Origin of the sequence: Enterococcus sp. DIV0561 (assembly GCF_050539875.1) — a bacterium.
Taxonomy (GTDB): Bacteria; Bacillota; Bacilli; order Lactobacillales; family Enterococcaceae; genus Enterococcus; species Enterococcus faecalis.
On sequence record NZ_CP172927.1, the window covers coordinates 1193187 to 1250857 of the forward strand.

Annotated in this window: 56 protein-coding genes, 3 tRNA genes and 1 riboswitch; of the genes, 53 read left to right on the forward strand and 6 right to left on the reverse strand. The window is 37.3% G+C overall.

What is annotated here, in order from left to right; genetic code table 11:
• Window positions 1-157 precede the first annotated feature (157 nt).
• The 23 genes from IGM13_RS05835 to IGM13_RS05945 all read left to right on the forward strand — a co-directional run bounded on the left by IGM13_RS05835 (window position 158) and on the right by IGM13_RS05945 (window position 19942).
• Window positions 158-292 carry a hypothetical protein gene (locus IGM13_RS05835; protein WP_002360495.1) on the forward strand — a complete coding sequence of 45 codons (135 nt, stop codon included), beginning with the start codon at window positions 158-160 and terminating at the stop codon, window positions 290-292.
• A gap of 45 nt (window positions 293-337) precedes the next feature.
• Window positions 338-1093: a DnaD domain protein gene (locus tag IGM13_RS05840; RefSeq protein ID WP_002419821.1), complete on the forward strand. Its 756-nt coding sequence runs from the start codon at window positions 338-340 to the stop codon at window positions 1091-1093.
• 18 nt (window positions 1094-1111) lie between these two features.
• A complete protein-coding gene (locus tag IGM13_RS05845) occupies window positions 1112-1954 on the forward strand; it encodes an ATP-binding protein (protein ID WP_010715123.1) in 843 nt (280 codons plus the stop codon).
• 66 nt (window positions 1955-2020) lie between these two features.
• The gene (locus tag IGM13_RS05850) at window positions 2021-2413 is read left to right on the forward strand and encodes a hypothetical protein (RefSeq protein ID WP_002360492.1); all 393 of its coding nucleotides are present in this window, start codon (window positions 2021-2023) and stop codon (window positions 2411-2413) included.
• A 19-nt stretch (window positions 2414-2432) separates the two neighbouring features.
• The gene (locus IGM13_RS05855; RefSeq protein WP_002419817.1) at window positions 2433-2840 is read left to right on the forward strand and encodes a RinA family phage transcriptional activator; all 408 of its coding nucleotides are present in this window, start codon (window positions 2433-2435) and stop codon (window positions 2838-2840) included.
• 221 nt (window positions 2841-3061) lie between these two features.
• The gene (locus IGM13_RS05860; protein ID WP_002382237.1) at window positions 3062-3478 is read left to right on the forward strand and encodes a hypothetical protein; all 417 of its coding nucleotides are present in this window, start codon (window positions 3062-3064) and stop codon (window positions 3476-3478) included.
• A 12-nt stretch (window positions 3479-3490) separates the two neighbouring features.
• Entirely contained in the window at window positions 3491-4003 is a 513-nt protein-coding gene (locus tag IGM13_RS05865) for a phage major tail protein, TP901-1 family (RefSeq protein WP_002419816.1), read from the forward strand.
• Window positions 4004-4037: 34 nt separating this feature from the next.
• The gene (locus tag IGM13_RS05870; RefSeq protein WP_002357848.1) at window positions 4038-4397 is read left to right on the forward strand and encodes a tail assembly chaperone; all 360 of its coding nucleotides are present in this window, start codon (window positions 4038-4040) and stop codon (window positions 4395-4397) included.
• A gap of 17 nt (window positions 4398-4414) precedes the next feature.
• Entirely contained in the window at window positions 4415-4783 is a 369-nt protein-coding gene (locus tag IGM13_RS05875) for a hypothetical protein (RefSeq protein ID WP_002361692.1), read from the forward strand.
• Window positions 4773-7706, forward strand: coding sequence for a phage tail protein (locus IGM13_RS05880; protein ID WP_002419815.1), 2934 nt, complete (start codon window positions 4773-4775; stop codon window positions 7704-7706). Before IGM13_RS05875 ends, IGM13_RS05880 begins: the two co-directional genes overlap by 11 nt.
• A gap of 1 nt (window position 7707) precedes the next feature.
• Complete coding sequence (locus IGM13_RS05885) at window positions 7708-8634, forward strand: distal tail protein Dit (RefSeq protein WP_002365553.1); 927 nt, start codon at window positions 7708-7710, stop codon at window positions 8632-8634.
• Between the two features lie 12 nt (window positions 8635-8646).
• Window positions 8647-10104, forward strand: coding sequence for a phage tail protein (locus IGM13_RS05890; protein ID WP_002397217.1), 1458 nt, complete (start codon window positions 8647-8649; stop codon window positions 10102-10104).
• A 32-nt stretch (window positions 10105-10136) separates the two neighbouring features.
• Window positions 10137-11972, forward strand: a complete 1836-nt coding sequence (locus IGM13_RS05895; RefSeq protein ID WP_002419814.1) for a hypothetical protein — start codon at window positions 10137-10139, stop codon at window positions 11970-11972.
• Between the two features lie 5 nt (window positions 11973-11977).
• A complete protein-coding gene (locus IGM13_RS05900; RefSeq protein WP_002357842.1) occupies window positions 11978-12373 on the forward strand; it encodes a phage holin family protein in 396 nt (131 codons plus the stop codon).
• 118 nt (window positions 12374-12491) lie between these two features.
• Window positions 12492-13616: an SH3 domain-containing protein gene (locus IGM13_RS05905; protein ID WP_002419812.1), complete on the forward strand. Its 1125-nt coding sequence runs from the start codon at window positions 12492-12494 to the stop codon at window positions 13614-13616.
• A 153-nt stretch (window positions 13617-13769) separates the two neighbouring features.
• Window positions 13770-14690: a tRNA pseudouridine(55) synthase TruB gene (gene truB / locus IGM13_RS05910; protein ID WP_002419811.1), complete on the forward strand. Its 921-nt coding sequence runs from the start codon at window positions 13770-13772 to the stop codon at window positions 14688-14690.
• 25 nt (window positions 14691-14715) lie between these two features.
• Window positions 14716-15666: a riboflavin biosynthesis protein RibF gene (ribF, locus tag IGM13_RS05915; RefSeq protein WP_002363808.1), complete on the forward strand. Its 951-nt coding sequence runs from the start codon at window positions 14716-14718 to the stop codon at window positions 15664-15666.
• Window positions 15666-16262 (forward strand): GNAT family N-acetyltransferase, encoded by a 597-nt coding sequence (locus IGM13_RS05920; RefSeq protein WP_002419810.1) that lies wholly within the window; start codon window positions 15666-15668, stop codon window positions 16260-16262. The genes ribF and IGM13_RS05920 overlap by 1 nt, the downstream gene beginning before the upstream one ends.
• Window positions 16263-16542: 280 nt before the next feature.
• Complete coding sequence (locus IGM13_RS05925; RefSeq protein WP_143344428.1) at window positions 16543-16890, forward strand: PadR family transcriptional regulator; 348 nt, start codon at window positions 16543-16545, stop codon at window positions 16888-16890.
• Window positions 16869-17210 (forward strand): DUF1048 domain-containing protein, encoded by a 342-nt coding sequence (locus IGM13_RS05930; protein WP_002395093.1) that lies wholly within the window; start codon window positions 16869-16871, stop codon window positions 17208-17210. The genes IGM13_RS05925 and IGM13_RS05930 overlap by 22 nt, the downstream gene beginning before the upstream one ends.
• 24 nt (window positions 17211-17234) lie before the next feature.
• Entirely contained in the window at window positions 17235-17495 is a 261-nt protein-coding gene (locus IGM13_RS05935; protein ID WP_002360471.1) for a DUF2087 domain-containing protein, read from the forward strand.
• A 157-nt stretch (window positions 17496-17652) separates the two neighbouring features.
• Window positions 17653-18828 (forward strand): FtsW/RodA/SpoVE family cell cycle protein, encoded by a 1176-nt coding sequence (locus IGM13_RS05940; protein ID WP_002377695.1) that lies wholly within the window; start codon window positions 17653-17655, stop codon window positions 18826-18828.
• Window positions 18794-19942 carry an FtsW/RodA/SpoVE family cell cycle protein gene (locus tag IGM13_RS05945; RefSeq protein WP_002357833.1) on the forward strand — a complete coding sequence of 383 codons (1149 nt, stop codon included), beginning with the start codon at window positions 18794-18796 and terminating at the stop codon, window positions 19940-19942. Before IGM13_RS05940 ends, IGM13_RS05945 begins: the two co-directional genes overlap by 35 nt.
• Window positions 19943-20003: 61 nt before the next feature.
• On the opposite strand, the gene IGM13_RS05950 is transcribed toward IGM13_RS05945, so the two are convergent.
• Entirely contained in the window at window positions 20004-20891 is an 888-nt protein-coding gene (locus IGM13_RS05950; protein WP_002357832.1) for a LysR family transcriptional regulator, read from the reverse strand.
• 23 nt (window positions 20892-20914) lie between these two features.
• On the reverse strand, window positions 20915-21790 hold the full coding sequence (locus tag IGM13_RS05955; RefSeq protein ID WP_002382245.1) for a LysR family transcriptional regulator: 876 nt from the start codon (window positions 21788-21790) through the stop codon (window positions 20915-20917).
• Between the two features lie 252 nt (window positions 21791-22042).
• Window positions 22043-22213, forward strand: a riboswitch (M-box (ykoK) riboswitch).
• A 113-nt stretch (window positions 22214-22326) separates the two neighbouring features.
• On the opposite strand from IGM13_RS05955, the gene mgtA reads away from it, so the two are divergent.
• From mgtA to IGM13_RS06050, 19 genes are all read left to right on the forward strand, one after another.
• Entirely contained in the window at window positions 22327-24987 is a 2661-nt protein-coding gene (gene mgtA, locus IGM13_RS05960; protein ID WP_002363817.1) for a magnesium-translocating P-type ATPase, read from the forward strand.
• 243 nt (window positions 24988-25230) lie between these two features.
• Complete coding sequence (gene hemW / locus IGM13_RS05965) at window positions 25231-26379, forward strand: radical SAM family heme chaperone HemW (RefSeq protein WP_002360468.1); 1149 nt, start codon at window positions 25231-25233, stop codon at window positions 26377-26379.
• Between the two features lie 225 nt (window positions 26380-26604).
• Window positions 26605-27648 (forward strand): heat-inducible transcriptional repressor HrcA, encoded by a 1044-nt coding sequence (gene hrcA, locus IGM13_RS05970; RefSeq protein ID WP_002357828.1) that lies wholly within the window; start codon window positions 26605-26607, stop codon window positions 27646-27648.
• A gap of 54 nt (window positions 27649-27702) precedes the next feature.
• On the forward strand, window positions 27703-28242 hold the full coding sequence (gene grpE, locus IGM13_RS05975; protein WP_002357827.1) for a nucleotide exchange factor GrpE: 540 nt from the start codon (window positions 27703-27705) through the stop codon (window positions 28240-28242).
• 59 nt (window positions 28243-28301) lie between these two features.
• Entirely contained in the window at window positions 28302-30131 is a 1830-nt protein-coding gene (dnaK, locus tag IGM13_RS05980) for a molecular chaperone DnaK (protein WP_002357825.1), read from the forward strand.
• Window positions 30132-30245: 114 nt separating this feature from the next.
• On the forward strand, window positions 30246-30368 hold the full coding sequence (locus tag IGM13_RS05985) for a hypothetical protein (RefSeq protein WP_002357824.1): 123 nt from the start codon (window positions 30246-30248) through the stop codon (window positions 30366-30368).
• A gap of 54 nt (window positions 30369-30422) precedes the next feature.
• The gene (gene dnaJ, locus IGM13_RS05990; RefSeq protein WP_048945235.1) at window positions 30423-31592 is read left to right on the forward strand and encodes a molecular chaperone DnaJ; all 1170 of its coding nucleotides are present in this window, start codon (window positions 30423-30425) and stop codon (window positions 31590-31592) included.
• Window positions 31593-31696: 104 nt separating this feature from the next.
• Complete coding sequence (locus tag IGM13_RS05995; RefSeq protein WP_002419808.1) at window positions 31697-32599, forward strand: helix-turn-helix domain-containing protein; 903 nt, start codon at window positions 31697-31699, stop codon at window positions 32597-32599.
• Between the two features lie 169 nt (window positions 32600-32768).
• Window positions 32769-32912, forward strand: a complete 144-nt coding sequence (locus IGM13_RS06000; RefSeq protein WP_002384628.1) for a hypothetical protein — start codon at window positions 32769-32771, stop codon at window positions 32910-32912.
• A gap of 62 nt (window positions 32913-32974) precedes the next feature.
• Window positions 32975-33505, forward strand: a complete 531-nt coding sequence (locus tag IGM13_RS06005; RefSeq protein WP_002419807.1) for a S16 family serine protease — start codon at window positions 32975-32977, stop codon at window positions 33503-33505.
• Window positions 33489-34130 (forward strand): hypothetical protein, encoded by a 642-nt coding sequence (locus IGM13_RS06010; protein WP_002419806.1) that lies wholly within the window; start codon window positions 33489-33491, stop codon window positions 34128-34130. Before IGM13_RS06005 ends, IGM13_RS06010 begins: the two co-directional genes overlap by 17 nt.
• Window positions 34123-35373 (forward strand): radical SAM/SPASM domain-containing protein, encoded by a 1251-nt coding sequence (locus IGM13_RS06015; RefSeq protein WP_002406332.1) that lies wholly within the window; start codon window positions 34123-34125, stop codon window positions 35371-35373. The genes IGM13_RS06010 and IGM13_RS06015 overlap by 8 nt, the downstream gene beginning before the upstream one ends.
• Window positions 35357-36244, forward strand: a complete 888-nt coding sequence (locus tag IGM13_RS06020) for an ABC transporter ATP-binding protein (RefSeq protein ID WP_010775790.1) — start codon at window positions 35357-35359, stop codon at window positions 36242-36244. The genes IGM13_RS06015 and IGM13_RS06020 overlap by 17 nt, the downstream gene beginning before the upstream one ends.
• On the forward strand, window positions 36216-36971 hold the full coding sequence (locus IGM13_RS06025) for an ABC transporter permease (protein WP_002419805.1): 756 nt from the start codon (window positions 36216-36218) through the stop codon (window positions 36969-36971). Before IGM13_RS06020 ends, IGM13_RS06025 begins: the two co-directional genes overlap by 29 nt.
• A 132-nt stretch (window positions 36972-37103) precedes the next feature.
• On the forward strand, window positions 37104-37838 hold the full coding sequence (locus IGM13_RS06030) for a metallophosphoesterase family protein (RefSeq protein ID WP_002419804.1): 735 nt from the start codon (window positions 37104-37106) through the stop codon (window positions 37836-37838).
• A 97-nt stretch (window positions 37839-37935) separates the two neighbouring features.
• Complete coding sequence (locus IGM13_RS06035) at window positions 37936-40128, forward strand: Tex family protein (RefSeq protein ID WP_002381943.1); 2193 nt, start codon at window positions 37936-37938, stop codon at window positions 40126-40128.
• 26 nt (window positions 40129-40154) lie between these two features.
• The gene (locus IGM13_RS06040; RefSeq protein WP_002365561.1) at window positions 40155-40616 is read left to right on the forward strand and encodes a SprT family protein; all 462 of its coding nucleotides are present in this window, start codon (window positions 40155-40157) and stop codon (window positions 40614-40616) included.
• 68 nt (window positions 40617-40684) lie between these two features.
• Window positions 40685-40768 (forward strand) — tRNA-Leu (locus IGM13_RS06045).
• Window positions 40769-41014: 246 nt separating this feature from the next.
• Window positions 41015-42232 carry a pyridoxal phosphate-dependent aminotransferase gene (locus tag IGM13_RS06050; RefSeq protein ID WP_002357817.1) on the forward strand — a complete coding sequence of 406 codons (1218 nt, stop codon included), beginning with the start codon at window positions 41015-41017 and terminating at the stop codon, window positions 42230-42232.
• Between the two features lie 65 nt (window positions 42233-42297).
• Here the strand turns inward: IGM13_RS06050 and IGM13_RS06055 are convergent, their stop codons facing one another.
• A complete protein-coding gene (locus tag IGM13_RS06055) occupies window positions 42298-42474 on the reverse strand; it encodes a hypothetical protein (RefSeq protein WP_002357816.1) in 177 nt (58 codons plus the stop codon).
• A 177-nt stretch (window positions 42475-42651) separates the two neighbouring features.
• On the opposite strand from IGM13_RS06055, the gene IGM13_RS06060 reads away from it, so the two are divergent.
• The gene (locus tag IGM13_RS06060; protein ID WP_002381942.1) at window positions 42652-43479 is read left to right on the forward strand and encodes a helix-turn-helix domain-containing protein; all 828 of its coding nucleotides are present in this window, start codon (window positions 42652-42654) and stop codon (window positions 43477-43479) included.
• A 100-nt stretch (window positions 43480-43579) separates the two neighbouring features.
• Window positions 43580-44728: an N-acetylglucosamine-6-phosphate deacetylase gene (gene nagA / locus IGM13_RS06065; RefSeq protein ID WP_002357814.1), complete on the forward strand. Its 1149-nt coding sequence runs from the start codon at window positions 43580-43582 to the stop codon at window positions 44726-44728.
• Window positions 44729-44771: 43 nt separating this feature from the next.
• Here nagA and IGM13_RS06070 read toward each other — a convergent pair whose 3' ends face one another.
• Window positions 44772-45158 (reverse strand): hypothetical protein, encoded by a 387-nt coding sequence (locus IGM13_RS06070; protein ID WP_002419803.1) that lies wholly within the window; start codon window positions 45156-45158, stop codon window positions 44772-44774.
• A 13-nt stretch (window positions 45159-45171) separates the two neighbouring features.
• Window positions 45172-45831 carry a DNA/RNA non-specific endonuclease gene (locus tag IGM13_RS06075; RefSeq protein ID WP_002363828.1) on the reverse strand — a complete coding sequence of 220 codons (660 nt, stop codon included), beginning with the start codon at window positions 45829-45831 and terminating at the stop codon, window positions 45172-45174.
• Between the two features lie 160 nt (window positions 45832-45991).
• On the opposite strand from IGM13_RS06075, the gene IGM13_RS06080 reads away from it, so the two are divergent.
• From IGM13_RS06080 to IGM13_RS06115, 8 genes are all read left to right on the forward strand, one after another.
• On the forward strand, window positions 45992-46693 hold the full coding sequence (locus IGM13_RS06080) for an ABC transporter ATP-binding protein (protein ID WP_002363831.1): 702 nt from the start codon (window positions 45992-45994) through the stop codon (window positions 46691-46693).
• Window positions 46694-46702: 9 nt separating this feature from the next.
• Window positions 46703-49339 (forward strand): FtsX-like permease family protein, encoded by a 2637-nt coding sequence (locus IGM13_RS06085; protein ID WP_010816470.1) that lies wholly within the window; start codon window positions 46703-46705, stop codon window positions 49337-49339.
• A 182-nt stretch (window positions 49340-49521) separates the two neighbouring features.
• On the forward strand, window positions 49522-50055 hold the full coding sequence (locus tag IGM13_RS06090) for a hypothetical protein (RefSeq protein WP_002369505.1): 534 nt from the start codon (window positions 49522-49524) through the stop codon (window positions 50053-50055).
• 16 nt (window positions 50056-50071) lie between these two features.
• Entirely contained in the window at window positions 50072-51541 is a 1470-nt protein-coding gene (locus IGM13_RS06095; RefSeq protein WP_002365565.1) for a flotillin family protein, read from the forward strand.
• Window positions 51542-51687: 146 nt separating this feature from the next.
• Complete coding sequence (locus tag IGM13_RS06100; protein ID WP_002357806.1) at window positions 51688-51921, forward strand: DUF2969 domain-containing protein; 234 nt, start codon at window positions 51688-51690, stop codon at window positions 51919-51921.
• Window positions 51922-52017: 96 nt separating this feature from the next.
• Window positions 52018-52098 (forward strand) — tRNA-Tyr (locus IGM13_RS06105).
• 9 nt (window positions 52099-52107) lie between these two features.
• Window positions 52108-52179, forward strand: a tRNA-Gln gene (locus tag IGM13_RS06110).
• A gap of 154 nt (window positions 52180-52333) precedes the next feature.
• Window positions 52334-52513 (forward strand): hypothetical protein, encoded by a 180-nt coding sequence (locus IGM13_RS06115; RefSeq protein WP_002357804.1) that lies wholly within the window; start codon window positions 52334-52336, stop codon window positions 52511-52513.
• A gap of 55 nt (window positions 52514-52568) precedes the next feature.
• Here the strand turns inward: IGM13_RS06115 and IGM13_RS06120 are convergent, their stop codons facing one another.
• Window positions 52569-53180 carry a TetR/AcrR family transcriptional regulator gene (locus IGM13_RS06120; RefSeq protein WP_002419800.1) on the reverse strand — a complete coding sequence of 204 codons (612 nt, stop codon included), beginning with the start codon at window positions 53178-53180 and terminating at the stop codon, window positions 52569-52571.
• Window positions 53181-53355: 175 nt separating this feature from the next.
• Here IGM13_RS06120 and IGM13_RS06125 point away from each other — a divergent pair, with 175 nt between their 5' ends.
• Window positions 53356-57603: a 2-hydroxyacyl-CoA dehydratase gene (locus IGM13_RS06125; protein ID WP_010816472.1), complete on the forward strand. Its 4248-nt coding sequence runs from the start codon at window positions 53356-53358 to the stop codon at window positions 57601-57603.
• Window positions 57604-57671 lie beyond the last annotated feature (68 nt).

Sequence of the window (57671 nt, forward strand, 5' to 3'; positions counted from 1 at the left end):
ATCGCAATTAAAATCACCGGTTCATAAAACCGAACTTACGAGTTGACAGTGAAAATATTTGGTGCTAAGATAGAGCCATTCAAATGTTCGGTTAACTGAACAAATTTTTTTAAGCAATTTGTTCGGAAAACCGTATCTTTGTAGAAAGGGTGAAGAAATGAGTCGGAACTATAAAAAAACGTTGTCGGATATGTTACTTTTAGCAATTATTTTATTAATAAGCAGTGTCTCAATAAAAATTGGGGCCATCGTGATTGGTATGATTGGCCTCATGGAATTACTGACAGAGTAACAATAATTTAGTTAAAAGGAGAGAAGCGGATTGGCAGAACGACGCATGTTTGCAAAAACGATTATTGATAGTGATGCGTTTTTAGATATGCCCTTATCAAGTCAGGCTCTGTATTTTCATTTAGCGATGCGTGCCGATGATGATGGATTTATCAATAATCCCAAAAAATTGCAGCGAATGGTCGGTTGTGGGGAAGACGATCTAAAATTGCTAATGGTTAAAAAATTTATTCTAGTATTTGAAAGTGGTGTGATCGTTATCAAACATTGGAAAATTCATAATTATATTCGCAGTGATCGTTACAAACCAACCTTGTATCAAGAAGAGAAAAATCAGATTGTTGAAAAAAATAGCAAAGCTTATACGTTTAAAGCAGAATCGTCTGTCAGTGGTCAACCAGCTGACTACCAACGGTTACCACAGGAAAGCATAGTCCAGTCTAAGTTAGGTCAGAGTCAAGGTAGTAGTTCAGAAAACGATTGTTTAAAGATGATTTATCATTTTTATGAGGAAAACGGCTTTGGTACACTGGCCTCAAAAACAAGCCAAGATTTTAAGTATTGGTTGCAAGATTTTATGCAAAAAGGGGCTAGCCAAGAGGAAGCATGCCAATTAATCTTGCATGCTTTAGGAATTGCCATCGATCGAAATAAACGGAATTATGGCTATGTAAATGCTATTTTGAAAAGTTGGGAGCAACAAAATTATTTATCCGTACATGAAGTTCTAGTAAATGATAAAAAACAAGTGTCGGAGCATGCGCTGCAAATGACAGAAGAATATCAAGAGTTAGGTTTTTAAAGAAAGGAGGAAATCAGTATGCATGCGACAGATCAAACTTTTCAAATACTATTGAGTCAATTGTTAGAAAAAGTTGAAGACCGTTGTCCTGAATGTGGCAGTGAACAATATGTTTGGCAACAAAAAAATAAAGATGGCACAGAACGTTGTGCCCCAACTTGTTGGTCGTGTGGGTATAAAATGCTAAAAAAACATGAACACGAAGCCACTCAGCAACGTTCTCAAGAGAGTTTTATGGCGCGTACACAAAAATTTTTTCATCAAGGGTCCTTAATTGCTGATGATGCGCTACGGCAATGTCGCTTAACCAATTACCAAACCACTGAATTAGAAACAAGACAAGCAAAAGAACGGGCCTTAGCAGCAGTTTCAGCGATTGTTGAAGGAAAGCCAATCCACGTTATTTTTTCAGGGAAACCTGGTGTTGGTAAAAGTCATTTGGCTATCAGTATTTTAGTTGAAGTCTTAGAACGCTCTGCATATCAAAAGTATTGTTTATTTGTCAGCTACTCTGAGTTATTAGAAAAACTAAAAATGTCCATGAATGAGTCGGCCAAAAGTCAAGCAAAGGCTCAAGCGTATATTACTAGAATGAAAAAAGCAGACGTTTTGGTTTTAGATGATTTAGGTGCTGAATTAGGAATTAAAAATAAAGTTAGTACGGATTTTAACAATGACATCTTAAACCGAATTTTAGAAGCTAGACAGAATAAAGCAACTATTTTTACTACTAATTTTTCTGGAAAACAACTGGTGGAGGCCTATGGAACACGCATTATTTCTCGTCTAATGAAGCATGCCAGTGGTTATGTTTTCCAATATAAAGACACAACAGACAAACGAATGAGGAGTGTGAAATAAATATGTTAACAATTATTATTGGGTTTATCTTTTGGACAATGACACTGATGTTAGGTTATCTAATTGGTGAAAGAGAAGGCCGTAAACATGAGTAATTTAACAAAACGTAAAAAAGATTTATTTGAAATGAAAAGCGTTGTATTTAAAGATATTTCAAAGCAACAAAGCGAAAAAGCACAAAAAAGAAAACGACTCTTACAACTAATGAATCAATATCCCGATTGGGCAAGTCAAAAAAATAAACTTATTATGCAGGAAATTCAAGAATTAGGACAAGCAATCGGTAATTGGTCGATGGATCAATCAAGACCCATCCAATCCATCAAGGCCGCATCGTTTACAAAAAGCGAGTATCTCTATTTAATTTGGCTCGGTTATTCAGATGAAGCGATTCGTCACGGCTTAGACATGTCGAAAGAGTGTTATTTTATTTATCGATTAACACTTTTAAATGAATAAAAGTAAAGGAGATTAACCAATGCGTACGTCAACATTTAATTATATCAAAGATATTTTAGCAGACTTTTATAAAACAGATGAGTATATCCGTCAACGGGAAGAAGAATTACGGCACCCTTTTCAAGAAGCAGATTTAAATGCTGGTATTAGAGGACAAGGACTTCACTCTGTAGTGACCGAACGAATGGCGATTACGATAGCTATGGATCGTCGTCTGTGGAATTTAGAGAGAAATCGAGACATTATCAAAAATTGTTTAGCTGAAGCGGATGAACAAACGCGCGTGATTATTGAAGAACTATATATGAAAAAACGGCCCTCTTTAACATTAATTGGACTTGCCCAGCAATTATTTATTAGTAAAAGCCAAGCCTATAAATTAAGAAATCATTTCTTTGAAGCGGTGGCGGATGAACTAGGGATGTAAACATGGAAAAAGCGTGGAATTTTTTCAGGTGTCAACATGGTAAATTAATAGTGTCGAAAGAGATAGATAAACGTGAGGCAACCAAAAAAATGAAGACACGGAATTCTATAATTTTGACTGCTTTCTTGTGTCAGCTATGAAGGAGCAGAAAATGCCGGCTACTTTCAAGATCCTTCATTTTGACTAGAAGAGAGCCAATTTGTTAACCAATCCTGAATTTTTTGAATGGAAAGGTGGCGCTAAAAATGAATGAAGCGGAACAAGAGTTATATGAAGCCCTTGTTGCAATCTGCCAGACGTCAGGATTTTTGTTGCTAGAGGAACTGCCGACAGATTTACCAGATCAGCCATTTGTTTACTTAGGTGATAGTAAAGAATTACCTAAGCCAACTAAATCAGCTATTTTGGGAGAGATTGAATTAATAATGCATGTTTATGGTGCGTTATCTGAACGACAACAAATTTCTACAATTAAAGGAACGATTTTACGGCAGGCAACTAGTAACTTAAAACGAACGGCTCATTTTAATTGGGGTATCAAACATCAAGAAGTCAAAGCACAAATGGTAAAAGATACCAAACAAATGAAAAAAACAATTTGGCATGCTGTACTACCATTACACATGCAATTTTACTAGGAGGAATTATCAATGGGAGAAGTTATGCAAGGAAAAGACCGTATTTTATTAGTTCGTCGCTTGGATGAAGCAGCGACAAAGAAAGCAATGAAACCCTTATTTCAAATTGAACATGAATGGGAATTCTCACGTGAATCGAGCGGTACGCAAACAAAAGATGGCGTTGCGAATGCTGTTTCTGGTTTAGAAGTTACGTTATCGTTAAGCGGTTTAGCCTCTCGAGATGATGAAAATTTATACATGAAAGACGCAGTTGAAGATGGCATCTTAATGGAATTTTGGGACGTTGATTTAAAAGGTGAAAAAAATGCGGAAGGTAAATATCCAGCAATTTATGCCCAAGGTTATGTAAATTCATGGAGTTTACCAGCCAATGTAGAAGAATTAGTAGAAATCGAAACAGAAGCCTCTATTAATGGCAAGCCACAAGATGGCTTTGCAACAGTAGAAGCAGATATTATTGCGGAAGCACAATATGCGTTCCATGATACCGTTCCAGAGAAAGCAGCACAACCTGGCGCATAATCAAAAAAAGTGTTGAATTTTAGGAGGATAAAAAATGAATTTAGAGATTAACGGAAAAACAATTGAAGTGAAATTTACGATTGGCGCGATTCGCGAATTAGATAAACGTTACCAAATTGAAAATGGCGCTGCCAAATTCGGCATGGGCATCAGTTCAGCAATGATTTATTTACGCCAATACAATCCAGTAATCTTAGTTGACATCATGGAAGCTTTACAAAGTGGGCAATTAAAAATAGGTAAGTCGGAAATTGAAGCATGGTTAATGACCCAAGATGTCAAAAAGCTTTCAGATGACTTGCTTAAAGAAATGGGAAAGCAACCTCTTACAAAACCAATGATCGATCAGTTCAGCAAAGAAGCGAAGAAAGCAGAAGCGCAAGCGACCAACTAATTAAAACGAGCGATGACGTGTATCACGACATCGCTCTTTCTGCTTTTCGCTACTTAGGCTGTCGTTCATTTGAAGAAGTGGATCGGATGACCATGTCTGAATTTGAATTACGAATGATTGCTTTTAATTTAGCAGAAGTAGATGAAGAGCGGAAAAGGCACGAGCTTGCCTACTTAAATGTTAAAGCGCAAGCGACAAACAAAAAAGGAAAACCCGTTTTTGAAAGCTTTAAAAGTTTTTATGATTATGAAAAACGAGTTGCTGAAGTTCTGGCAGCTAACCAGCCACAACGAACGAAATTAAATGAGCGGAAAAAAACGCAACTTGCCACTGTGGCAGAGCGTCTACGCCGCTATCGAGAAGGGAGGAGAGTAGATGGAGAATGACAAAGAAAAAACGCCGTTATCGGAGGCAAAGAAAAGCCTTGCAGGCGTCCAACAAGCATTAAAAAGTATGAGCAGTGAGTATGCCTTATTAAGTGGATATTTAGGGAAAATTAGTGCGGGTGTCAATCAGTCAGCCACTGTCATGAACACATTTAAAACCGTCATGCAACAATCTGGAGAAACAGTGAAAAAAACAGGAGACGAAACAGCAAAGGCAGCAGATCAAATGAACACAGCGTTAACAGATTCTGCTGAACAAGCTGGTGAAGCAGCTAAAAAAGTGGGGAAAGAAACCTCTGATGGCTTTACTAATGCACAAAATAATATGCTGAGCTTTGGGACGGCCATGACTAGTGCCGTTTCCTTACCTATGCTGAACGTTTTAAAAACAGCTATGGGCGTCGGTGCTGGGGTCAGTGGCGAATTTCAAGGAATGCAAGGACTGATTATGGCCAGTGCAGGAGGGATTTCTGATTCATTGCAAGGCGAGTTGCAAGGGGCATTGACTCAGATGAATCAATCATTTGAAGCGGCGGCACAAGTGATTCAAAGCGTGATGGCTCCAGGAATGGAAATTTTGGTTCAAGTGGTTATCACAGTCGTCAAAGGCATTACAGCTTTGGTGAATTTATTTATCAAATTACCAAAACCCGTCCAAGTTTTTATTGTTGCCATTATGGGCATTTTAGCCGCCATTGGGCCCATGCTGATTATGGTAACGATGGCTCAGCAAAAATTTCAACAGTTTAGTGCTGGTTTGGCTCTTGTACAAGGAAACATTGGGAAGTTAGGTGGTGGCTTATCAAAACTAAGTGCTAGTTTTAGTGCCTTAAGTGGAGGACCATTAATTTTAATTGTAGCAGCCGTTTTAGCAGCTGTAGCAGCGTTTGTTTATTTCTATAAAACCAATGAAACATTTAGAAATAGTATCAATCGCTTAGCTAGTGCCATTCAAGGAGCTGTTTCAGCGGCGTTTGGCAAATTGGTAGGATTGCTACAACAGATCCAGCCGGCCTTTCAGCAAGTAATGGCAGTTTTTAAACAATTTTTTGCAGTAGGCTTAGAGAAAATGGCGACTATTTTTTCAACAATTGGTCGTGTGCTAACGGGCGTTTTTGCCAGCGGTTTGCAATTAGGTAGTAACTTATTAGGGCAATTTGGTGGTACCTTTGACAAAGCTGGTTTAGCGGTTGGTCTTTTGGTAAAAGTTCTGACAAAAGTTGCACTGGCTGCATTAGGAATTTCTGGGCCGTTTGGTCTAATTATTTCCTTGATTGTTTCATTCGTGACGGCCTGGATGAAAACCGGTGATTTGAGTGCGGGTGGTATTACCCAAGTCTTTGATAATTTAGGTAACACGATTACATCGGTTACAACAATGCTTGCGGCTAATCTACCGAAAGTTATACAACTTTTTACAACCGTCTTAACCAGTATTCTCGGGAAAATAACAGAAGCTATTCCAAGCATCGTAACCGCGTTATCTAGTTTAATTACGTTAATTGTTGGTGCGATCGTTGCCAATTTGCCCGTCTTAATTGAAGCGGCAACACAAATTATTACTACGTTGATTCAGGGGATTACAACAGTCTTACCAATGTTGATAGAAGTTGGTTTGAGCTTATTAATGACTTTAGTTAATGCGATTGTCACCGCCTTGCCAACAATTACAACTGCAGCGATTAATATCATCACTACATTAGTGACAGCTTTTATCACAGCGTTACCAATGCTAGTTACAGCAGGTGTTTCAATTATCACGGCCTTAGTTAATGCATTTGTTACTATGTTACCGTTGATTTTGACTGCTGGTTTACAAATTTTGATGGCATTAATCACTGGGATTATGACGATTTTACCTCAGTTAATTCAATCAGCACTGACGATTATTCTAGCGTTAGTGACTGCGTTGATAGGTGCCTTACCACAGATTATCAGCGCAGGTGTCAAATTGTTAATGGCGTTAATTCAAGGGATTATTTCGATTTTACCAACCTTAGTTGCAGCAGCTATTACCTTAATTTTGACATTGGTAAATGCCTTAATTGGTGCCTTACCACAAATCATCAGCGCAGGTGTCAAATTGCTAATGGCTTTGATCCAAGGGATTATTTCAATTTTACCGCAATTGGTTACTGCAGCAATTACGCTAATTACCGCTTTCATGGGTGCGTTAATCAATGCGTTGCCACAGTTATTAAGTGCTGGGATTCAACTGATTCAAGCCTTAATTAATGGTGTACTCAGTCTATTGGGTGCCTTGTTGTCCGCAGCAGGAACATTAATCTCACAAATGATCACGAAGATTGGTTCTTATTTTGGTCAACTATTAGCTTCTGGCGGACAGTTAGTTGAAAATATCAAAAATGGGGTTACCAATGCAGCCGATCAGGTAAAAACTGCCATTGGTTCTGTAATTGAAGGCGCTTGGCAAGCAATCCAAGGTTGGTTTTCAAAATTCACCGATGCCGGTGCGAATATTGTCGGCATGATTGCTGATGGGATTACAGGCGCAATTGGAAAAGCCAAAGAAGCAATTGATGGGGTCGTCAGTAAAATTCGTAACTTTTTACCATTTTCACCAGCAAAAGAAGGTCCCTTATCTGATTTGCATAAATTGAATTTCGGCGGCACGATTGCCACGGGGATTTATGCAGGCGAAACAGCCGTTAGTAGAGCAATGGCTTCTATTTTAGATTTACCGCTGTTAAATGATTTTGCCTTGGACTTAGCTGGTCGAGGAAACTTCACGGCAACGATTGACCATCGTTTAGAAAATGATGCATACAATCGACCATTATTTGTGACAGTAGAGTCAACGTTAGATGGAAAAGTTGTCGCAGCAACTACGGCGCCTTATTTAGCAACAGAGTTACAACGACAACAAGTGAAACAAAATAACCGCTTAGGAAGGAGAGGATAACATGTATAAATTTGTTGATACCAATCAAGCAACTCATTCAACGCCTCTTCCTTCAGAAGCGTTGAATTTTAACGGCCAATTTTTAGAAAAAGTCATCCCTGGTTATCAAACATTATCAGTTTCAGGACGAGAATTAGTTCCAAGCGAAATTGAAAGCTATCAATTAGGGATTCGTGATGGTAAACGTCACGTTTATGCGCGGATTCCAGAACGAGAATTAACAGTCAAATATCGCCTTTCAGCTGTGAATAACGAAGCGTTTCGAGATGCATTTAATCATTTAAACGTTGCTTTGTTTACGGAAAAAGACGTTTCTATTTGGTTTAACGATGAACCGGAAATGCTGTGGTTTGGCAGTAAATCTTCAGTGAGTGATGTACCCGAAGGCGTTAACCAAGTAACAGGCACCTTTACTTTATTGCTTTCTGATCCGTATAAATACACACGGAGTGATGCGACTAGTGTGATGTGGGGTTCGCCAACCATTACATTTCAAGCGAATTACTTAATGGGGAATACAGGCTCAGGTGCAGTTGATTTTCCAATTTTAATTGAAGGTGGAGCCTATTGGGGATCAACTATGATTACCTTTCAAAATCGGGCTTACACGATGGGGGATTTAGGCAAAGAAGTTCGGCCAATTGAAATTTATCCTACGGTCGAAGGATTAAAAGTCAAACCGACCATTATTTTAACAGGAACCGGACGTGGTGTTTGGATTAAAACACGGAACGATACAATTAACTTAGGAGACTTTGATCGTTCGGAAATTATCATTGATACTGAAAATTTTTATCTGACAAAAAATGGTGCACCGATGATTCGACCAATGAACGATTTTTATCTATATCCTAATGAACCGCTGTATATTCAAGCCAAAGATAGCGACTTCCGCTTGACGATTCGCTATCCTAACCGATTTGTGTAGGAGGGTGATTAAATGTTAATGGCACTGGATTTGAAAAGAACATATACGGCAATCTTGGATAATGCCTATCAAGTCAGTTATGAAAAAATAGAGAATAAAATTGGCAGTTTAGATTTTACCATGCCACTAGATGATCCTAAAAATGAATTTATTGCAGAAATGCAATGGGTGGAACTGACCGATAATGAGAATGAATATATTGGTTTATATCGCGTGATGCCAACCACAATTAAGAAAGATGCGAACAATAATCAAATTCACTACTCTGCTACAGAAGCATTATGTACCTTAGGCGATACTGTCCTATTTGGTTGTCACGAAATTAAAAACAAAACAACGAAAGAGGCCATTCAATTTCTATTGAATAAACAAAAAACAAAGCATTGGGTCCTAAAAAAATGTGATTTTTCAAGGAAATTAACCTATAAATGGGAGAATGAAAACGGGCTAGTCGAGCCTTTATTTAGCATCCCAGCCGATTTCGAAGAGGAATATCTTTGGCAATGGAATACAGAGGTCTATCCTTTTGAACTTTCATTAGTCAAACCGCCAACAGAACCAGTTGCGCGAATTCAAGAAGGTTACAACATGCAAGGATTTGAAATAGAACGTAATCCCAAGATGCTAATCAATCGGATTTATCCATTAGGTTCAGGCGAAGGTGTTAACAAAGTCAATATTCGCTCGGTCAATCAAGGGGTTCCGTATTTAGAGAACAAGGCCGCAATTGACCGCTATGGTTTATTGGAGTCAATTTGGGTAGAACAGCGTTTTTCTGATCCCAAGGCATTAAAGGAAAATGCTTTGCGAATGTTAGAAGAATGGACCAAACCACAAGTTTCTTGGGTAGTGACTGCAGCTGATTTAATTAAATTAACAGATCAACCTTTGGCAATCGATCGTTTGCGGTTGGGTACGGTTATCATGATTAATACGAATGAATTTGGGAGTGTCAACCTTCGTATCAAAAAAGAAAGTAAAAAAGATGTCTTTGGTGCCCCCCAAGACATTCAGCTAGAGTTGGGAAATCTGCAAGAAACAATTCATAGTACCATGACAGCTTTTAGTCGGAAACAAGAGATTAGCGAAACTTACGCACAAGGGGCGACGACACTTTTAAATCGTTCAATACAAGGAGAACTTAGTAAGACACAGCCAGTGGAGCTGAATTTATACTTTGACGAGGACATTCTTTATATAAACACCGCAGAATTAACGTTCAAGGCAACTGCTAAAGGACCTTCGCATTCTGTAACGAACATTGATTTGGTAGTGGATGGCAAAAAATTACCCCAACTATCATTGCAACAACAACGGCTAAACATTTTGAGTTATTTACGAAAAACAACAGATGGAAAAATCGAACGCGGCAATCACACGCTTCAATTTTTCTCTCATCAGCCACTATGGTTGGATGCTTCGGTCATCTGTCGTGTGTATATTCAATCCCAATTGGGTGGCCAGTTTTAATAAAATAATGAAAACTAGAGGAGTGTGACGAAATGTCAGTAGAACATATTGAAGAATTAGATACCCTGAATCAAGGTCGCCTTAAAATCAATGCAATCTTGGATCAGTCGAATGCATCAGCTGAGAAAGTTGATGCTTACCAAGTCCAGTTAACGAATGGAATTTCTGAAGCGAAAAACATTGCAGATGAAGCTGGCAAAGAAGCCGTACAAATTGCCACCGATGCAGGCAATCAAGCAAATGAAACAGCCAACCAAGCGATGAACAATGCCAAAACAGCCATCACGATGGCAGGAAATGCAGTTTCAACGGCAAATAATAATAAACAAGAATTTGATACTTTACGAAATGATTTCGATCAATTAGTAGCAGAAGCGGGTGATAGTAATCCAGAAATTGTCCAAGCACGCACAGATACACAAGGCATCAAACAAGCTACCTTAGCGAATCGTCTTCAAATTGATTTGACTGACCGTATGACAAAAGCAGATGGTATTTCTTTATTGGCTAAGCCAACCACTGTCAAATTGAAGTTAGACTTTAACGGTAAAACGACCGGCAATACAGCCACCAATGCAAACAGTTATTCCACTGATTTTACGGCTAAAATTCTTAAGAAGCCAACAGACGTTTGGGAGGAAGTTTCCCAAGCGGACTACAATAAAATGGCCAGCCGTGATGATGAGGGTGTGAAAACAGGTTCCACCCAAAGTGGTGTGATACCACAACAATTAGCGGCCTTCAATCTCGTTGAAGCCGCAAAAAAATTAATTCCACAAATGTTTGAAACATTCACAACTGACGAGGCGGTAGCATTTATTCGCCAGAACGTTCAATTTTTTACGATTAATCAACGTGTGAAAGCCGCTGCGCCCAATAATCAAACGATTAAAATCGCTGCGTATTTACCAACTACGGATAATTGGGTAACTCAAATTCAAGAATCAGCAAAAGAGTTCAGCGATTTTTCAATTCAAATCAATGATCAGAATTTTATCACAGATGAAGGGTTCATTTATTTAATGAGCTATACAGATTCATCGAATGGGGTGACGCCAGCCAGCTTAGAAGTTGATTACGTGGGACTTCATATTGGTCTGTCTGTTGATGCCCAAGCGGTTTTAGCGAAGAGTGGTTTTGTTCAAGCAGAGCAACTCAATACCCATGTGGAAAATCAGGATAATCCGCACCAAGTAACCGCTGAACAAGTGGGGCTAGGCAATGTAGAAAATTATGGCTTCGCATCAGACAGCGAAGCAGTCGCGGGAACTTTAACGAGTAAATATATGCATCCGAAAAACGTTGCGGAAGCGATTAAAGGTCAAGCTGTGACACAAACAGGTGATCAAGAGATTGCTGGGGTGAAGAATTTTTCCGAAGCTCCTCTATTCAAAAATCTTCCCTTAGTTAGTCTAGGTAAGTTTAACCTCGTAGGTATAAACGGAACAGAAGGTAGTTTTACAAAAGTCATTGGAAATATGAACAATAAAGAAGTAGGATTTGGTAGTGATTTTTCTTACATTGACGAACGAGCAAAACTTGCTAATTTAAATAAAAATAACAACCGTTTAGTTATTGAAGAAGATGGAATGTATATTTTAATTGTACACTTTTGGGTACAGCCTACAACAACGGTAAATGGCTATTGGTACTTTAATTTTGCTATTAATGGTGTACGAGCTGGTGGTCCAACAGATCGTTTTTGGGGACTCGGGGGTACCAGCTGGAAAAATCGTCAAGATGGACTTGGAATGGTCATACGTAATTTTAAGAAAGGAGACCAACTTTCTGCATTAATTGAGACAAATTATATGGGTGAAGTAAACAGTACAGGAATTAAATCTGCTACGCTAATCAAAATAGGGTGATTTGGATGGAACGTTATCTCAACACAATAACAATGCTTTTAAGCATTTTCGGTGGGATTGTCGTACGTTTATTAGGTGGATTAGATCAATTGTTGGATGTCTTCCTCTTTTTAATTATTGTCGATTTCATCACAGGTTGGATTAAGGCAATCGCCACAAAAGAATTGTCCAGTCGGATTGGTATGCTCGGAATTGCGAAAAAAGTGACGATGTTATTTGTGGTTGCCGTAGCGGTTCGTGTTGAAAAAGTTGTGGGGAACAATTTGCCAATTCGGGAAATGGTTCTGATTTTTTACATTGCGAACGAAGGACTTTCTTTTTTTGAAAACATTGCGACCTTTATTCCTATGCCGAAAAAGTTAAAAGAGTTATTTATTCAGTTAAAAAATAAAGATGATTAAGTAGAAGTGGTCGGGACAAACGTAGAACTTTCGGCTGATTGCCGAAGAAATTACTTCTGTCTCGCCATTTATCTGCAGGGTTAAGCCATGAAAGGGAAGTTATTTTGACTTTCCTTTCATGGCTTTTTTAAGAAAGGAGCATGCTATGTTTAAAAAATTAATGATTCAACTTGCTTTAGTGATTGGCTTAAGTTTAACGATTCCGATGACAGCTTGCGCTTACACCATCGAAGCGGATCCAATCAACTTTACTTATTTTCCAGGCTCTGCAACCAATGAATTAATTGTTTTACATGAATCAGGAAACGAGCGGAACCTAGGACCACACAGTTTAGACAATGAAGTAGCCTATATGAAACGAAATTGGTCAAATGCTTATGTCTCATATTTTGTCGGATCTGGTGGACGAGTGAAACAATTAGCTCCTGCTGGTCAAATTCAATATGGCGCAGGTGCTTTAGCTAACCAAAAAGCATATGCGCAAATCGAATTGGCTCGAACGAATAATGCGGCGACGTTTAAAAAAGATTATGCTGCCTATGTTAATTTGGCCCGTGATTTAGCTCAGAACATTGGTGCTGATTTTTCGCTGGACGATGGAACAGGTTATGGAATAGTCACTCATGATTGGATTACAAAAAATTGGTGGGGAGATCATACAGATCCTTATGGTTATTTAGCGCGTTGGGGGATTAGTAAAGCGCAGTTGGCACAAGATTTACAAACGGGCGTTTCTGAAACAGGTGAGACTGTCATTGTTCAGCCGGGTAAACCTAATGCACCAAAATATCAAGTAGGACAAGCAATTCGTTTCACTTCAATCTATCCAACACCAGATGCTTTAATCAATGAACATCTATCAGCAGAGGCACTTTGGACACAGGTAGGAACAATTACAGCGAAATTACCGGACCGACAAAACCTTTACCGTATTGAAAATAGCGGACATTTGTTAGGTTATGTGAACGACGGCGACATTGCTGAACTTTGGCGCCCGCAAACGAAGAAATCATTTCTAATTGGTGTGGACGAAGGCATTGTTTTAAGAGCAGGACAACCTAGTTTGTCAGCACCCATTTATGGTATCTGGCCCAAAAATACTCGCTTTTATTACGATGTGTTTTATATTGCAGATGGGTATGTTTTCATTGGTGGAACAGATACGACAGGCGCGAGAATTTATTTGCCAATCGGACCAAACGATGGCAACGCACAGAATACATGGGGATCATTTACTAGCTAAAAAAAGCCACAAACTCTGCTTTTATCAGAGTTTGTGGCTTTTTTTGCATTTAGCAGAGATTTTGCCAAAGGGAATAAGCAATGGAGACTGCGAAGCTAGGTACTTTTATGCTATAATGACAAAGTTAGTATTATCGGAACTGGAGGAACTATAATGGACGGCATTTTACCGTTATGGAAGGAACGTGGCATGACAAGTCATGACTGCGTATTTAAATTGAGAAAAATTTTACATACCAAAAAAATTGGTCATGGTGGTACGTTAGATCCAGATGTCGAAGGGGTCTTACCCATCTGCGTTGGCAAAGGAACGAAAGTGATCGAATACATGGTAGATTCTGGCAAAACCTATGAAGGTGAAATTACACTTGGATTTGCTACGACAACCGAAGATGTTAGTGGCGAAATTGTTGAAAAAAAACCAGTTACAACACCTCTGTCAACTGAACAAATTGATCAAGCAATGGCCGAAATGACAGGTGAAATCACACAAATCCCACCGATGTTTTCTGCGGTGAAAGTCAATGGTAAACGTTTATATGAATATGCGCGGAACGGGGAAGAAGTTGAACGGCCCCAACGAAAAGCTATGATTTATTCATTTGAACGCACTAGTGAACCAATTTTTAACGAATCCGCTCATACACAAAGTTGGCGGTTTAAAGTGGTCTGTGGCAAAGGAACCTATGTGCGGACACTATCAGTGGATACTGGCAAAAAATTAGGCTATCCTGCCCATATGTCGGATTTAACGAGAACGGCAAGTGGCGGTTTGCAAGCTGCGCAATGCTTAACGTTAGAAGAAGTAGCCAAACAAATGGCTGCTGAAACAATCGATCAATGCCTATTGCCCATTGAGACAGCAGTAGAACAATTCCCACGAATTGATTTATCAGATGAATTGTATCAAAAAGTAAAAAATGGCATGCGTTTGCACAAAAAAGAATTAGGAATAAAGGCAATGCCAGAATCCTTAGTTGCCTTATTTTACCAAAATCAAGTGGTTAGTTTATACATGCCACACCCAACGCATGATAAATTATTGAAACCAAGTAAAGTTCTACGGAACAATTAAATAAAAAAGAAGGAAGTTTTTGCACATGCAAGTTATTCAACTACATCATCCCTATGAACCCAATCAAATTCCTAATGAAGAAGTCGTGATGGTCCTAGGCTTTTTTGACGGTGTTCACAAAGGCCACCAAAAAGTAATTGAAACAGGCAAAAAGATTGCGGAGGAAAAAGGCTTGAAGTTAGCTGTGATGACCTTCAACCAACACCCATCAATCGTTTTTCAAAAAGTTTTACCAGAAAATATGAAATATTTAACTAGCTTGGAACAAAAAGAACGCCTAATGGCCAACTTGGGCGTTGATATTTTATATATTGTCGAATTTACTTCAGCGTTTGCTCAATTAAAACCGCAAGATTTTGTCGATCAGTATATCGTTAATTTAAATAGTGCAGTGGCAGTCTCTGGGTTTGATTATACGTATGGTCCTAAAGAAATCGCTGGAGTCAAACAGTTACCAACTTATGCGCAAGGCCGTTTTGAAGTGGTGACAGTACCAAAAGAAGAAATGACTGGTGCCAAAATTAGCTCAACAAGAATTCGCGAAAAAATGGAAGCCGGCGAAATGGAGGAGGTCACGGAGTTGTTAGGATATATTTATGAAACAGAAGGAACAGTTGTCCATGGCGATGCTCGGGGCCGTTTATTGGGTTTCCCGACCGCTAATGTCAAAGTGAAAAGCACCGTGCGCTTACCAAGAATTGGCGTCTATGCTGTGCAAATCGAAGTTGGTGGCAAATGGTATGTCGGCATGGGCTCAATTGGTCATAATGACACCTTTGGAGAAGGACGCGATTTAACCGTGGAAGTCTATATTTTGGACTTCCATCAAGACATCTATGGTGAACAAGTGGTGGTTCGTTGGAATCATTATTTACGTGACCAAGTGAAATTCAATGGGGCTGAAGCCTTGATCGACCAATTAAAACAAGATGAACGAGATACGGCTGACTATTTCCAACAATCAGAGGACAAATAATGAAGATTCGTCAAGAAAAACCTGCAGAGTATCAAGCTGTAGAACGTTTAACGTATCAAGCGTTTAAGGGATTAAACTTGACCGAAAACTGGCGTCCCACAGAACATTTTATCGTGCATTTATTAAGAGAAAGTGCCGACTTTATTCCGGAGTTGTCCTTAGTTTCAGAAACTGATCAAGGAAAATTAACGGGTCATATTATGTCTTCAAAAGCCAAACTACGATTACCTGATCATACAGAAAAGGCTGTTTTGACCGTTGGGCCGCTAAGTGTCCATCCAGAAGTTCAGAACACGGGCGTAGGCTCCGCGTTAATTAAGCATTCTGTGCAGAAGGCCAAAGAATTAGGCATCGGCGGATTGATTATCTTGGGCCATCCAACTTACTATAAGAAGTTCGGTTTTGTTCCAGCGACTACTTTTCAGATTACGTTACCGGAAAAAGAAACATCAGAAGCATTATTGGCTTTGGAATTACTGCCAGGTTATTTTGGTACAAGTGGTGGGGAGTGGCATTTTTCAACATGCTTTGCTTATCCAGAAACACACCTTGCAGAATTAGAAGCCTTTGAAGCAGACCTCGGAATAAATGAATAAAGAATAATAAGGAGGTCGGGACAGAAGTGTTTAACTCCGAGAAATAAGAAGGAATTTCCGAAAATTGTTCTATAATTTTTGGAGAATTTCGGCTTATTTCCGAAGGAGTTGCTTCTGTTCCCGCCGTTTATTAGTTTTTGAGCGTGGAGCAAAAATCACTTTGGATTTTTGCTCCACGCTCATTTACTACTTTTTATTACAAAGTAGTTGACAGAACCGGTACTCAGTATTATTATGTAGTGGTACATAGTAATAAAGAGTAGTTCAGGGAGGAAAAGCAGTGAAGCAGACAGAGTTGCTAAAAGGCATTTTAGAAGGTTTAGTTTTAGCCATCATCCAAAGGAAAGAAACATATGGTTATGAAATTACAAAAATTTTAAATGACCAAGGTTTTACTGAAATTGTTGAAGGAACCGTTTATACGATTTTACTGCGTTTAGAAAAAAATCAATGGGTTATAGCTGAAAAAAAGCCTTCAGAAAAAGGACCAATGCGGAAGTTCTATCGCTTAACCTCATCAGGAGAAGCAGAACTCGCTGATTTTTGGCAGCGTTGGACGTTGCTTTCAAAACAAGTAAACAAGATGAAAAAATGGAGGGATAGAGCATGTCAGATTTTAAAGCGTTGATCAAAAAAGTTATTGGGGATAAAAAAGAGTACAAAGAATATAAACGACGGATTGCAGCATTACCAGCAGAGTATCGACAAGTATTTCAAGAAATTGAAAAATATGCATGGCATTTTTCAGATCATAGCGGAGCCAATATGTTCAATGCGTTGACTGATTTACTTGATTTGTTTGAAGAAGGAGCTGCTAACGGAACACCTATCAAAAATATTACGGGAGAAAAAGTAGGCGATTTTGCTGAAACAATTGTCAATGAAGTCGCTGGCAAATGGACCGATAAACAGAAAGAAAAACTGAATCATCAATTTTCTAAACAATAGTCAAAACAAAAAAGGAGAATAAACATGGTTGAAAATTTTTTTAAAGAAGGAAAGTTGCTGGTTATTCCCAAGAAAAATGCGAAAAAAGTCCAAGTGTTTCAACGTGTGGCCAACCAATTTGAATTTGGGAAAGAATATACGGAAAAAGAAGTCAATCAGCGACTTAGAGAAATCTATGAAGATTATGCACTTTTGAGACGGTATTTAGTAGATTATCAGTATTTAGAAAGAGATAAGTTTGGAAAAATTTATCAGAAATGTGAGCAACACACAAAAATTATATAAATGTTTTTTTTAAAAGTAGCGAAACTAGGTGAAATGAACCAAGTCTAGCTACTTTTTGTTATGTAAGCTTAGTAATAGTTCTATAAAAAACTCTCTATTTGTTTTCTAATTCAGACTGGTAAGATTGATTTAATTAGAAAAAGATAGAGGTGAGAGAATGAATCTACGTACTTTAGGTCTAACAAAAATTCTTTTGACCTTTATTATATTAAGTATTATTGGCGCGTTAATGATTTATAGCGCCAGTAGCTATGACTTGCTGATGCAAGGCGTGAAGCCCACTGCTGTGTTTATTAAACAAGGCATTATTATGTGTCTCAGCTGGGTGCTAATGTTCGTGATTTACAAAGTTCGACTAGAAGTGTTATTTAATAAAAAAATTGCGATTGGACTGCTTTTAGTTTCGGTACTATTACTGTTAATGGTTCGACTACCTTTTTTTGGTGTAGCAGCGAATGGCGCACAACGTTGGATTTCTCTCTTTGGAATCCAATTTCAGCCATCAGAACTTTGTAATTTTGCGATTATTTATTACTTGAGCTGTTATTTAGGTGAAAAAGAAAATGGCTTGACAACGAAGCAGTTAAGGAAACAATGGCTGTTTGTGTTGGTCGTTGCATTTTTAGTTTTGATCCAACCCAAAGTTGGCGGGGCTATTCTTATTTTAGTTATTGGCAGTGTCTTGATTTTCTCAGCAAGTATTCATGCAAAATTTAGTGTAATTGCTGCGGGGATTGTCGTTGCTAGCGCGGCGCTTCTTTCTAAAATAATTATTTTTCTAGGGGATCACCAGTACTTACCACATTTTTTTGCGCATGTGTATGACCGCTTAGTTGTTTTGAAAAATCCGTTTTTATCCTTTCATGATCGCGGATTTCAGCCTTCAATGGCCTATTTAGCAATGTATAACGGTGGGTTTTGGGGCACCGGACTAGCCAATGGTATGGTAAAAAAAGGTGGCTTGCCAGAAGGTCAAACCGATTTTATTTTTGCGGTGATTGTGGAAGAACTTGGTCTGATTGGCGGCTTACTATTGCTATTTCTTTTGTTATTTTTAGCGGCCTCGATTTTGCGGAGTAGTTGTGTAATAAAAAATCATTGTTACGGCTTGTTTTTGTTAGGGGTCGGGACCTTGATTTTAGCTCAAACGGCGATTAACATTGGTGGCGTTTTGGGTTTGATTCCAATGACAGGAATTCCTTTACCGTTTGTTAGTTACGGTGGGACAAGCTATTTAATCTTTTCAGTGGCATTAGGAATCGTCATTAAAATTATTGCAAACGAAAGGCGGCAGTTAAATGGTCAATACAAAAAAATTCAACTTACATCTTAATTATGATTTATTATTGCCCATTTTTTTACTCACACTTTTATCTTCTGGTGTGCAATATTGGATTGCCGTTAATGAAGGAAAAGATGGAACTGTGCCAGCATTAAAACAACTTTTCTTTATTTTTGTTGGCTATGCAGGCATGTTTTTAGCTAGTCGGCTGTCACAGAAGTTTATTTGGAAAGTAGCTCCTTTTTTCTATGGGTTTTCATTAATCTTGATGAGCGCTTTGTATTTTTCCTATGATAAAGGAATGTATTTATTGACGGGCACAAAGCGCTGGTTAGATTTAGGGTTTATTAAATTTCAGCCATCAGAAATTGCGAAAATTGCGTTTATTTTAATGTTGGCAAAAATTATTGTCCAACACGAGCAACAAGACTGGTCTGATAAATGGCGTTCAGACAAGCAACTTCTAAAAAAAATCGTTGCGGTTAGTGTCCCTGTTTTTTTCTTGATGGCGGTACAAAAAGATTTTGGAACATCCCTTGTTTTCGTAACGATTATCCTATCTCTTTTAGTTATTTCAGGAATTGATCGCAAAATTTTAATCATTATTTTCAGCGCTTTAGCAACGTTAGGCGTGGTCTTGATTCTGTTAGTCTTTACAGAGTGGGGGCACAAAGTACTCTTCTTTTTACATTTTAAACAATATCAATTGGATCGAATTTTAGCATGGATTCATCCCTATGATTATGTCGATAAAATCTCCTATCAACAAGTACAAGGCTTATTGGCAATCGGTTCGGGTGGTTTATTCGGCAAGGGTGTACATGGGATTGAAGTGTATGTTCCTGTTCGTGAGTCTGATATGGTTTTTACTTTTATTGGGGAAGCCTGGGGCTTTGTGGGCAGTGCCACCGTTGTTTTTCTCTATTTTTACTTGTTTTATCAAGTTTTAGTAGCTGGCTTGCGGAGCAATTCGCGTTTTTGTATGTACATCTGTGTCGCCCTCATTTTTTCGCTGGTTTTTCAAACGGTGGAGAATATCGGTGCGGTGATTGGACTGTTGCCGTTAAAAGGTATTCCGCTTCCGTTTTTAAGTCAAGGAGGCACTTCGTTAGTGATGGCTATCACTTCTTTAGGATTTGTCAAAGGAAGAGAAGCCGCTACCTGAAAACACAAATAAAAACCAAGACTGGAACTCGCTTGCCGACAAGCTCTAGTCTTGGTTTTTACTATTGAAATTGTTTTTGGCATTCAGCCAAAAGTTGTTGAAGTTGTCGACTCATGTAACGTTCTTTTAAATAATAAACTGCCATGTTTCGTTTAGGTAGTTCTTGGTAAGTCAGTGTATGAATCGAATTGTCTAAAAGTTGAATATTTGTGTATTCGGGGACAATAGCGAAACTATCGGAATGAGACACCAAGTGAGTAATAAGTGAAAGAGTATCCACTTGAATGACTTTCTCTGGAGAAAAATTAGAAAACGTAGTATCTAGCCAATTGGTTAATTTGTTTTGCTCGGAAAATTCGGTATTTAAACGGACGAAGGGGTACATTGTTAGTTCTTTTAAAATTTCTTCCGTCGTGGCTTTGGCCAAAGCTGGATGATCATTTCTTAAAATGAATTGATAATTTGCTGTAAATAAATCAATTTTACCAATATGTTCAGGTAATGGTAAGTCAGCAAAGGAAATACCAAAATCTGCATCCATTGTTTCCAAGGATTGAAGAATATTTTCTGTAATAATAGTATGGACTTGTAAGTTGGATGAACGATCCGTTAATGTTGTCATTAGTAAGTCATTCAATTTATATTCTAAATCACAGAGATAAGTGGCTACATAAATATGGTTGGAAGAATGATTAATTTCTTTTAGCTCTTCTTCAATTGAGACCAACTCATTGGTGATGCGCCAACAATATTTTTCTAAAATTAATCCAGCCGGTGTTAAGGTGGTAGTTTGACCTTGGCGATTAAAAAGTTCAGCGCCTAACGTTGCTTCAAGAATTTTTATTTGCTTACTTAATGCAGCTTGAGAAATTGCTAAATTTTCGGCTGCTTTAGTAAATTGTTTCACTTTGCATAACTCTAAAAAATAATGTAAACGAAATAGTTCCATGGGAATTCCTCCTTTTTCTATTCCTAGAATAAATAACGTAATTGTTCGAATAAATAACGGTGTGCTTCACAATGTCCGTGATGATTATTCTGAACTAAATAGATGGCTCGTTCTGGACTATCTTCCAGAGGAATACCAACTAAGTTACGTCTGTTTAGTTCATCAGTGAGTGAATAGGGAAGAATGCTACAGGCTTTTTCTCGTTGGACCATGTCTAAGACTAAATGAAGAGAAGGAAGTTCGATGACGATTTGCCGATTTTCCCAATTGATTTTACGTTCCCAACGTTTAAACACTTTTTTTTCATATACTTGATCGGAATATGCAGCAAAAGGTAAAGAACGAATTTCGTCAATCGTTACGCTATCGGCATGGGCTAAAGGATGATTTTTATTGACACAAAGGAGATAGCTTTCTGTATAAATTAATTCTTTCTCTAATGGAATCGAGGTATCCAAAAATATCCCAATCCCAATGTCAATTAAATCTGTTTCCAAGGCTGTTTCAAGATCGTAATAATATTTAAAATCAATACTTACATACGGATAGGATTGATTAAATAACAACAAGACTTCTCCAAATGCTTTATCTATATCAATTAAGTTTGTTCCAATCCGAATGGTCGTTGTCGATCCTTGGGTCACTAATTCATTAATCTCTTCTTGCGCTTCCTTAATGAGTGCAAAAATCATCTCTGTTCGCTTGGCGACGACTTCGCCTGCTGGAGAAAGCCGACAATGTTTCTTGTCTCTTAAAATTAATGAAGCACCTAATTCACGTTCCAACTCCTTGAGCTGGGTACTTAAATAAGGTTGACTCGTATGGAGCTTTTGAGAAGCTAAAGTAAAACTCGCATACTTTGAAACTGCCATAAAATATTCTAGTTGTTGTAATTTCATTTTCCTCACCGCCGTTTCTTTAACTATACAAAAAATAGCAGAAGAAAAGCTTCTCGACAAGGCTATCTGACGGTCTTTAGATTAATTTAACCAGTTATGATTCTATGAATAAATACGAATCATACCAGAAAACCATAGTAAATAAGCGGATTATTTTTCTTTTTGTTACTGAATGGACAAAAAGTTATCTACTAAAAACTTTTTCTATATCGTTATTTTTTCATGGAAGAATTATACTTGCTGTTGTAATTAAATAAGATTTGTTAGGTGAGGCTCCTATACAAACATAGGCTACTGCCCAAAAATGTCGAGAGACGCCAATGGGTAGAACAGGAACTGTCGAATGAAGGCTTTTCTTAAGGTAGCTAAAAGCAATCGCTTTTTACGTTGTATAGTGCTAAAGCTCAACGATAAGAACGATTATTCTTTGACACGTTGAGTTTTCAGCGTGTCTTTTTTTGTGGAAAGGGTGAGGAAAATGGAAGATGAACCGATCGTCAATTCAAGTCAACAACAGATAAATGAGGTGAAAGAAAATGGAAAAGAAAATGCGTCACTTGGGCCATGACTATAGTTACAAAAAGTTTGCCCATTCAGAAGTAGAAAAAGTTTTACAACGTTTTGGCTCAACTTGGGATGGCATTAAACACCAAGATATTGAGGAATTACAAGAACGTTATGGCCGCAACAAAATTATGAATGAAAAAAAAGCTTCACGGCTGCGACTTTTTATAAAATCGTATATCACGCCGTTTACTTTGGTGTTATTAGCACTAGCCACGATTTCATTCTTTACAGAATATGTCTATGCTGCGCCAGAGGAAAAAGATGTTACTGGCGTGTTAATTATGTTAGCGATGGTCATCTTAAGCGGCACGATGAGTTTTGTCCAATCAGTCAAATCAAGCAATGCAGTTGAAAAATTACAAAATATGATTAAAGTTACAGCGACAGTCATTCGTGACAAGAAGCAAATGGAAATTCCTATTGAGGAAGTTGTGTGTGGCGACTTAGTCCAACTATCCGCTGGCGATATGATTCCAGCCGATTTACGTTTAATCCAATCTAAGGACTTATTTGTTTCCCAATCATCCTTGACTGGAGAGAGTTTTCCCATTGAAAAACACGCGACTCATCAAAAAGATAGTGATCAAATTGATACAGAATACGACAATCTTTTGTTTTTAGGAACAAATGTAATTAGTGGCACTGGTTTGGGCATTGTCATTAAAGTTGGTAATCAAACTTTATTCGGACGGATGGCTTCTGATAACGGAGAAGAGCAGCAGCAGACGAGTTTTGAAACAGGAATTAATAAAACAACGTGGGTGCTGATTCGCTTTATGTTGGTCATTACGCCAACTGTTTTTCTAATTAATGGGTTAACAAAAGGCGATTGGGTGGAAGCATTAATGTTCGCGATTGCCACAGCTGTCGGCTTGACACCAGAAATGTTACCCATGATTGTAACAACCAATTTAGTCAAAGGTTCTCGAGAAATGGCTAAAGAAGGCACGATTATGAAAAATGTCAATGCCATTCAAAATTTTGGCGGGATGGATGTACTTTGTACGGATAAAACAGGTACCTTAACACAAGATAAAGTAATTTTAGAATACCACTATAATATTGGGTGCCAAGAAGATCAAAAAGTCTTGGATTTAGCATTTCTAAACAGTTATTTTCAAACAGGTTTGCGTAATTTAATGGATAACGCCGTTATTCAAGCGGCGACGCAAGAAAGTGATATACAATCAGATGATTTTTATAAAGTAGATGAAATTCCTTTCGATTTCAATCGACGTCGAATGAGCGTGATTATCAAAGAGTTTAAAACGCGAGAAACACGCTTAATTACCAAAGGTGCGGTTGAAGAAATGCTCTTGGTCTGCACACAGGTACTTTTAAATGGCGAAATTGTGCCCTTAACAGAGACGCTACGTCAAAAAATTACCAAAGACGTTGAAGCTTTAAATCGAGATGGTTTGCGCGTTCTAGCAATTGCCGATAAAAAAGTCGAAGCGGCTGAATGGGAGTATACAACTAAAGATGAATCAGAGTTGATTTTACAAGGTTATCTTGCCTTCTTGGATCCGCCAAAAGAAACAGCAGCGGCAGCTATTCACGCCTTGCATCAACATAATGTAGCTGTGAAAGTATTAACGGGGGACAATCAATATGTGACGCATTCTGTTTGTAAAGAAGTTGGTCTGGCTGGCGAAAAAATTATTACAGGAAATGAACTTCAACAATTAAACCAAGAAGAATTAAGAAAAACCGTTCAAGCGTATAATATTTTCGCCAAAATTACGCCTGACCAAAAAGTTCGTATTGTAAATGCGTTAACTGAAAATGGTCAAACTGTTGGCTTTTTAGGTGATGGAATAAATGATGCTGGAGCAATGCGTGCTGCTGATGTGGGAATCTCTGTTGATACAGCTGTCGATGTGGCGAAAGAATCGGCGGATGTAATTTTATTGAGAAAAGATTTAATGGTTTTGGAAAAAGGAATTTTATCTGGACGGCGCGTGTTTACGAACACGATGAAGTACGTCAAATTAACAGCAAGTTCTAATTTTGGCAATGTTTTTTCCGTGATCCCAGCAAGTATCTTTTTACCATTTTTACCGATTGCTCCGATTCAATCGCTATTATTAAATCTAATTTACGATACTTCGTGCATGTCAGTTCCTTGGGACAAAGTAGATGAAGAATACGTAGAAAAACCAAAAAAATGGGAACCAAAATCAATTGGTAATTTTATGCGTTGGTTTGGCCCAACGAGTTCTATTTTTGATATTGTTACCTATTTATTTATGTATTTCATTGTGTGTCCGGCTATCCTAGGTGGCTCATTCTTTGAATTAAATGGAGCAGATCAATTGCTCTTTATTGGTATTTTCCATGCAGGGTGGTTCATTGAGTCCTTATGGTCCCAAATGCTCGTCTTGCATTTCCTACGAACAGAAAAGATGCCTTTCCTTCAAAGTAGTGCTTCTGGAATTATGACGTTAGTCACTACAGCAGGGATTGTTCTCGGAACTGTTTTACCCTTTACCGCTTTCGGTGCAGAACTAGGATTTGTCGGTTTATCACCAAGCTATTTCTTGTATTTAATCCCGACAATTGTTGCTTATTTGGCACTGGTTGCGTTCATTAAAGTTTTATACGTCAAACGTTACGGTCAATTACTGTAACTGATTTGTACTATTATATATAGAAAAATTTTTTTACTTTTCTTTCAAGGTTGAGGAGGTGTCGGTTTTTATGACAGCTCCTCGTGGTTGTTTTAAGTGACTGTGCGAATTTTTTTATGGATTTATTTGTCATTTACAGTTAGTATGGCTAGTAGAGACTTTCCAAAAAGAACGAGCTTTTTGGTAATAAGGAGATAAAACGAGCTAATGACCAAAACAAACCAACTTTCAACTTCAACGCCGATGTTCGATCGGTCGGCCTATATTCATATTCCATTTTGTGAGCATATTTGTTATTATTGCGATTTTAATAAGGTCTTTTTAGAAGGTCAACCAGTTGATGAATATATTCAGAGTTTATTAAAAGAAATTCAACTTACGCAAGCATTGTATCCAGAACAAGAAATGAAAACCATCTATATTGGCGGAGGCACGCCAACTTCATTATCAGCGAAACAGTTAGATGTGCTACTAAAAGGGGTTCGCGAACAGCTAACATTTGATGACCGAAATGAATTTACGGTGGAAGCAAACCCTGGTGATTTAACCCAAGAAAAATTACAAGTCATGAAAAACTATGGCGTCAATCGTCTTTCGATGGGCGTTCAGACATTTGATGATCGCTTGCTCAAAAAAATCGGCCGCAAGCACACCGCCGCAGATGTTTATGAAACAATGAAATTTTTAGAGAAAGAAAATTTTACCAATGTCAGTATTGACTTAATCTATGCTTTACCTGGACAAACATTGGAAAGTTTTCGCGATACTTTGACAAGAGCCTTAGCATTGGATTTGCCGCACTATTCGCTTTATTCATTAATTCTTGAAAATAAAACAATGTTCATGAACTGGGTTCGTCAAGGACGATTACAGCTGCCTGAAGAAGAAATCGAAGCACAGATGTTTGACGAAACGATTGAAGCAATGGAGAAAAAAGGACGGCACCAATATGAAGTCAGTAATTTTGCTTTAACAGGAAAAGAAAGCCAGCATAATCTGGCTTATTGGAATAATGACCACTACTATGGATTTGGCGCAGGTGCCAGCGGCTATCTTGGGCAAACTCGTTACAAAAATCACGGTCCAATCCAACATTATTTGAAACCCTTGCGAGAAAATCAATTGCCAATTGTGGAGACTGAAGAATTAACTCGTCTAAATCAAATAGAAGAGGAGCTATTTTTAGGCTTACGTAAAAAAGTAGGTATTTCTAAACAAAAATTCCAACAAAAATTTCAGGAACCAATTGAAGCGATTTATGGAGAGGTCATTCAACGCTTAATCAAAGAAGAATTATTAATTGAAGAAGCAGATATCTTACGTTTAACGAAAAAAGGACTATTTGTGGGGAATAATGTTTTTGAAGCATTTTTGTTAAGTGAAAAAGAGTAAAAAAATAAAAAAATCATCGAAGTGTGACAAAGCATTTCGATGATTTTTTTATTACAAAAGTTGGTATTGATGGTTTTTGAAGGTGGTTTGCAGCGATTAGCACTCTTGTGTGAAGAGTGCTAAAAAATTGCGTATTTCCCTTGACAAAAAGGTAAGGAGTTGTTATATTAGTATATGTAGTTAGCACTTAGATGTTAAGAGTGCTAATGAAGGGTGGTAATAACGATGATTACAGAAAGACAACAAAATATCTTGAGACTTATCATCCAAAATTACACGAACACGGGCTTACCTGTCGGTTCTAAGAAATTGATGGAGGATGGCATTGCCTCTAGTTCTGCCACAATTCGTAATGATATGAAAGCATTAGAAGAATACGGCTTATTAGCTAAGACCCATTCTTCTTCAGGGCGAATCCCCTCAATGGCTGGTTATCGTTACTACGTGGATCATCTTTTACAACCAACACAAGTAGAAGAGAACGAACTTAGAAGGATCCGTCAATCTTTTGGAAAAGAATTTCATGAGATTAATGATATTATTCGACAATCAGCTGAAATTCTATCAGAATTGACAAGTTATACTGCTTTTTCATTAGGACCTGAAGTGAAAGAACGGAAATTAACCGGCTTTCGAATGGTTCCTTTGAATGATCGGCAAGTCCTTGCTATTATAGTGACAGATAAAGGCAATGTTGAAAACCAAGTATTTGCCATTCCTGCCGCTGTTTCTAGCCAAGATCTTGAAAAAATGACACAAATCATCAATGATAAGTTGGTTGGACAACCTTTGTTGACCGTTTATCATCGTTTGCGGACGGAGATTCCGATGATTTTACATCGCTATTTCCAAACGCCAGAAGGAATGATGAACTTATTCGATGAGATGTTAGGACATGCCTTTGAAGAAAAAGTCTTTGTCGGTGGTCGCATGAATTTGTTAGATTTTGGCATCAAACAAGATATTGAACAATTGAAATCTGTCTATTCCTTTATGCAAAATTCTGATGAGCTGACGCATTTATTAAATGGTTCTGCAACAACAGAAAATCCAATTGTTTTTCGTATCGGCTCAGAAATTGGCAACAATCTCTTAGAAGATATGAGCATGATCACTGCTACGTATGAAGTATCAGGACATGGCAAAGGAACAATTGCCCTGCTAGGACCAACCAGTATGCCGTATTCAAAAATATTCGGTTTGGTAGACACGTTTCGACATGAGCTAGCTTCACAACTAGGTGACTATTACCGTTTTTTAGGTAATTAAGCAAACCTTGTTAGGATAAGAAGTAGATGCATAAAGAGAAAGGAAGTTGCTGAAGTGAGTAAAAAAGAAGAGAAGCAAGAAGAATTACAAGAAGAAATGGAAGCTGTTGATGCTGCTGGCGTTTCTGAAGTAGAAGTTGAAGCAACAGAGATTGAAAATCTTAAAGCAGAGCTTTCCGAAATGGAAGACAAGTTCTTGCGGGCAAGAGCCGAAATTGCTAATATGAGCAATCGAAATAAAAACGAACGAGAATTATTAGTTCGTTACCGCTCACAAGATTTAGGTAAAAAGATTTTACCATCTATTGATAATTTAGAACGAGCAATGGCCATTGAAGTATCAGATGAACAAGGCGAAAGCTTGAAAAAAGGTATTTCGATGGTGCTAGAAAGTATTACTGTGGCTTTAAAAGAAGAAGGAATTGAAGAAATCCCAGCAATGGGTGAAACCTTTGATCCAAATTTACATCAAGCCGTTCAAACAGTCCCTGCTTCTGAAGAAACCCCAGCAGATACTATTGTTGAAGTTCTACAAAAAGGGTACAAATTACAAGATCGTGTGTTACGACCATCAATGGTCATTGTTGCACAATAACAAACGTTAATTAAAAATATATTATTATAGAAAACTAATACAGATTGGAGATATTCACTATGAGTAAAATTATTGGTATTGACTTAGGAACAACAAACTCAGCTGTCGCAGTGCTAGAAGGCGGCGAAGCAAAAATTATTGCAAACCCAGAAGGTAACCGCACAACTCCTTCGGTCGTTTCATTCAAAAACGGTGAAATTCAAGTGGGCGAAGTAGCAAAACGTCAAGCTGTTACAAATCCTAACACGATTTCATCTATTAAACGTCACATGGGTGAAGCTGGCTACAAAGTTGATGTTGAAGGAAAATCATATACACCACAAGAAGTTTCTGCAATGATCTTACAATATTTAAAAGGTTTTGCTGAAGACTATTTAGGTGAAAAAGTTGAAAAAGCAGTTATTACAGTTCCAGCATATTTCAACGATGCACAACGTCAAGCAACAAAAGATGCTGGTAAAATTGCTGGTTTAGAAGTAGAACGGATCGTTAACGAACCAACAGCAGCAGCTTTAGCTTATGGTTTAGATAAAACAGACAAAGATGAAAAAATTCTTGTCTTTGACCTTGGTGGTGGTACATTCGACGTGTCAATCCTTGAATTAGGCGATGGCGTTTTCGATGTATTATCAACAGCAGGTGATAACAACCTAGGTGGGGATGACTTTGATAATAAGATCATTGACTACATGGTTGCAGAATTTAAAAAAGAAAATGGCATTGACTTAGCTAACGATAAAATGGCGTTACAACGTTTGAAAGATGCTGCTGAAAAAGCGAAAAAAGACTTATCAGGTGTAACAAGCACACAAATCAGCTTGCCATTTATTACTGCTGGCGAAGCAGGACCATTGCACTTAGAAATGAACTTAACTCGTGCAAAATTTGATGAATTAACAAGTGATTTAGTTGAACGTACAAAAGTACCAGTACGTCAAGCCTTAAAAGATGCTGGATTAAATCCTTCTGAAATCGACGAAGTTATCCTAGTTGGTGGTTCGACACGTATTCCAGCTGTAGTTGAAGCTGTTCGCAAAGAAACAAACAAAGAACCAAACAAATCAGTTAACCCTGACGAAGTAGTAGCAATGGGTGCTGCAATCCAAGGTGGCGTAATCACTGGTGATGTTAAAGACGTTGTCTTATTAGACGTAACACCGTTGTCATTAGGGATTGAAACAATGGGTGGCGTATTTACAAAATTAATTGATCGTAACACTACGATTCCAACAAGTAAATCACAAGTCTTCTCAACTGCTGCTGACAATCAACCAGCTGTTGATATTCATGTTTTACAAGGTGAACGTCCAATGGCCGCTGATAATAAAACATTAGGTCGTTTCCAATTAACAGATATTCCTGCGGCTCCTCGTGGTGTGCCACAAATTGAAGTAAGCTTTGACATTGATAAAAACGGGATTGTAAATGTTCGTGCGAAAGACTTAGGCACTCAAAAAGAACAAACAATCACGATTAAATCTTCTTCAGGTTTATCTGATGATGAAATCGAACGTATGGTGAAAGATGCTGAAGCAAACGCTGAAGCAGATAAACAACGTAAAGAAGAAGTTGACTTACGTAACGATGCAGATGCTTTATTATTCACTGTTGATAAAACATTGAAAGAATTAGAAGGCAAAGTAGACGCTGAAGAAGTGAAAAAAGCAGAAGATGCGCGTGATGAATTAAAAGCAGCCATCGAAGCAAACGATATCGAACAAATGAAAGCAAAACGTGATTCATTAAATGAAATCGTCCAAAACTTAACAGTAAAACTTTACGAACAAGCTGCGCAACAACAAGCACAAGAAAATCCTGAAGCTGCCCAAGGTGGCGCTGATGATGTTGTTGATGCTGATTTTGAAGAAGTAAATGGTGATGACAAATAATCAATAACAATTGATTTTAGGGACTGGATCATTAGTACAATGACTAATGTCCCAGTCCCTTGTCTTTTGTGAGAAAATCAACCACAATCAAGTTAGCAAGAAACTATTTAGGTTTTGAAAGAACTGTGGTATGATTACAACGATGTTAAACAAGCTGAAAATACCTATTCACAGCTAGTAACACTGATTCAAGGTGTGACAGATAATCCAACCAGAGAGACCGAAAGCAATCGATGAATTTGGCTGGTTCTAAACACATTGTAAAGTTTGAAGAAAGTTGGAGGGAAGTCAATGGCGACGAAACGAGATTATTATGAAGTGCTAGGATTAGCAAAAGGTGCTTCAGATGATGAAATTAAAAAAGCATACCGCAAACTTTCCAAAAAGTACCATCCAGATATTAACAAAGAAGCCGATGCGGAAGAAAAATTTAAAGAAGTTTCTGAAGCGTATGAAGTATTAAGTGATCCACAGAAAAAAGCGGCCTATGACCAATATGGCCATGCAGGAACTGATCCTAATTACGGTGGCGGCGCTGGTGGCTTTGGCGGTTTCGGTGGCGGCGGATTTAGCAGTAGTGGTTTTGGTGGATTCGAAGATATTTTCGATTCATTCTTTGGCGGCGGCGGTGGCCGTTCTGTTGATCCAAATGCACCAAGACAAGGCGCCGATTTACAATATACAATTCAATTGAAATTTGAAGAAGCTATTTTCGGTGTCGAAAAAGAGATTAAGTACAATCGAGAAGATACTTGTGCAACCTGTGGCGGTAATGGCGCCAAACCAGGCACACACCCAGAAACTTGTCATAAATGTCATGGCTCTGGAACAATCAATGTTGAACGTCAAACGCCATTAGGTCGTATGATGAGTCGTCAAACTTGTGATGTGTGTCATGGCACAGGGAAAGAAATTAAAGAACCATGTCCAACTTGTCATGGCACAGGTCATGAGAAAAAAGCACATACTGTCAAAGTAAATGTGCCTGCTGGAGTAGAAGACGGCCAACAAATGCGCTTAGCTAACCAAGGAGAAGCGGGTACCAATGGTGGACCATATGGTGATTTATATGTAGTCTTTCGTGTTGAAGATAGTGATATTTTCGATCGAGATGGCGCAGAAATCTACTATGATTTACCAGTAAGTTTCGCCCAAGCGGCTCTAGGGGACGAAGTAACTGTACCAACTGTTCATGGTGACGTGAAATTAAAAATTCCGGCTGGAACACAAACTGGCACAAACTTCCGCTTAAGAGGCAAAGGTGCGCCACGTTTACGTGGTGGGGGCAATGGTGATCAACACGTGAAAGTGAAATTAATAACACCAAAAAATCTTAATGAAGAACAAAAGGATGCCCTACGAGCTTTTGCAAAAGCTGGCGGACAGAATGTAACTGAACAACAAGAAGAAGGCTTCTTTGATAAAATGAAAGATGCGTTTGGCGGTAAGAAGAAAAAATAAAAGAGACAACCCAGTAAGTCATGAATATTTCGTGGCTTGCTGGGTTTATTTTTCCTTTACATTTGAATAAAGTTATATTACGATGAGAAAAAAGGGTGAATATTATGGTGCTAGATATTGGTAAAAATATCCAGATGTTGAGGTGTAAAAAAGGATTATCTAGAGAATCCCTCTGTGAAGATGAAAGTAAACTTTCTGTCAGGCAATTAACTAGAATAGAAAATGAAAACGCAAACACTACGATTAGTGTACTAAACTTTATAGCGAAGCAATTAAATGTGGCTGTAGTAAATTTGATTGAACAAAAAAGTGAACTGCCTAGAGACTATTTAAAATTAAAACATAAAGTTTTTAAAACGTACCCTGTGATAGGTAGCTTGGAAAGGTTAGAATATAAAGAAGGGATTTTAGAGTTAATATATGAAAAGTATTTTTTTGATCTTCCGTTAGAAGAACAACTAACTATTGAATTAGAAAGTTCAATAATAAGTACTGTAGTAACTAAAAATGTAGACTACATGGAAAATCTTTTGAAAAATAATTTTAAAAGATTAATAGAACCTGAAGTTTATGGTATCAACGAATTATTACTTTCAAAGATATATTTTGAGATGCTCCATAGTTACGGATGGAATGAAGGTGAATTTAGTAAAATATTAAAAAAATTAATCTGTAGTATCAATTACTTGTATGATTTAGAGCTTGTTATTTTGGATGGAGTTTTCACTTCCGTTGCTAGTATTTGTTTTAGAAAAAAAAGATATGAGGATTTATACAATATAATTAAATTTTCTAAGCAAATAAGAAAGCAGGCTCACTGGTTAAATAACTGGGCAATATGGGAAATGTTAGAAGGAAAATATGAAGTAGTTGTTAACAAAAATTTGGGCAAAGCTGATAATAAATACTTGACTGCAATAAATATAGCTGAGTTATTAAGTGATTATCTATTAAAAGAAAAAATATTAGATGAATGGGAGAAAGACAAAAAAATAATTATGCCTTAAATTGTGTTTATAGTCAAGGACAAAAAAGTCATTTTTAATTAAATCATTCTTGTGTATTATGTTACAAAGAAAGGAGATTTATTATGGGAAATGAATGGTGGATTGTTTATACATTGAATAATTAGGTATTTAACCTAATTAAAATATATTTTTTTAGGAGGATTGGGTAATGAAAAAAATGTCAGAAATTTCGATGGTAGAAAAGAAAGTGATGGAAAACACAAAAAGTAAAGTCAAGAAAGAGGTAAGTAATCTTTCGAAAGTATATTCTTGCTGCGCAAAAACTCAACGTCAAGTAAATATACACATTTAATCAAAAAACTCACTATAAAATCTTTATTTTATAGTGAGTTTTTTTAAAAGGAGGAATTAAAAATGTTTTATGTTCCTGCAATTTCTGAAGATGGATTTGTAGAATATTTTGAAATTCAGATTGCCCAGTCAGATACTACTGTAATTACAGGGTTAGTAGGTTCGCAAATAAAAGATTCAGTATTTATAGCGAAAACATTGCTTAAAAATAATAAACAGAAGTTTGGTTTAAATGAAATAAAAGACTTTCATATCCATTTTACTAATAATGATATATTTAAAGATGGACCTTCGGCGTCTCTTGGGATTTTTATGGCAATATTATATTATCAGAAGTATCACACCAAAATGAAGCTAATAAATAGCGATTTTACATTTTTAGTAACTGGAGATGTTGATTTGAGGGGAAATGTCAAAGAAATTGGTGGTTTGGAGGAGAAAATAAAATTTTTTAGAAAAGAAAATTTTTCTTTATTTGTTATACCTAAAGAAGGTAATGAAGTGTTACGTTATAGCGATGAATTAAGTTGTGATAATATTTATGACACTTTGTCTATAATAGAAATGAGGGCTTCTCATGTTGAAAAAATCTAATTATATATTTGTAGAAAGAGGAAAAGAAGCTGTAAGAATAATAAATTATTTTTCTCTCACTGTTTTTGAAGTTCCTTATCAACTATGGAATAGAATTGATGATTGGGTGAAATATGATTTGGAATTAGTGGAGAAGCTAGTTGCAAATGGTATATTAGTTCAAAAAAAATATAAAGAAGAAAATTATTTGGAGTACATATACAATTCTCGCTTTTTTGAAAATAATTATTTCATAAAAATTGAAAATATCAATGATTTGAAAGAATTGAATAAAATTTGTAAAACATATAATTTATATAAAAATATATGTATAGAAATGACTTTTGAAACTGATGAATATCATTTTGAAAACTTTAATCTATTTATCAGAAATAGTTCTACATTAAAACTGAAAAACAATAAAAATTTTTTTGTAAAAAAATATAATGACTGCAAGCAAATATATGATTACCCTGAGGAATTACTTTTTTTATTTGGTATGTTTCCTTCATTGCAAGTAACGTTTGGCTTTTTCAAAACTATGCTTAGCAATAAAGATATTTGTCAAGAATTTAATGAAAGTAAAATATCAATATACAATAATATAAGGGATGAATATAAAGCTGTGTTGGAGAGGGATGAATAAATTGGAAAGACTTAGTAAGTATGTTGTAAAAACTAGGATAAATAAAAGTCAGACTGCGCTTTACAATATGTTAACAAAACAACATATGCTCATTGATAACGAAAATAGAGACTCCATGTATCCAGAATTAGAACATCAGTTTTATATGAATAAAACATGTAAATCTGACAAAGAAGAACTGTTGAATCCTGTAAGAAATTCATATTTATTTTCAGACAAAGTTGCACGATATGTCGTTCATTTAAATTATGATTGTAATTTAAAGTGTAGTTATTGTTATCAGAATGTTATTCCAGAGAAAGAAGTAATGACAGAAGTTACAGTTAACGAGGTTGTTAATTTTATAAATGTTTCTGTAAACGACATCCAACCAGAACAAGTGGATATTTGTTTTATCGGAGGGGAACCCATGCTTCATTCAAAATCAATTGAAAATATTATGAAAACTTTGAGTGTACCTAGGGAGCGAACTCATTTCAATATGGTTACTAACGGTACTATAATGGGGAGAAAATACCAAAGATTGTACGATTTAGGTCTGAAAGAGCTTATGATTACATTAGATGGTCCGAGGTTAATACATGATAATTTTCGTGTTTCGAAACACGGAAGTGGTAGCTTTGATAAAATTTTGGAGAACATAGCATTATTAAATGAAAAATATCCAGATATTAACATTCAAATTAATTGTAATCTAAATGCTGAAAATGTAGATTCTATTCCTGAATTAATTCAACAATTAAAAGTACAAAATATTACCTATCCACTTATATTTAGTGATGTCATAGATACTAAAGATGAACAGTATGAATATACTTTAAAAGAAGATACTCATTGGTACGAAGTACACAAAATAGCACTGGAAGAGGGATATACATACGAACCATTTTATAGAGATATATTTTTAGGATGTAGCATGTTTCAAAAAAATAATTTTATTATTGGAGCAAATGGTTATCTTTATTCATGTATAGAAGCAGTAGGTTTAAAACAATTTCAACAAGTACATGTAAGAGAATATGGTGAATTCATGTTTGATTTTATCCGTTCGCAAGAGATTAATAAAAATGAATCTTTAGAGGACTGTATAGAATGTAAGTTTTTACCTGTTTGTGATGGGGGTTGCTATTATAAGAGATTCAGTAAAACGTTTAAATGCCCCAAAAATTCATTTGAGAGTAATTCTATCCCTCTAGTACATGAATTTTCAGAAAGGATGTATCTTAATGGAAGAAGTGATTAAATGTCAGAACCTCACTAAAAAATTTGGACAAGAACTCATTTTTGAAGATTTATCTTTTGCAATTAATAAAGGAGAAATTTTTGTGATTCTTGGTAAGAATGGCGCAGGTAAATCAACCTTGATTAAAATTCTGTTGGGAATGATCTATGCGACCAAGGGGGAAGTAAAATATGCTGGAATTAAAAAAAATAATTCTGCTCAGCTATATAGCAAAATGGGAGCAGTTTTGGAATCAGTAGACAATATCTACCCTTTTTTATCTGGGATAGAAAATATTCGTTATTTTCTAAGTTTATCTGGAAAATCATACAAGAAGGAAAAACAAAAAGTTCATCAATGGGTCCAACGCTTTCAGTTGCAACAAGCTATTCACAAACCGGCAGGAGCTTATTCACGAGGTATGCAACAAAAATTAGCCATTATTTGTGCGTTAGTTAAAGAAACAGATATTTTATTTTTAGATGAACCAACCTTAGGTTTAGATTTTCAGTCAAATAAAGAAATTATGGCAATTATTGAAGAATTAGCGCACCAAGAGCAAAAAACAATTGTCTTAACCTCCCATCAAGCGGATGTTTTAGAAACCTTGTCAGATCGAGTCTTGTTGTTAAATAACGGTAAGCAATTATATTATGGTAGCTATTCGACCTTTATAAAACAATTTGAATCTGATATGTATGAAATAGTTTTTAATTTTTTAGGAGAACCCTCAAAAGAAATAATTCTTGAAGGAGAGGAAACAGCACAGCTAGAACTACAAAATTTAATCAAACAAGGGTACCAAATTAATAGATTTGAAAAACGTAAGAAAAACATTGAAGAAATTTTAAGGGAGGTTTATCATGAAAATTCTACAAGCATTCGTTGGTGAACTTCGTAAATATTTACTTGAAATTAAAATGTATTACCCTGACCAAATTGTGAGTACAGTGATTACGATTTTTATTTTTATTGGTATGGGATTAATGAGCGGAAACACGTCGGAAAGCTCTTTTTATATTGGATTTGTCTATTGGTTTTTATTAAGTAGTTTAATTGGCGAAGCCTCAGTTTCAACTTCTAGTGAAAAACAAATGGGTGTTTTGGAACAATTAATGATTCAACCAATCGGTTTGAAAAAACTAATTTTAATTCGTTCGAGTATTTGGGGTGTCGTTAATTTAGTGAAAGTTCTTGTAGCACTTATTATTTTAAAAGTGATTTTAAATTTAACTTTAGGCTTCCATATGCTCTTGGTTCCTATTTTTTTTATTGCAAGTCTCGGAATTCTTGGGTTTACGATGCTTTTGTGTGGCCTAACGTTAAAGTTTACTAAAACAGCTTCTTTTGAGTCGATTATTTCATATGGAATAATGATTTTATCAGGTGCGATTTTTCCTCTGGGATTATTACCTAATTGGCTTCAAAAAATAGGTCAATTACTACCTATTACTAAAGGAATCAAAATTAGTCAAACCTTGATTCAAGGTGAAGCAATTTCTAGTGGAGAATATCTATTATTTATTATTATTTCTGTTAGTTATCTGACTTTAGGAATTTTAGCGTTTGATAGTATTTATGACAAGAGTAAATCTGCAGGTGTAGATCGTAGATATTAACAGAATAAGCTGACTCTCTTAAAAGTTTATTGAAAAGTAAACTTTTAAGAGCTTTTTTATTTCCAAACATTTTACGAGAATATTTTAAAATTTAGCGTATACTTAATATAAGCAAGTTAGGAGGGCTTATTTATGAAACCATATGTTTATGTAATCAGTGATATTCATGGACAAGCAGATTTGTTTGATGCCTTACTCACAGACTATGACCCAGTCGAGCATCAGCTAGTTTTAATTGGTGATTTAAACGACCGTGGTCCGCATTCTAAAGCCTGTTTTCTCAAAGGAAAAGAACTTGTCGAGCAACACGGCGCTGTTTATTTACGAGGCAATCATGAAGAATATTTTTTGCAGTTTCTTCAAAATCCAGAGGACTGGTTTGTAGGATATGTTCGCAATGGTGGCAAGGAAACAATTGAAAGTCTCTTGCATCCAGGAGCTACTGCAGAATACTCACCAACAGAAATGGCCTTAATGATCCGTAGTCGCTATCCAGAGTTAATTGATTTTTTAACAAAACGACCGCTTTATTTTGAATGGAAGCATTACTTATTTGTGCATGCTGGGGTTGATTTAACGATGGAAGATTGGCGGCAAACGGCACCTAAGGATTTTTTGTGGATTCGCGAACCCTTTCATCAAGGGAAAAATAATACAGGCAAGACCATTGTTTTTGGGCATACCATTACTCCGATGTTACATGGTGATATGCAGACCACGGACCTTTGGCAAAGTGATGGAAAAATTGGGATAGATGGTGGTGCTATTTTTGGCGGCTCTGTGCATGGTGTGATTTTTAATGAAAAAGGCATTGTCCAAGATATCGAATATCAAAAACGCACCCCTGCGTGGCAACCAGAATTTTGATTCCTTAATCGCACGAATCAGTTACCTCACTTCTATATTTAGAAGCAAAAATATGCTAAAATAGATAAGTATGCATAAGAAAAGAGGTATCTAGTTAATGGCAGAAGCTTATAACGAAGAAGTAGTAGCGCTACTTCAAAAAGAATTGACAACGTATCGTTCAAAACAAATAACAACGGTTTTAACTTTATTAAATGAAGGAAATACAGTTCCTTTTATTGCCCGTTACCGGAAAGAAATGACTGGAAGTTTAGATGAAGTCCAAATCCGTGAAATAGAAGAACGTTATCATTATCTACAAAACTTGAAAAAGCGGAAAGAAGAAGTTCTCCGTTTAATTGAAGAGCAAGGAAAACTAACAAAAGAACTCAAAACAGATATTCAAAAAGCAGTAAAAATGCAACAAGTGGAAGATTTGTATCGACCATATAAACAAAAACGTCGGACTAAAGCGACTATCGCGAAAGAAAAAGGGTTGGAACCATTAGCAGATTGGTTGCTCTCTTTACCTGAAAACGCGGATATCTTAGCCAAAGCGGCTACTTTTATTAATGAAGAAAAAGAAGTTGCAACCGCCGAGATAGCCTTGCAAGGTGCTCATGAAATTTTAGCAGAACGTATTAGCGATGAACCAAAATACCGAACATGGTTACGTGATTATATGGTTAAACATGCGCAATACGTTAGCGTAGTTAAGGATGAAGAAAAAGACGAAAAGCGGACCTATGAAATGTATTACGATTTTGCAGAACCAGTTAGCAAAATGGTGCCGCACCGTGTCTTAGCAACGAATCGTGGTGAAAAAGAAGACATTTTAAAGGTTTCACTTGTCGCTGATGAAACAAAAATTAATGATTATTTCCAACGTCAACTAATCGGCAAACAAGCAACAAGTTTTGCTGCTCCATACATTGAGGCTGCTTATTTAGATAGCTATAAACGATTTATTGGACCAGCGATTGAACGGGAGATCCGCAATGAATTAACAGAAAAAGCTGATGAACAAGCGATTGCAATTTTCGGTGAAAATTTACGTAATTTATTATTACAGTCACCACTTAAAGGAAAAGTTGTTCTAGGATTTGACCCGGCTTATCGGACAGGCTGTAAATTAGCAGTTGTCGATGAAACGGGTAAAGTTTTAGCAATTCAAGTGATTTATCCACATAAACCAGCGACTGCTGCGAAACGTGAAGCCGCTGGTCCAGCCTTTAAAAAAATCATTGAAGACTATCAAGTGGATATGGTAGCTATTGGAAACGGAACGGCAAGTCGTGAATCTGAATTGTTTGTGGCAGAGCAATTAAAAGCGGTGAAGCGTGACGTCTTTTACGTGATTGTTAATGAAGCAGGGGCTTCCGTTTACTCTGCGAGTGAAGTGGCTCGTAAAGAGTTTCCTGATTTACAAGTCGAAGAACGAAGTGCGGTCAGCATTGCACGTCGTTTACAAGATCCGTTGGCAGAATTAGTAAAAATTGATCCCAAAGCAGTCGGGGTTGGTCAATATCAGCATGACGTATCGCAAAAACGTCTTGCCGAGCAATTGGATTTTGTTGTAGAAACTGCGGTAAACCAAGTTGGTGTTGATGTGAATACAGCGAGTGCTCAACTTTTACAACATATTTCTGGCTTAAATAAAACAACGGCGCAAAACTTAGTCACTTATCGTGATGAAAATGGTGTCTTTACAGCACGAAATCAAGTCAAAAAAGTACCTCGTTTAGGACCAAAAGCATTTGAACAAGCAATTGGCTTTTTACGAATTCCTAATGGCAAAAATGTGTTAGATAACACTGGCATTCACCCAGAAAGTTATCCAGTAGCACAAGCAATTTTAGAAAAAGCAGAGATTGCTTCTAAAGAATTAGGGACAGCAGAAGCTATCGAAAAATTGAAACAGTTACCAGTGAATCAATTAGCTACTGAGTTAGAAGTAGGTTCAGAAACACTCACAGATATTATTGCTAGTTTAATCCAACCAGGTCGTGATATGCGCGATGAGATGTCAGCGCCACTTTTACGTAAAGACGTGTTGACGATGGAAGATTTGAAACCAGGAATGGAAATGCAAGGGACTGTTCGAAACGTAATTGACTTTGGTGCGTTTGTCGATATTGGTGTGAAGCAAGATGGCTTAGTCCACATTTCTAAGTTAAGTCCTAAATTTGTTAAGCACCCAACGGATGTTGTTGCGGTGGGTGATGTAGTCACAGTTTGGGTAGAAGATGTTGACTTGAAAAAGGGGCGTATTAGTTTAACCATGTTGCCTCGGGCTGATAGAAAAGAGTAACAATGAAAGAGTCTCAACCAGTCTTGATGACAGATCAAGCGCTTCAAACGCTAGTGGAAAAAATTTCAATCGTATTTTTTCAGAAACCTTTTCTGCATCAAGCTACATTTAATCGGCGGTTAAAAACTACGGGCGGTCGCTATCATTTAGCTTCGCATCACCTGGATTTTAATCCAACTGTCTTTTTAAAGTATGGACAAGAGGAACTGGAAAAAGTCATTAAGCATGAGTTATGTCACTATCATTTACATTTAGCTGGCAAAGGCTATCAGCATAAAGATAAGGACTTTAAAGAGTTATTGGCTAAGACTGGCGGTGCCCGTTATGCACCGCCTCTAGTAGAACGGAAAAAAGCAGTTTTCCATCAGTACCAATGTCAGTCTTGTGGAGAAGTCATCCTCAGAAAACGACGAATTGATACGACACGATATGTCTGCGGAAAATGTCATGGGCGTTTGTCCTGGCAAGCGAAAAAAGAACAAATCTAACGATTCTGGTCTTTGTTATCTTGACAAAGACCAGTAATTATTTTAGGATAAATAAGTGCTCTTAAAATGCAGATGTGTTGGAATTGGCAGACAAGCATGATTGAGGGTCATGTGGACAGATGTCCGTGTGGGTTCGAGTCCCATCATCTGCATCAACTAGTATAACAAGAGGTCGGGACAGAAGTGTTTAACTCCGAGAAATAAGAAGGAGTTGCTTCTGTTCCAGCCGTTTATCAGTTTTTGAGCGTGGCGCAAAAATCCAAAGTGATTTTTGTCCCACGCTCTTGTTTATTACGGAAAAACCATCAATTTTTTATTAAATTCTGATATTTATTATTGCTTTTTCATTATAGTTGGCGTAACTTTAGAGTATAAATTTGTGAAGCGAGGGAGTCCGTGTGAGAAATTTTAAAAAATCCGATAAATTAAATAACGTAAGTTACGATGTCCGTGGTCCTGTTTTAGAAGAAGCAGAACGCATGCAAGAAGAGGGCATACGTATTTTGAAATTAAATACAGGGAATCCAGCGCCATTTGGTTTTGATGCCCCAAATGAAATTGTGCGCGACATGATTGTGAATGTTCGCGATTCAGAAGGTTATTCCGATTCAAAAGGTATTTTTTCTGCAAGAAAAGCGATTGAACAATATTGCCAATTAAAAAAATTTCCTAATGTAACGATTAATGATATTTACACTGGTAATGGCGTGAGTGAATTAATTACCATGTGTATGCAAGGCTTGTTAAATAACGGCGATGAAGTACTTGTGCCAATGCCAGACTATCCTTTATGGACTGCTTCTGTTTCTTTGGCGGGCGGTACACCCGTTCATTATATTTGTGATGAGCAAGCAGAATGGTATCCAGACATTGATGATATAAAATCAAAAATAACTTCGAATACAAAAGCAATCGTTATTATAAATCCAAATAATCCGACTGGTGCTTTATATCCGAAAGAGTTATTACTAGAAATTGTCGAAGTGGCACGTCAAAATGATTTAATTATTTACTCCGATGAAATTTATGATCGTTTGGTCATGGACGGTTTGGTTCATGTACCGATTGCTACATTAGCACCTGATTTATTTGTCGTAACATTGAATGGTTTGTCAAAATCACATCGAGTGGCAGGCTTTCGATGCGGTTGGATGGTGTTAAGTGGAGATAAATCACGAGTAAAAGGGTATATCGAAGGGCTAAATATGCTTGCTTCCATGCGGTTATGCTCAAATGTGTTGTCACAACAAATCATTCAAACCGCATTAGGTGGCTATCAAAGTGTCGATGATTTACTTTTGCCAGGTGGCAGAATTTACGAACAACGAGAATTTATTTACAATGCGATAAATGATATTCCTGGTTTATCAGCCGTGAAGCCTAAAGCAGCTTTCTATATTTTCCCGAAAATTGATACGGCCAAATTTGACATTTATGATGATGAAAAATTTGTTTTAGATTTCTTACACAAACATCATATTTTATTAGTCCATGGTGGTGGGTTCAACTGGCAACAACCCGATCACTTCCGTATTGTTTATTTACCGAAGATGGAAGACTTAAAAACTACAGCAGATAAAATGCGTGAATTTTTAAGTACCTACAAACAAAAATAAAAGAACTACCAAAAAATAGCCTCTAACGAAGCTATTTTTTGGTAGTTCTTGTTTTATCAACAATACTATTCTGCGGTTTCACATGCTTTTTTACTAATAATCATTCGGTTGGTATATTTTTCTTCCATATCAGGACTAGGATTTGCTACTACGATGAGATAAGAATTTTCATACTCCTTCTCCACAAAGCCTGAATAATTTGTTTTTTCCCAAATGAAGTGAACCTTTTTCTCTTCGGCCATACAATAACACTCCTTTTTAATAAAAATGAACCTATTTATTTTCTAAGAAAACCTTAGATAATGTTCTTGCAGTATATTATGCAATAAAGTACAATAAAAGCATAATGCGAATTCGCATATTTTGACAAAATCCCCATTTTGCAAGGAAAATGGCCGATATAAATAGGAGCTATTGTGATGAATTCTTTAGGTGCAGTTATTAAAGAAATTAGAAAAAATAGAAAATTGACACAGAAAATGTTATCAGAAGACATCTGTTCGCAAAGCGTTTTAAGTCGCATTGAAAACAATGAAGAGTTGCCAAACGTTCTCGTAATGCAACAACTTTGTGATCGTTTAGGTGTGACTGTTGATCAGATTATGCGTTATAAATCTGGTGATGTGCACGTTGTTACGTATTCATTTGAAAAAATGGCTGAATATTTTCGCCATAAAAAATATCAATTATTATTAAATTATTTAAAGGAAAATCGTATTGAAGAACAATTGTATTTAGATACGGACTGGCAAAAATATTATTATTATTTAGGTAGTTGTGAATTGTTTGTTCTAAATGATTATGAAAAAGCTATTGCTAGCTTACGTAAAGGGTTATCTTTCACCTATAAAGCCGATAAGTTAAATGTTTCTGATTTAGAGATTCAATTAATTAGTTGTCTAGGTGCCACTTATGGTTACATGGGCAATCGAGTAGAAGCAGAGCGATTTTTAAGTTTGAGTATTCATTATTTTAATCAATTGCCAAATGAACGCAGTAATGCAGAGTTAACGAAAATATTTTTTAATTATGCTGATTTCTTATTTAAAAATTATACAGAAAAAGATGCCGAAATTTATGTGGATCAAGGAATTACTTGGGCCCGCAAAAAAAATAGTTATTATTATTTAAGTGAATTATTAAATCTAAAATATTTAGTTTTAATGAGAAAGAATAAACACGAAGAAGCAGAACGTTATTTAAACTTAGCACAACAAATGAAAAATGTGGAAAGTGGCAATCTTTAAAAAATCCTCAGAATTGCTTAAAAGGTCTACACCATTTCTTGACTTTTGTACTGATTAAGAGTACTTTTGAAGTAAGTAAAATAAAGAAAGAAGGATGAAGATGAAAACATTTATCTTTGCAGACAAGTTCTTTTTAAAAAGCGATGTTAAAGGACCTGGTTATTTAGAAATCACGGATGGTATCTTTGGTAATTATACAAAAGATGAACCGCAAGGGGACGTAAAAATTATTCGTGAGGAAGGCAAATGGATTGCCCCAGGTTTAGTGGATACTCATATTCATGGTTACATGAATCATGACGTAATGGATAACGATGCAGAAGGCATTAAAGTGATGTCTGAAGGCTTGTTATCTTGTGGTGTAACTTCATTTTTACCAACAACATTAACTTCAAGTAAAGAACGTTTAACAGACGTTGCACGTACGATTGGTCAAGTCTACCAAGAAGTACCTGGTGCAAAAATTCAAGGGATTTACTTTGAAGGACCTTTCTTTACTGAAGAACATAAAGGCGCACAAAATCCAAGTTATTTTGGAGATCCAGACCTTGATACATTCCACGAATGGCAAGAAGCTTCAGGCGGAATTATTAAGAAAATTGCGTTGGCTCCAGAACGTAATGGTGTGAAAGAATTTGTTGAAACCGTTACAGATGAAGGTGTCGTTGTTGCTTTAGGCCATAGTAATGCGACCTTAGAAGAAGCTGATGTGGCAGTTGAAGCAGGCGCTAGCGTTTTTGTTCATGCATATAATGGGATGCGTGGCTTAAATCACCGTGAACCAGGGATGGTTGGTGCATTGTTAACGTTACAACACGTTTTCTCTGAATTAATTTGTGATGGACACCATGTACATCCGCAAGCGGCTGAAGTATTGATGGAAAAAGCGGGCCATGATCACGTTGCGTTAATTACAGACTGCATGATGGCTGGCGGTATGCCAGATGGCAACTACAATTTAGGTGAATTTCCTGTTGTGGTAGCAGAAGGAACGGCTCGTTTGGATACTGGGAACTTAGCAGGTAGTATTTTAAAACTAAAAGAAGCAATTAAAAATGTAGTTGATTGGGGTATTGCAACACCTGCACAAGCAATTATGATGGCTTCATTAGTTCCTGCGATCAGCTGTAAAATTGATGATCAATGCGGCATGATTGCAAATGGTCGCGATGCTGACTTTATCGTATTAGAACCAACCATGGAATTAGCAGCCACTTATTTAGATGGCGTTGAACGTTATCGAGCATAAGACACAAGAAAAAGCTTGCGGAAATTTATCCGCAAGCTTTTTTTTATAATTCTTTTGGTAAAATCGCAGAAGTGATTTCTTTGTTCTCGTAGGCAATAAAAAAATCGATTAATTGCTTGTCAAATTGCTCAATATCCTCTTTGTAAAGGGAGCTAGGAATCACAAAGGTTTGCTCCAGAGTGCCTGCTAGATAATCGCCATCTAAACTTTGGGCGACAACTAAAAAGTCTTGTTCGCGCCAATGTTCCACATCTGTTTCGGAAATGGTTTCCGGAGAGGCTAAAAATTTACAATTTTCGACAAACTGTTCATCAATTTCTTCACTGAAAGTTAATTCAGCATCCTCTTCTTGAGGTTGAGAGAGGATTGCTTGCAAAAATGTTTGTGGTTTTGCATCGGGTAATGTTTCTTTTAGCTGTTCAAAATCCAATGAAAGTTCCTCCTTATTGTTTGTTTAAAATAGTTACTGAAAAATCAATGGGTGAATTTGTTTTAAGGCTTTTGGCTTCTAAGATGATTTTTTCAGCCAACAAATCGTTTCCGTTATATACAGGTGTCACGCGATAGCGAACGGTTTCGCCGCGATCAAGAGCTGCCCGAATCTGATTTTCATATTTCGTCATATAAGGAGTGTTGACAGGATTCTGATACAAGGTGGTTAAGTTACGTGGATCATCACCACTGCCTCCCATTTGACGGCCGATTAGGTGGCCACGCGAATGATTAGCTTTTCCTGAAATGAAACCAGCTGGTCGAATATCTTTATTAGCGGAAGTGCCTGTATTGACCATGGCGGGTTTTAATAGCGCATCAGCGCCTGTCGCTCGTTTTAGACGATCTAGTGAATGATAAGTAATCCAGCCGTTTGAGCTATCCTTTAATTCCTCTGCTGAAAATGTGGCTTTACCATTTTCAATGGGTCCAGGATTATCTCCTTTTGGTGCTGGTGTGCTTGAGGGGGTGGTTGTTTGTGGTTGAACATTAAATAAATCTTGTAAAGCATCAGGAACTTTAACGCCAACCGCGCCTAAAATTAAAATGATTAATGCGCCAATCAGCATGATGGTTGAATTAAATGGTGGTTTCTTCTTTCTGTTTGCCATAACGTGCTCCTCTAATTTTATACTTGCAATAGTCCAAATTTAAGTGGACCATCTTTTCTATTATACGTAAATTTGCTAAAAAATCAAAAAAGGCTTTTCTTTGAAAGACTTGTTTTCTCAGATATGTTACTATTTTAATGTAGAAGGGAAGGGATAGTGGATGGCCTATATTGAAGTCAAAAATGAATACAAGCGTTACCAAATGGGAGAGACAACTATTACTGCGAATGACGGCATTTCTTTTGAAGTGGAAAAAGGAGAAGTAGCGGTTATTTTAGGCCCCAGCGGTGCTGGAAAATCAACTGTTTTAAATATTCTTGGTGGAATGGACAGCTGTGATGAAGGGGAAATTATTATTGATGGCACAGATATCGCTCAGTTTTCAGAGAAACAATTAACCACTTATCGACGCAATGATGTCGGGTTTGTTTTCCAATTTTACAATTTAGTCCCAAATTTAACAGCAAAAGAAAATGTCGAATTGGCTTCGCAAATCGTTGCGGATGCGTTGGATTCGACCAATGTTTTACAATCGGTGGGTTTAGGGGAACGTTTAGATAATTTTCCAGCGCAACTTTCTGGTGGTGAACAACAACGAGTAACCATTGCCCGTGCGATTGCTAAAAAGCCCAAGTTACTTTTATGTGATGAACCGACAGGAGCGCTGGATTATGAAACAGGGAAACAAATTTTAACCATTTTACAAAACACTGCTCGTGAAACAGGAACGACCGTCTTAATTATTACCCATAATTCAGCCATTGCAGAAATGGCCGATCGGGTAATTCGAATTAATGATGCGAAAGTTCGTGAAATGACTGTGAATGATCAGCCTAAATTGGTTGCTGAAATTGAATGGTAGGTGCCTAAAATGAAGAAAACAGCGCTAATTAAAACAAGCTTACGTGAAATTAGACAATCTACTACACGGTTTTTATCGATTATGGGGATTATTTTCCTTGGTGTAATGGTCTTTGTTGGTTTGAAAGCTACTGGCCCAGATATGATTAAAACCGCGAATAATTATTACCAGAAAGAGCAGCTTCCAGATGCGCGAATAATTTCTACAATGGGACTGGAAAAGAAAGATTTAACAACACTACAGTCTTTAAAAGATGTCGAAACAGTTGTGCCGCGGTATACAATAGATGCCACGATTGGGCCGCAAAATAATGCAGTAAAATTGTTTGGCTATCGAAAAAATCAAGCAGGATCGGTTAACTATCAAGTAGTTGACGGTCGGTTACCTAAACAAACAAATGAAATTGCATTAGATACATTAGCGAAAACTAGATATGACTATAAAATGGGTGATAAAATCACTTTAAACGATGCAGCGATTAAAGAAAAAGGGCTGACACAAACTCATTTTACTGTTGTTGGATTTATCAATTCACCAGAATATATTGATAATACATCCAGGGGAACCACAACGGTCGGGTCTGGAACGTTAAACTTTTTTGGCGTGGTTTCGGAAAAAGCCTTTGACAGTCAACGGTATCCAGAATTGCTAATCTTATTTCGTTCATTAAAACATCAAAATACGTATTCCTCTGATTATGAAAAGAAAAGAGAGCAGGCCTTGAATCAGGTAAAAGAGGCACTGAAAAATCGGCCAGAAGAACAGGTTGCCGCCCTACGTGATTCGGCTCAGCCGGACATTAACCAAGGTCGACAAGCGCTAGAAACGGGAAAACAAGCGCTTGCGCAGTTGGAGCAACAACTAGGAATTCCAGCTGAGATGCTTGAAAAGCAAAAAGACGAATTGGCTAAACAGGAACAACTGTTGGCTGAAAAAGAAACAGAGCTAGCCAATTTGAAAGCCCCAACGTATTATTATTTTACCAGGGAAGACAATCCAGGATTTTCTGAATATCAAGATAACGCTGATCGGATTTCTTCTTTAGCCACGCTATTCCCGTTGTTCTTTTTCCTAATTGCGGCATTAGTCAGCTTAACTACCATGACACGTATGGTGGAAGAAAAAAGAATGGAAATTGGTAGTTTGAAAGCTTTAGGTTATCGTAATCGTGAAATTGCTTCGATTTTTATTACCTATGCAACGGTTGCTAGCCTAACGGGTGCATTATTAGGATTGGCAGTTGGCTATTATCTATTCCCTAAAATAATTTTTGATGCCTACGGTCAAATGTACAATATTCCTGATTTAGTTACACCGTGGTACTTAAATTACAGTTTATGGGGCATTATTGTAGCCTTAGCTTGTACTGTGGGAGCGGCCTTAGTGACATTAAGAATCGATTTATTAAGTACCCCAGCTACCTTGCTAAGACCCAAAGCGCCGAAAGCAGGCCAACGGATTTTACTAGAACGAATCCGCCCTTTATGGCAACGCATGAGCTTTATTCAAAAAGTGACCGCTAGAAATCTGTTCCGCTATAAACGACGGATGCTGATGACCGTTATCGGAATAGCTGGTTGTATGGGGCTGTTAATTGTTGGTTTTGGTTTACGCGATTCAATTGTGGATGTCGCTACAATTCAATTTAATAAAATCTGGCATTACCAAGCAGTCGTGACTTTTAAAGAGCAAACAACACCTGAAGAGACAAAAGAGTATCAAGAAACGTTGCGCAAACTGGATGGTTTGAATAAAACAATTCCGTTATATTCAGAAATCTTTAAAACGAAGGGCCAAGGTGCACCAACTCAAAATATTACTCTTTATGTGCCACAAGATCCTTCGAAAATGGCTGATTTTCAGTTATTTAATGATCGAGTCACTGGAGAAAAATATTCCCTCAACGATGACGGTGTAATCATTAATGAAAAATTAGCTAAATTATTCGGCTATAAAGTCGGAGATCAATTAAATTTAGAAAATAGTGATAATCAAACCTATCACGTGAAAATTGCCGCGATTGCAGAGAACTACACGGGTCATTTTGTCTATATGACGCCGAAACTCTACCAGACGATGACGAAACAGAAGCCGAAGTATAATACAGAATTCCTACTTTTTGACAAAAAGTTATCCTCAAAACAAGAAACCTCAATCGGAGAGGCGTTGACAAAACAGCCGAAAGTGTTGAACATTACGTTTTTAACTGCGATGAAAGGTTCGTTTGATGATATGCTGAAAAGCCTTGATATTGTCATTTGGGTACTAATTGCTGTTTCTGGTTCTTTAGCGTTAATTGTGTTATATAATTTAACCAACATTAATGTTTCTGAACGGATTCGAGAACTTTCCACGATTAAGGTTTTAGGGTTTTACGATCGTGAAGTCACCACCTATGTTTACCGTGAAAACATTATTTTAACGTTCATTGGTATTATTGTTGGCTGCTTCTTTGGGAAAATTTTGCATCAATATATTTTAGCAACCGTTGAAGTTGATTTAATTATGTTTTCGCCAATTATTCATTGGCCAAGTTATCTGTATTCCGCAGTCATCACCATGTGTTTCACGTTGTTTGTGATGGTCATTATGCATCGGAAATTGAAGAAAATCAATATGATTGAAGCGTTAAAATCAAATGAATAGCACATTTTAAAAACGAGCAGTCCGTAGAAGTTCGATAATTCTAGGACTGCTCGTTTATTGCTGCTTCTTTTATTAAGAAAAAATAGGTCTTAAGATGTATCTTTTGAGATTTATTTGGAAATTACTACTCTTTTTATTTAAAAATTGGTACACTATTACTAGGTTATAGCACAGAAAGGAGTGTGGGAAAAGTGTTAGAAGGTCTACCATTGGAAACGGTTTATTTTTATGCATTAGTGGGGAGCGCGGTCCTCGCTTTTTTACTAATTATTTTTGGGGATGTTTTTAATTTTGATGGACCGGTGGACCCAATGCTGATTATTCCATGGATTGCTTTTACCTCGCTGTTTGGGTACCTTGGGGAAGAATTAACAGCGGTGAATAGTTGGCTTATTTTAATTGTCAGTGGTATTCTTTCAACCATTATTGTTTTCTTCCTAAATTTTTATGTGTTGGTCCCTTTGAAAAATTCGGAGGCCACAATTTCTATTTCGGAAAAAGACATGGAGGGTCGTGTTGCTACTGTGATTACCCCAATTCCTGTCCAGGGAATGGGCGAGATTCAATTGAAGAGTGTCACAGGTTCGTTAAGTCGACCAGCAGCATTTTATGTGCCACAAGAAGTGGCTGCGCCAAGAGGTAGTGAGGTATTGATTATTGAATTGAAAGAACGGGTTTGTTATGTCATTCCTTACGAAGGCAGTCTAAAAATATAGAGTAGGAGAGAAGAAAATGGGGATTTTGTTACCGATTATTATTGCAGTTTTAGTATTATTAATGTTATTAATTGTGTTTGTTTCTAAATATCAGACAGCCAAACCTGATGAAGCGTTAATTATCAGCGGGAGCTATCTAGGCTCTAAAAATGTTCATGTAGACGAAGGTGGCAACAAAATTAAAATCGTTCGTGGCGGTGGTGCGTTTGTCTTACCAGTGTTCCAACGTTCAAATCGAATTAGTTTGCTTTCAAGTAAATTAGATGTTTCTACACCAGAAGTGTACACAGAACAAGGGGTTCCTGTGATGTGTGATGGGACATCAATCATTAAAATTGGCTCGTCAGTTGAAGAAATTGCGACAGCAGCGGAACAATTTTTAGGAAAAACAACAGAAGAATTAGAAAATGAAGCACGTGAAGTATTAGAAGGACATTTACGTTCGATTTTAGGTTCAATGACAGTGGAAGAAATTTACCAAAATCGTGATAAATTTAGCCAAAGTGTACAAGAAGTTGCCAGTGTTGACTTAGCTAAAATGGGCTTAGTTATTGTGTCGTTCACAATTAAAGAAGTTCGTGATAAAAATGGATACTTGGATTCATTAGGGAAACCAAGAATCGCTCAAGTTAAACGTGATGCAGATATTGCAGAAGCAGAAGCCTTGAAAGAAACTCGCATCAAAAAAGCGGAAGCAGAAAAAGAATCACAACAAGCGGAATTGCAACGTCAAACAGAAATTGCAGAAGCTTCAAAAGAAAAAGAATTGAAATTAGCGTTATACAAACAAGAACAAGACATTGCCAAAGCCAAAGCAGACCAAGCCTATAACTTGGAAAGCGCGCGTGCACAACAACACGTGGTGGAACAAGAAATGGAAGTCAAAGTCGTTGAACGTCAAAAACAAATTGAGTTAGAAGAAAAAGAAATTACGCGTCGTGAAAAACAATACGACTCAGAAGTGAAGAAAAAAGCCGATGCGGATCGTTATGCACGCGAACAAGAAGCTCTTGCTCAAAAAGCACGCGAAGTGGCAGAAGCCGAAGCAGAACGCTTCAAAGTTGAAGCATTAGCCGAAGCGGAAGCCAACAAAACGCGTTTAACAGGTCAAGCGCAAGCCGAAGCTATTTTAGCTCGTGGTGCAGCGGAAGCCGAAGCCAAACAAAAGATTGCTGATGCCTTCAAAGAATATGGTGAAGCAGCTGTGTTAAGTATGGTGATGGAAATGTTGCCACAATTAATGAAAGAAGCAGCACAACCATTGGGCAACATCGACAAGATTTCAGTGGTAGATACAGGCGCAGGTGGCGAAAATTCTGGCGCCAACCGTATTACCAATTATGCAACAAACTTGTTGGCTGGTACACAAGAAACACTAAAAGAAACAACGGGCCTTGACGTGAAAGAGCTAATTGAAAACTTTTCTAAAAAAGGTACCTCAAATAGCGTGAACTATCATGCAGCAGAAGGTTCAGAAAAAGAATAGAAATCAGCCTTTAAGGAGTAGCGAATCGCATTTCGTTACTCCTTAATGCTGCATTGAAACGATAAACGAACAATCTGACAGAGAAATAGCGAGTGCTTGTTTTGTTTCAAAGATTCTGATAACATAGAGTTCTTGGAGGGATAGAGATGTCAAAAAAGAATAAAGATATTGAAGTACGTGTTGAAGAAGAAAAAGCCCAATACAATGGAGCGAACGTTTTAATGAACAAATTATTTATTGGTAAAAAAGAAATCGGTCGTGTCATTCCGCAAAATGATAAAAAATTCATCATTGAAATTGATGGTAAGCAAGAAGGTACAGCAAAAAATCTGGACGAAGCCTTTGAAACAATTATTCGTCAATGGAATTTAAGTGAATAAAAAATAAATAACAATTTTTTTAAAAAAAGGGTTGCTTTTTTCTGGAAAAGATTGTATTATAACTAAGTCAGGTCGTTACAGCGACAATGACTTTTTGGAGGAATAGCGAAGTGGCTAAACGCGACGGACTGTAAATCCGTTCCTTAGGGTTCAGTGGTTCGAATCCACTTTCCTCCATTTTCTTTTTGGGGTATAGCCAAGCGGTAAGGCAACGGACTTTGACTCCGTCATGCGTTGGTTCGAATCCAGCTACCCCAGTTTTCAGAACATTTCTGGTAGAGAGATGTTCTTTTTTTGTATAATTATATAACAAAAATGAGGTAAGATTTTCCTCATGTACAGGCTAGAAAAGTTTTCATTTATATAAGAATATGCTAAAGTATTAAGAAAGAATAGTCTGGAGTTGATAAGAATGAACTTTAAAGAAAAAATTACAGAAATGGTTGAAAATGTTTACGATTTAGCACGCGATGGTAAGTATGATGTCAAAGTTGACTTAATTCCTCGTAAAAAAGGTAACATCAAAAGTGGTGTTAAAGTCACTTCTTCAAGAAATACAGCCCACAATATCAAATGGCGTTCAAAAAACTAATTCGTCTTTAACAGAAACACCGGAGCAGACAAAATTATTGTCTACTCCGGTGTTTTTATTTTTCTAATTCGATGCCTAAGACAGTTAAATGCCCATTACCGACTAATTTGATAACTAATTGGGCTAAGTGGTTGGGTGTCATATCCGTCTCGCTAGTAATCCACCAATGAAGGGTACCGATGAAGATAGAGGTCATGTATTCAATAACAAAATCTATCGGTACGTCAATATCATTTTCGGTAATACGCAACTGCGAAAAAATCGTCGCATATTTTTCTTCGATAATTTCAGCTAAGCGTTTTCGAAAGTGTTCGTTGAAATTATTGTCCATGATAGTTAAGAAGAAAGATTTGTTCTCTTGAATGTTAATGTAGAGCTGCGTCAGAAGTTCTTCAATGTGCTTCACGCGGACACGGTTGCCATTAACCAGTTGTTGCGAATCAAGAATAGCGGTGAAAGCACTAAGCGTAAAGGTGAAGATTGCATCATATAAATGCTGTTTGTCTTTAAAATGAGCATAAAAAGTCGCACGATTAATCATAGCTTCATCAGCAATATCTTGAATCGTCACCGCTTCGTAGCCTTTCGTTTCTACAAGTTTAAAAAAAGCTTGAATAATCATTTTTCTGGTTCGTTGTACTCTAAGGTCTGTTTTCTTTGCCATCATAAATTCCTTTCGAGATAGTCAACATTCGCGGAAACTTTGTTGTTTATCTCACAAAATAGGGTAAATTGCTTGTTGCAAATCATTTAGAACCTTTCTAAAATAGGTATATCTATTATAACAAACAGTTTGTATAATAATCAACAAACTGTTGAAAAATGAAGGGGTATTTTAATTGATGGTTATGAGAGCAGGGATTGATGTTGGGTCAACGACAGTAAAATTAGTATTTTTAAATAAGCAAAATCAGCCTATTTTTACAAAATATGAACGCCATTTTTCAGATGTCAAAGCAGCAACGGAACGCATTTTAAAAGAAGGGCTAGCAAGGATTGGTGCAGACCAACCTGTGACAATGAGCATAACTGGCTCTGGTGGTATGGGGCTGGCTGAGGTATTAGGGATTCCCTTTGTTCAAGAGGTTATCGCGTGTACACGAACTGTTGAAACAATAATCCCAGAAACGGATGTTGCTATTGAACTTGGCGGAGAAGATGCAAAAATCACTTTTTTTGATGGTGCTTTAGAGCAACGAATGAATGGTAGTTGTGCAGGTGGGACAGGCGCCTTCATCGATCAAATGGCTGTTTTACTTAAAACGGATGCCAATGGAGTGAATGAATTGGCGAAGAATTATCAAACTATTTATCCGATTGCTTCCCGCTGTGGGGTTTTTGCTAAAACGGATGTTCAACCTTTAATCAATGAAGGAGCAGCGAAAGAAGATATCGCGGCGAGTATTTTTCAAGCGGTAGTTAATCAAACAATCGCCGGGTTAGCTGCTGGTCGCAAAATTAAAGGTAAAGTAGCGTTTTTAGGGGGACCTTTATTTTTCATGTCAGAATTGAGAAAACGGTTTATTGAAACCTTAGCAATTCAGCCAGAAGATGTTATTTTTCCAGAACAACCGCAACTGTTTGTAGCAATGGGAGCAGCACTTTATTCAGAAGATGCAGCCGAATGTACATTGGAAGAATTAATTCAGCGCTTAGTGAACAGCCAGGCTACTGATTTACAGCCGAGCGACACGTTACCACCGTTATTTAACAGCGCAGAAGATTTAGCAGATTTTCGAGAAAGACACGCGCAAGCCCAAGCAACGGAGAAACCTTTATCTCAACATACTGGCGTGGCCTTTTTAGGGATTGATGCAGGCTCAACAACGACAAAAGTCACATTGATTGATGAAGATGGTCATTTGTTGTTTTCTTTTTATGGTAATAACCAAGGGCAACCTTTAGAAACCACCATGACAGTACTGAAATCACTTTATCAACAACTGCCTGAAGAAGTTTTTATCGGAAAAGCGGCTGTTACAGGATATGGAGAACAGCTAATAAAAAATGCGTTAAAAGTCGATATTGGTGAAGTTGAAACGATGGCCCATTACAAAGCAGCCAACCATTTTCAGCCAGGTGTGGATTTTATTTTGGATATCGGAGGACAGGATATGAAAGCGATGACCATTAAAAATGGCGTGCTTTCCTCGATTCAATTAAATGAGGCTTGTTCTTCTGGGTGCGGTTCTTTTATCGAAACCTTTGCGCAATCTTTAAAATATAATGTGAAGGATTTTGCTTTGGCGGCTTTAGAATCGCAAGCGCCTGTTGATTTAGGTTCTCGGTGTACTGTTTTTATGAACTCAAAAGTGAAACAGGTTCAAAAAGAAGGGGCCTCTGTCGGCGATATTTCTGCTGGACTATCTTATTCAGTCATCAAAAATGCCATTTATAAAGTTATTAAGGTTCGCCGACCTGAAGAGTTGGGAGAAAAGATTGTCTGCCAGGGAGGAACATTTTACAATGAAGCGGTCTTGAGAGCTTTTGAAAAAATTAGCGGTCGTGAAGTGGTTCGTCCTTCTATTGCTGGTTTGATGGGGGCCTATGGGGCAGCGCTGATTGCTTTGGACGCTTATGAAATTGGGGAAGAAACCACGCTTCTTTCTTTAGAAGAGTTAGCGGCATTTACCTCTGAAAAGGAATTTACTCATTGCGGCTTGTGTGAAAACAATTGTCAATTAACGGTCACAGTGTTTTCAGATGGGCGCCAATTTATTACGGGAAATCGCTGTGAACGTGGTGCGCGAATTAAAATTAAACGAGAAGAACGCAAAGTGAATTTGGTTGATTATAAGTACCGCAAGTTATTTAAGTACCGACCTTTGCGGGAAAATAAAGCGGTTCGTGGGCGTTTGGGTATCCCTAGAGTCCTAAACATGTATGAAAATTATCCTTTGTGGCATACATTTTTTACTGACTTGGGCTTTCGGGTCGAATTATCGCCACGTTCTAATAAGCAAATCTATGAGCAAGGCCTTGAAACGATTCCCAGTGATACGGTTTGTTACCCAGCGAAAATGGCGCATGGACATATTCAAGCATTAATTGATGCGCAAGTGCCAATTATCTTTTATCCTGGTGTTGTTTTTGAACAGCAAGAAACAGTGGAAGCGGATAATCATTTTAATTGTCCAATTGTGCAAAGCTACCCAGATGTTATTCGAAATAATGTGGATGCCATCAGAGAGGGCCAAGTGGATTATCGAAATCCCTATCTTAATTTAGCGAATGAAGCTGCAGTTGCCAAAGTTTTAGCTGAAAATTTTGCTGATTTAGGGATTTCCCTAGAAGAAATTCAAACAGCGCTGCATCATGGTTATCAAGAATTAGCAGCTTTTAAAAAAGAAATTCAAGAAAAAGGCGAAGAAACGTTAGCCATGTTAACCGAAAAAGGCCAGAGAGGAATTGTCTTATCGGGACGACCGTATCACTTGGATCCAGAAATTAATCACGGCATTGCCGAAGTCATTACACAGGAAGGATTCCATGTCTTGACAGAAGACAGTATCTCGCATCTTGGAGACGTGCAGAATTTACGTGTGGTGAATCAATGGGTCTATCATTCTCGCTTATATGCGGCGGCTAAAGTAGTGGCTAAGACGAAAAATTTAGAACTTGTCCAACTGAATTCCTTTGGTTGCGGCTTAGATGCTGTGACAACCGATCAAGTAGAAGAAATCATGGATCGGTCTGGCAAAATTTATACAGTCCTCAAAATCGATGAAGGCGCGAATTTGGGCGCAATTCGTATTCGGTTGCGCTCCTTGAAAGCGGCTGTCAATGAGCGGGAGAAGCAACAGTTTGTTCCGCATATGCAAATGGAAGAGCCAGAGAAAATAGTGTTTACAAAACAAATGAAAAAAACACATACTTTACTGTTACCAATGCTTAGCCCGATTCATCAATCTGGATTAGTCGATGTAGCATTACAAGCTTCTGGCTATCATGTCGTCTGTTTGCCTGCGCAGGATAAAGAAGCCGTGAATGTCGGGTTAAAATATGTCAATAATGATGCATGTTACCCAGCAATTATTTCTATCGGACAACTAGTCGAAGCTTTGGAAAGTGGTCAATATGATTTGGATAATGTCAGTGTCTTAATGACGCAAACAGGGGGCGGTTGTCGCGCAACGAATTACATTCCCTTATTACGAAAAGCCTTAAATGATGCCGGTTTTTCTCAAGTTCCTGTAGTTTCAGTTTCGATGGGTAATAAAGGGGTCGAATCCAATCCAGGATTTAAATTTACGTTGCCAATGATCAAACGCTTAGTAGTTGCCTTTTTATATGGTGACTTATTCGAACGAGTAGTTTATCGAACAAGACCTTATGAAACAGAAAAAGGAATGGTGGATCAACTACACCAAGATTGGCTAAAAAGAGTGGAAGCCAATGTCCGGAATGGTTCGCTGACACAATTTAATCACTTCATGAAAAAAATTATTCGGACGTTTGATGAAATTCCTTTACAGGAGATAAAAAAACCAAAAGTCGGTGTGGTCGGGGAAATTTTAGTGAAATATTCGCCGACAGCGAATAATGATATTGTGCGTTTGCTAGAAGAAGAAGGTGCTGAAGCAGTTGTGCCAGATATTGTTGGCTTTATGAACTATTCTTTGTACAATCAAATTTGGAAATACGAAAATATGGGCATGTCAAAACAAAGCAAACGTTTAGCAGAATTTGCGATAAAAATCATTGAATTGGTAGAAAAACCAATGGATAAGGCATTGAGAAAATCGGTCCGTTTTGATGGCATTCATTCCATTTATGATATGGCAGCAGACGCAAGTAAAATTTTATCAATTGGTAATCATACGGGTGAAGGTTGGTTTTTAACAGCTGAAATGATTGAGCTCTTAAAACATGAGGTGAATAACATCGTTTGTATGCAGCCGTTTGGATGTTTACCAAACCATATTGTTGGAAAAGGGGTCGTGAAAGAGCTACGACGTCAATATCCGCAAGCAAACATTGCGGCGGTGGATTATGATCCAGGGGTATCTTTGGTCAATCAGTTGAACCGAATCCGTTTGATGATGGCCACAGCGAACAAGTTACTGAAAGAAGAAAATGTAAAAAGATAATAACTAATAGAAATTCGTTTAAAAACATTTGACTTGGTCACTTTTTACTGACTAAGCCAAATGTTTTT

Coding starts and splice junctions, on each gene's coding strand:
- IGM13_RS05835 (WP_002360495.1), top strand. CDS start 158: ATGAGTCGGAACTATAAAAAAACGTTGTCGGATATGTTACTTTTAGCA.
- IGM13_RS05840 (WP_002419821.1), top strand. CDS start 338: ATGTTTGCAAAAACGATTATTGATAGTGATGCGTTTTTAGATATGCCC.
- IGM13_RS05845 (WP_010715123.1), top strand. CDS start 1,112: ATGCATGCGACAGATCAAACTTTTCAAATACTATTGAGTCAATTGTTA.
- IGM13_RS05855 (WP_002419817.1), top strand. CDS start 2,433: ATGCGTACGTCAACATTTAATTATATCAAAGATATTTTAGCAGACTTT.
- IGM13_RS05865 (WP_002419816.1), top strand. CDS start 3,491: ATGGGAGAAGTTATGCAAGGAAAAGACCGTATTTTATTAGTTCGTCGC.
- IGM13_RS05870 (WP_002357848.1), top strand. CDS start 4,038: ATGAATTTAGAGATTAACGGAAAAACAATTGAAGTGAAATTTACGATT.
- IGM13_RS05880 (WP_002419815.1), top strand. CDS start 4,773: ATGGAGAATGACAAAGAAAAAACGCCGTTATCGGAGGCAAAGAAAAGC.
- IGM13_RS05885 (WP_002365553.1), top strand. CDS start 7,708: ATGTATAAATTTGTTGATACCAATCAAGCAACTCATTCAACGCCTCTT.
- IGM13_RS05890 (WP_002397217.1), top strand. CDS start 8,647: ATGTTAATGGCACTGGATTTGAAAAGAACATATACGGCAATCTTGGAT.
- IGM13_RS05895 (WP_002419814.1), top strand. CDS start 10,137: ATGTCAGTAGAACATATTGAAGAATTAGATACCCTGAATCAAGGTCGC.
- IGM13_RS05900 (WP_002357842.1), top strand. CDS start 11,978: ATGGAACGTTATCTCAACACAATAACAATGCTTTTAAGCATTTTCGGT.
- IGM13_RS05905 (WP_002419812.1), top strand. CDS start 12,492: ATGGCTTTTTTAAGAAAGGAGCATGCTATGTTTAAAAAATTAATGATT.
- truB (WP_002419811.1), top strand. CDS start 13,770: ATGGACGGCATTTTACCGTTATGGAAGGAACGTGGCATGACAAGTCAT.
- ribF (WP_002363808.1), top strand. CDS start 14,716: ATGCAAGTTATTCAACTACATCATCCCTATGAACCCAATCAAATTCCT.
- IGM13_RS05920 (WP_002419810.1), top strand. CDS start 15,666: ATGAAGATTCGTCAAGAAAAACCTGCAGAGTATCAAGCTGTAGAACGT.
- IGM13_RS05930 (WP_002395093.1), top strand. CDS start 16,869: ATGTCAGATTTTAAAGCGTTGATCAAAAAAGTTATTGGGGATAAAAAA.
- IGM13_RS05935 (WP_002360471.1), top strand. CDS start 17,235: ATGGTTGAAAATTTTTTTAAAGAAGGAAAGTTGCTGGTTATTCCCAAG.
- IGM13_RS05940 (WP_002377695.1), top strand. CDS start 17,653: ATGAATCTACGTACTTTAGGTCTAACAAAAATTCTTTTGACCTTTATT.
- IGM13_RS05945 (WP_002357833.1), top strand. CDS start 18,794: ATGGTCAATACAAAAAAATTCAACTTACATCTTAATTATGATTTATTA.
- IGM13_RS05950 (WP_002357832.1), bottom strand. CDS start 20,891: ATGGAACTATTTCGTTTACATTATTTTTTAGAGTTATGCAAAGTGAAA.
- IGM13_RS05955 (WP_002382245.1), bottom strand. CDS start 21,790: ATGAAATTACAACAACTAGAATATTTTATGGCAGTTTCAAAGTATGCG.
- mgtA (WP_002363817.1), top strand. CDS start 22,327: ATGGAAAAGAAAATGCGTCACTTGGGCCATGACTATAGTTACAAAAAG.
- hemW (WP_002360468.1), top strand. CDS start 25,231: ATGTTCGATCGGTCGGCCTATATTCATATTCCATTTTGTGAGCATATT.
- hrcA (WP_002357828.1), top strand. CDS start 26,605: ATGATTACAGAAAGACAACAAAATATCTTGAGACTTATCATCCAAAAT.
- dnaK (WP_002357825.1), top strand. CDS start 28,302: ATGAGTAAAATTATTGGTATTGACTTAGGAACAACAAACTCAGCTGTC.
- dnaJ (WP_048945235.1), top strand. CDS start 30,423: ATGGCGACGAAACGAGATTATTATGAAGTGCTAGGATTAGCAAAAGGT.
- IGM13_RS05995 (WP_002419808.1), top strand. CDS start 31,697: ATGGTGCTAGATATTGGTAAAAATATCCAGATGTTGAGGTGTAAAAAA.
- IGM13_RS06000 (WP_002384628.1), top strand. CDS start 32,769: ATGAAAAAAATGTCAGAAATTTCGATGGTAGAAAAGAAAGTGATGGAA.
- IGM13_RS06005 (WP_002419807.1), top strand. CDS start 32,975: ATGTTTTATGTTCCTGCAATTTCTGAAGATGGATTTGTAGAATATTTT.
- IGM13_RS06010 (WP_002419806.1), top strand. CDS start 33,489: ATGTTGAAAAAATCTAATTATATATTTGTAGAAAGAGGAAAAGAAGCT.
- IGM13_RS06015 (WP_002406332.1), top strand. CDS start 34,123: ATGAATAAATTGGAAAGACTTAGTAAGTATGTTGTAAAAACTAGGATA.
- IGM13_RS06020 (WP_010775790.1), top strand. CDS start 35,357: ATGGAAGAAGTGATTAAATGTCAGAACCTCACTAAAAAATTTGGACAA.
- IGM13_RS06025 (WP_002419805.1), top strand. CDS start 36,216: ATGAAAATTCTACAAGCATTCGTTGGTGAACTTCGTAAATATTTACTT.
- IGM13_RS06030 (WP_002419804.1), top strand. CDS start 37,104: ATGAAACCATATGTTTATGTAATCAGTGATATTCATGGACAAGCAGAT.
- IGM13_RS06035 (WP_002381943.1), top strand. CDS start 37,936: ATGGCAGAAGCTTATAACGAAGAAGTAGTAGCGCTACTTCAAAAAGAA.
- IGM13_RS06040 (WP_002365561.1), top strand. CDS start 40,155: ATGACAGATCAAGCGCTTCAAACGCTAGTGGAAAAAATTTCAATCGTA.
- IGM13_RS06055 (WP_002357816.1), bottom strand. CDS start 42,474: ATGGCCGAAGAGAAAAAGGTTCACTTCATTTGGGAAAAAACAAATTAT.
- IGM13_RS06060 (WP_002381942.1), top strand. CDS start 42,652: ATGAATTCTTTAGGTGCAGTTATTAAAGAAATTAGAAAAAATAGAAAA.
- nagA (WP_002357814.1), top strand. CDS start 43,580: ATGAAAACATTTATCTTTGCAGACAAGTTCTTTTTAAAAAGCGATGTT.
- IGM13_RS06075 (WP_002363828.1), bottom strand. CDS start 45,831: ATGGCAAACAGAAAGAAGAAACCACCATTTAATTCAACCATCATGCTG.
- IGM13_RS06080 (WP_002363831.1), top strand. CDS start 45,992: ATGGCCTATATTGAAGTCAAAAATGAATACAAGCGTTACCAAATGGGA.
- IGM13_RS06085 (WP_010816470.1), top strand. CDS start 46,703: ATGAAGAAAACAGCGCTAATTAAAACAAGCTTACGTGAAATTAGACAA.
- IGM13_RS06095 (WP_002365565.1), top strand. CDS start 50,072: ATGGGGATTTTGTTACCGATTATTATTGCAGTTTTAGTATTATTAATG.
- IGM13_RS06100 (WP_002357806.1), top strand. CDS start 51,688: ATGTCAAAAAAGAATAAAGATATTGAAGTACGTGTTGAAGAAGAAAAA.
- IGM13_RS06115 (WP_002357804.1), top strand. CDS start 52,334: ATGAACTTTAAAGAAAAAATTACAGAAATGGTTGAAAATGTTTACGAT.
- IGM13_RS06120 (WP_002419800.1), bottom strand. CDS start 53,180: ATGATGGCAAAGAAAACAGACCTTAGAGTACAACGAACCAGAAAAATG.
- IGM13_RS06125 (WP_010816472.1), top strand. CDS start 53,356: ATGGTTATGAGAGCAGGGATTGATGTTGGGTCAACGACAGTAAAATTA.